Consider the following 57,671-nt stretch of genomic DNA (forward strand, 5'->3'; position numbering starts at 1 on the left):
ACTCCTGACTCCTGACTCCTGACTCCTGACTCCTGACTCCTGACTCCTGACTCCTTGACCACACGACAATTTTTCCATTCCGCTCGGTTGTCTCGGAAATCTCGCGAGCGTCCTATTGTAAAATAAAGTAAATTATTCTTGTATAAACGTCATTATGGTGCTATTTGGATTCGGTAAAAAAACGAAACTTCCGACCCCTTCGGAAGCTCTACCGGGGCGATCGGAAATCATGCCCGTTCCCGCGTATCATTACGTCAACGGCAATTCTCTCAAACCGCCCTTCCCGACGGGATTGGAAACCGCGATGTTCGGGATGGGATGTTTCTGGGGCGCGGAACGGAAATTCTGGCAGTTAGAGGGAGTTTACACGACCGCGGTGGGTTACGCGGCGGGTTATACCCCGAATCCCACCTATCAGGAAGTGTGTACGGGGATGACGGGTCATAACGAGGTGGTGTTCGTGGTCTACGATCCGAAGGTGATCGCCTACGATCGACTGTTGAAAGTGTTCTGGGAAAGTCACGATCCGACGCAGGGAATGCGGCAGGGAAACGACGTGGGAACGCAGTACCGATCGGGCATCTACACCTACAGCGACGAACAGAAACAGTCGGCGGAAACCTCGCGCTCGATGTATCAAGAAGCGCTCGCGGCGGCGGGGTACGGGACGATCACCACGGAAATTCTCGACGCGCCGGAATTCTACTACGCGGAAGTCTATCACCAGCAGTATCTGGCTAAAAATCCGAACGGCTACTGCGGTTTGGGGGGGACGAACGTGGCCTGCCCGCTCTCCACGAACGTGAAGTTATCGTAACGCGTGACGGAAGACCCCGCGACGGGTTTTATTCGATTAACGTCGGTTCGGGTTGAGAATTGTACGATTTTCTGGTGGGAAACCGAGTTTTTTCGGGGGACTACCCCCCGATCCCCCCACCGGGGGCAACACCTTGCCCCCGAACCCCCCGCGCGAGGCCATCGATCATCTCACCGCGAGTTAACCGACAAACCGCGCGATCGAGAGAATCAGCTTATTTATCGCTCGGTTCGCCAGAGAATGACAATCGGGAAAAAATAGTCATTTTTTTGCGTAGAAAGCGTTGGGCTTGTTATTCTGATAGAATTAACCTTCTTTTCGCGGTTCTATCACTACGGCTTTCGGGTAAGACCGGAAAAAAGACGGTTATCCTCGATCGGTGAACTTTTAGCGGGAAGCCGATAGCGGATAGTGCTATAAGTACGGGCGGGTGTCGAACCCGTTCGACGATCGATCATTGTTTAGACGAGAGACCGAGTATCGATGCGCTTACTCCCGGAATTCCTGACGATCCTCTCGATCGCCCTCGCGTTTCCTCCCGCGGCACGAGCGGACAATTTGCCTTCCCCGACCGATCGGGCCGCGGCCCCCTCGCTCCTCATCGACGGGTCGAGTAGTCTGGCCGCGGTCAACCAAGCTTTAAAACAAGCCTTCACGCTCAAATATCCCGATACAAAGGTAAATATTCGCTACGCGGGAAGCGATCCCGCTCTACAGGCACTCGATCGGGGCGCGATCGACATCGCCGCTATCGGTCGTCCCCTCACGGAACAGGAAAAAATTAAGGGATTCCGAACGATCGCCCTTCCCCGTCGCAAGATCGCCATCGTGATCGGCCCGGAGAATCCTTTCCGGGGTAGTTTGAGTCTTCGACAGTTCGCGGCGATCTTTCAGGGAGAGATCACCGATTGGGCGGAGCTAGGACGCGAGGCGGGACGGATTCGGGTGATCGATCGCTATCGGGGAGATACTCGCCAAGCTTTAACCCACTATGACGTTTTTCCTCCCGCTCTGGCGACGGGAGCGAATACCGTTCGGCTAGAAGAGGACAGCACGAACGCGATGACGCGGGAACTCGGAAAGGACGGGATCAGCTACACGATCGCCGATCAAGCGCTGTACAATCCGAACCTCCGCGTGGTGCCGTTCGATACCCCCGCGACCGACCCGCGCTATCCTTTCTCCCAACCCCGCTATCTCGTTTACAAGGATGTCAGCAATCCCGCGGTTCGTTCTTTTATCACTTTCGTGACCTCGCCGGTGGGACAAACGGCGATCGAGACCGCCCCGCCTCTCGCGGAAGCGATCGCTCGCGCGGGGGAAACGATCGAGCCTTCCCCGGTGCCGGAATCGCCTAATGTTCCCGAATCCCCTATCGCTCGCGAATCTTCCACCGTTCCCGAATCACCTAGCGTTCCCGAATCACCTAGCGTTCCCGAATCACCTAGCGTTCCCGAATCACCTAGCGTTCCCGAATCTTCCACCGTTCCCGAATCTTCCACCGTTCCCGAATCTTCCACCGTTCCCGAATCGCCTAGCGTTCCCGAATCGCCGACGGTGACGGCCACGGAGGGATTTTCCCCTTGGTGGCTCGGGTTGTTACTGCTTCCTCTCCTCGTGTTAGGCGGTTTCGAGAGTTGGTGGAGAAATCGTCGAGCCGAGCGAGCCGAGCGAGCCGAGCGAGAGATGACTACCGAGATCCCGCCTTCTCTTCCCATAAACCAACCCGTGGCCAGTCTCCCCCCGGCCCCGATCGCTCCCGAAGAAAGCGATATCATTTTTTCCCCTCCGAACGATCCCCCCGAAACGGCCGCCCCGGTCGCGGATACATGGGAGAGTTCGATCGATCCCGAACCGGCTCCCCCGGCGAAATACGTCCAACGAGAGGTGACAGACGATCGATGGTTTGTCCAGCCCGAGCTTCTAGATGGCGACCCCGACGAGGGAGATCTGACGGGCGACGAACCGAATACCGCGCTAGATTTGCTTCTTTTCGCGGAAGAGGAGGAAGAAACGGGAACGCCGTCGGGATTTCCCACGGGAATCGTTCCCTTCGCCGCCTTGAGCGCTTCGGAAGTCGGTTCTTCGTCCGATCGAGCCGTGTCGGGGTCGCGCGAGATCGACCCGACCTCGAAACATTCTCTCGCTCCCATCGTGCCGAATCGGACGATTTTAGAGGCGGATGCCCGCTCGCATTGTTATCAGTTGAGCGACCTACATTTACTACATTGGGACTCTCGATCGAATTCTATCTATCTACAGCCGGGACTCTACTGGATCAAGATCGTCGGCGGGGAAATCCGCTACGGAACCGACGAGCTTTTCGCGGAGATGGAAGCGGTGGTTCTCCTCTGGATTTTCGGCGGGCGGTTTATCAATCAGCAAACGAAGGTCGAAAGCGAGCAGACGTGGGTATTTCTTAACGGCTACGAGGATAAATTAATCCTGCAAGTTCTCGAATCGACGAGACTGTGCGCGTTATTCCCCGACGCGGGAGGGGGGGACAATCACGGACAGATCGAACTATCGGTCAAGCGATCGAGAAAACACTCGCGTACCCGTTAAACCGTAACGGCTTGAGGATTACCCGCGCGGGATCGGCGATCGAGAAAATTAGAAAACAATCCAGTCTCTATACTTCCTCGGCGATCACTTTCGCCAATAACTTTTCTAACTTCTGTCGAACGGAATCGTGGGTGTATTCATCGTCCGGGTGAGGGACTTGATCCGGTTGCTGGAAATGCGGGCGTTCGCCGTACATTTGCCCCCATTTCACATCGACTCGATGCACCACCTCGTATAACAATTGATCGTTCCCTAAAATCTCCTCTAGAATTAACTCTAGCCCGCGTAAGGGAGAATTTAGATTTCGAGCCACTTTCCCCATCTCCTCATCGACAAGGAGTTGTAAGATCGCCTGTAACGCGCCGGAAGAATCGCCGAGATTCGCCGCGATAAATTGTTTGATTTCCGTGGTTACTTGCACGAGTTTGGGAACGGGGGATTCGCCCTTGAGAAAATCGCCTCCCTCTTTCGCGATCAAATCGGCTAGGCTAAACTCGCGGCCTCGTAAAATATCTCGCTGTAGATCCTCGTCGTTTACTGTCATCGTCGGAAAAGATTCGCGATAATGGATTTTATTACTTATCGTGACATTATAGGAACTATGGGGATCGATCGCACCGAATACCGTCAGCGCCGCGAACGCGTTATGGAGAAAATCGGCAATGGAACCGCTATCATCCGTAGCGCGCCGATGGCCGTTATGCACAACGATGTCGAGTATACCTACCGTCAGGATAGCGATTTCTTCTACATGACGGGGTTTAACGAACCGGACGCGGTGGCGGTTTTAGCCCCTCATCACCCGGAACATCGCTTTATTCTGTTCGTTCAGCCGAAAGATCCCGAAAAAGAAACGTGGACGGGCTATCGCTACGGCGTGGAAGGAGCGAAAGAGGTTTTCGGGGCCGATGAAGCCTATCCTATCAGCGAACTGGACGAGAAATTACCGCAATATCTGGAAAAGGCCGATCGCATTTACTACCATCTCGGCCGGGATAAAACGTTTAACGCGAAAATTCTCGACCACTGGCAGAGATTAATCGCCACTTTCCCCCGTCGCGGAACCGGCCCCGTCGCTTTAGAGGATACGGATTTTGTCCTGCATCCGATGCGTTTGGTGAAAAGTGAGGCGGAATTAGCCACCCTCCGCACCGCGACGGCGATTTCCGCCGAGGCGCACAATCGCGCGATGGAATTCACCCGCCCCGGTCATTACGAGTACCAGATTCAAGCGGAAATCGAGCATACTTTCCGATTACAGGGCGGAATGGGGCCGGCTTATCCCTCGATCGTCGCCAGCGGCGCGAACGCTTGCATTTTGCACTATATTAATAACGATCGACAGGTGCGAGAGAACGAGCTTTTGCTAATCGATGCGGGATGCGCCTACGACTACTATAACGGCGATATTACCCGCACATTCCCCGTGAGCGGCAAATTTACCCCGGAACAGAAAACTATCTATGAAATCGTCCTGAACGCGCAATTGAAAGCGATCGAGGCCGTGAAAGCGGGCAATCCCTATCATCAATTTCACGATACCGCGGTTCGGGTTCTCGTCGAGGGATTGATGGATCTGGGCTTGTTAGCGGGCGATATCGAGGAGATTATCACGGAAGAGAAGTATAAACCCTTCTATATGCACCGAACCGGTCACTGGTTGGGGTTAGATGTCCACGATGCGGGAAATTACAAGGTAAACGCGGAAACGTGGCAGAGTCTGCAACCCGGACACGTTTTAACCGTCGAGCCGGGCATCTATATCGCGCCGGATATTAAACCCGCGGAGGGACAGCCGGAAGTCCCGGAAAAATGGCGCGGCATCGGTATCCGTATCGAGGATGACGTGTTAGTAACCGCGGACGGAAACGAGGTATTAACGGCCGCGGTTCCGAAAAGGGTGGAGGATATCGAACGGTAATCGAAAGGGTAGGGCGATCGAGTTCGATCGCCTACTATCTTATTTTTTGTTTTGTATATAGAAAAAGACAATACCGGCGAGAGATATTTATTAGGTAAAACAGGAGATCTCGCGATGGATACTGTAAAAGAATATCGAGAGGTTATTGAAAGAGTAATTGAAGAGTATTATCGAATTCCTTACTCCTACGGAGAATTATCTCGAAAATTTATTATCGATAAGGACGAAAATAACTTTTTATTGTTAACGATCGGATGGCAGAATGATAAGCGAGTTCACGGCTGTTTAATTCATGTCGAGATTATCGGGGATAAAGTTTGGATACATCGAGACGGTACGGAAGACGGGATCACGGACGAGTTAGTGGCCTCGGGGATTCCGAAAAAGCAGATCGTTCTCGGATTTCACCATCCGGATGTTCGTCCCTACACGGAATTCGCGGTTAATTGAAATTGTTTCATGAAAGATCGATCGATCCGATCTTTCCACCACCACATCAAGGACGATTCGCAAAAAAACGATCCCCGCGAGGCGATCGCGCGTTTATCTCCCGTCCCGATTAAACTGAGATGATCTTTTTGCGGGAAATAGGGTTTTAACGGTTTTCCTTGAATGATTCGCTGTAAATTCTCGAATAACGGTTGTCCCTGACGGACGGCGAAAACTCCGGCTTTCGGACGGGGATAATTTTCGATCGAGGCGATGTCCCCGGTGGCGAAAACGCGGGGATGAGAGAGAGATTGTAAAGTATTTTCCACGAGAATAAAACCCCTCTCGTCGGTGGCTAGTCCGGACTCGGCGATCCATTTCGGCGCGGAAGCGGACGTTACCCAGATGATAGAATCCGCGTCGAGAATTAATCCCGATTCACAGAGAAGGCGACGCGGTTGGACTTCCGTTACTGTTTCCGAGAAAGATAGCCGGATTTCTCTTTGTTTTAAAATCGTTTCTAATCGTTGGCTAACCCGATGATTATGATCCGGGAGTAATTTTTCGCCGCGGTGGACGAGATGGAGGGTTAATCCCTGCCGAGTCCCGCGAAGGTTTTCTAGATGGGCTTGCATATTTAGGGCTAATTCTACCCCTCCCGCACCACCTCCGACGATGGCGATCGAGAGGGGTTTATCGGGCGATTTGGTGGCGTTTTCAAGGATTTCTTGCCATCCTTGTAGGAAACGGGGGACGGGTTTCGCGGGGATGGCGTATTCTCTCGCCCCTTTTACGGCTACCGTGTCGGGGGTACTGCCGATATCGATCGCTAGATAATCGAACGCGACGGGGGAACCGTTCGCACGAATTACTTGACTTTTTTCTATATCTATGTATTCGGCTCGATCGAGACAGAAATTCGCCCCCGCGAATCGCGCTAGGGATTGAAGATCGATATGGGTTTCGGCGAAGTTGTAAAAACCCGCGACGTAACCGGGCAACATTCCCGAGTAGGGGGTGTGGATCACGTCGCTAATTAGGGTTAATTCCACCGAGGGGAGAGGTTTTAGCCCCCACGATTTTAAAGCGATCGCGTGGCTATGTCCCCCACCGATGAAAACGAGGCGCGCTTTTGTTGTCATGAAAGAAACTCGATCGATATCTCTATGATGCTAGAGAAAGAGGGGATCGATCGAGCGCGTCCGGGATAATCTGTCATCCTTTGACACACATCACCTGTTTGAGGGTGGCGACGACTTCCACGAGATCCGCTTGACGTTCCATCACCTGTTCGATCGGTTTGTACGCGCCCGGAATCTCGTCGATAATGCCTTCATCTTTGCGACATTCTACTCCTTTAGTCTGTTCGATTAAATCATCGAGAGAGAAGGTTTTTTTCGCTAGATTTCGAGACATTAAACGACCCGCACCGTGGGAACAGGAACAGAAACTATCGTGATTTCCTTTCCCTTTGACGATGTAGGATTTCGCACCCATCGAACCGGGGATGATACCGTAATCGGTTTCGCGCGCGCGTACCGCTCCTTTTCGGGTAACGTACACTTCTTCGTCGAAATGAACTTCTTTTTCGGCGTAGTTGTGATGACAGTTTACCGAGAGTAAGGGTTTTGTCAGTTTGCCTCCCGCGAGATGTTTTTCGACAATTTTCTTGAATCGGGACATCATCACGTCGCGGTTATAGCGCGCGTATTCCTGCGCCCATTGGAGATCGTGCCAGTAGGATTCAAACTCTTTCGTTCCCGCTACAAAATACGCGAGATCGGGGTCGGGAAGTTTGTTTTCCGCGAGTTTGGCGAGATCTTTCGCGGTGTTGATATGACATTGGGCGAGTTGATTGCCGATGCCGCGGGAACCGGAATGAAGCATCAACCAAACATAATCTTCTTCATCGACACAAACTTCGATAAAGTGATTGCCACCCCCGAGAGATCCCATTTGTTTGAGGGCTTTACTTTCTAGGTTCTGAACGCCTTTGTGGACGTTTTTGAACTCTTTCCAGCGATCCCAGTTGCTCACTTCTCGATCGATCTCTTTATTTTCATTGAAACCGACGGGGATCGACGCTTCTACATCGAGGCGGATTTTCTTCAGTTTCCCTTCTAATTTTTCGGCTTTAAACGGCATCTTAATCGCCGCCATCCCGCAATTATGAACGAAAACGCCCGCGGTCAATGCGAAATTATTATATTCGGGAACGCTGAGACAATAGACATCCTCGCGTCGATCGAGAACCGTTACCGAGACTACTTTATGATTGTAGCCGTGTTCGCGTTTTCGATGGTTATGTAAGCCGATCGGACTTTTAATCGCTTCACCACAAGTTTCACAGGTATAGATACGATTGGCGATTTCTTTACTTTTCGCTCTCCCTTTTTCACTTTGATTGTAAGTTACTAGATATTGTTTTCCCCGTTCGCCGTTATCGGCAACGGAGGCTTTAAAATGTTCGGGGCGATCTTGCATATATTGTAGGATGTTTTTCGTCCCTCTCTCCGCGAAATCTTGATAGCCGTCCGGGGTTTTCGCTTTACGCGCTAAAGCTTGTTTGCGATTGCGCTCGAATTCTTCGGATTGCCAGTGAGTGTTTCTTTCGGTGAGCGATCGATGATAGGCGGAATGATCTCGATCGCCCATGAATTCTAAATTCTCCGGACGGTTATCGGCTTGCTCGAAGTTTTTGTGATGGATGACCGTTTGTTGACCGAGAATTTTGGGAATTTCTCCCAACAATCCCGATCGAGCGATAATCCAATGGGCTTTTTGCCATCTTCCCGAATAATTTTGTTGGATCAGCGTGTAACCTTCTTTATCCGTTTTCGAGTAAAAAGGCATTAAAGAGGTGTCGGGTTGTAATCGCGACGCTTCTAAATAACTCCCATCTCTGAGCATGAAAAGGTGATCGGGAGTACAGGTAATTTCCTCGCCATTGTCTAGCGTAACTTTTACCAAGGGCGCATCACGACGGGTTAAACGGGCGCTCGCTTCCGCCGCGACAATTCGACCGGTGCTAGTGCAGGAATAAATATAAAACGCGTCGCCTCGGTTCGCCAATTCCCCGATCGAGTAGGATTTTCCATCGACCAAAGGAATTAAAGTATCGGCGGTAAAACAACCGATATCCACGCCAACGGCGGCGGGAATTACCGCATCTTTGGTGGCGATAACGGAACCGACTAACGCGCCTTTTCCTAAATGCACGTCAGGCATCAGGGAAACGTGTTTGAAGACGAAAGGTAGGGAGGCGACATTTTTGGCCATCGCCGTTTCTTGGGGGCCGAGTTGGTGGCCGGCCCAGGAGAGTACGGGGGTGGGTGTCGCGATTTCTAAGGTTTCGTAGGACATAAAGTTATGAGGGCAGAGGGCAGGGGGGAAACGGGAAAAACCCGTCCCCGAAACTGACCTCTACCGGGTAAGCGTGAATCTATTATCTATAATATATACTACAAGTGTAATATGCGCTAGAGGTTTGTGCTAAAAATTTCGTTGAGGAGTGTTACGAACTCGTCTTTTTATTCTATCCCCGTAATCTCGGATAATTTCCGGAGGCTATCAACCGTTGACGATCGAGAAGACGTTTCCGGGTATTAAATTGTAATAATCTCGCTGTCGCTTGACCCGTTCTCGTCACGCCCTCGATCGTGGCATAATTTAAGACAAAATGTTCCGACCATCTTTGTTGACGGGGGTGGAATAAACGAATGACATCTCCCGTATCTAGATCTAGCGTCGCGAAGTCAGAACCCTTGTGACGGTTACAGGACAAACACGCGAGGGCTAAATTTGACTCGATAGTTTTACCGCCATGTTTAACGGCGATAATATGGTCGATCTCGTGATTGTAAATTGAAAAAATTTGATGAAGCAGACAGTATTCACAATAGCCGTTCGCTCTCGTGATGACAAATTGGCGTAATTCGGTGGGGATGAAAGTCATTTAGGAGATCGATCGCATCGCTCGTGTTTTCAGTAAAATCATTAAATGTTCTAGCTGTTCGTAGGTGTCTAATTCGGCGTTCTCTTCGGCGGTAAGGGTGGATTCTCGGTTTTTATCTAATAGAAATTGGAGACGGTTCTGGCAACGGGGGGAAACTTTAAAAGCGACGATCGCATCGGGAGTCGGACGGTGCAGGAGAAAGTCTAATACTTCCGTGTAGACGGGATTTTCGGCTACGGTTGCCGGTTTCGGGTCTACGGGGGTGACAATTTTCGCTAAGAGATCGGGTAGATGTTCTCGCAGGGGTTCTAATCGATTCGCTAGTTCATCGGGAAGATCGATCGAGAAAGTCGCCATAATGATTCACGGGAAAAAGCTTTTTTAATTCTATCCATCCAAACATTCGATCGTATACTACAACTGTAATATACGCTGGAGATCAAGAAAGCTCGCGTAAAAGCCGTGTCGCCTCGTCGTAAGCCACGCGATAGCAATAGTCGCCCCCGTCACAGGTGGCTAATCGTAACGCCTCCCGCACGAGATCCCGCGCCTCGGTCAACTCGCCCCGTTCCCTCGCTCTCTCGGCTAGAAATAGGCGAATATCCGCCCCTTGCAGGACATAGCGACTTCTATCGCTGATTATCATTGCCTCTTCCGCTAACCGTAAAGCCTCGTCGGTCTGTCCCTGTTCTGCCCGCAATCGGGCGAGATCGAGCAGGATATCGGCTTCATGATCGACCATGTTGATGGTACGGCAACGGGTGAGGCTTTCGTTTAGGTGGTGTTCGCTCTGGTCGAGGTTGCCGTTAACTCGGTGAGATGCGCCTAGAAGCCAGTGAGAGCGAATGTAGTCTCGTTCGATGGGATAATTGGTACGAGCGTTTTCATCGACGAGTTCGAGCGATCGCCCGGCCGCCGATAGAGCCGTTTGTCTCGCGCTGGTGTCTCCCTGTCGAAACTTCAGCAGGGCGATTAAGGCTCGATAAGACCAAACAATGCCTTGCCATTGAATATGATTATTTTTCTCGAATAGTTCTAACGCTGTATCCAACTCCCTTTCTGCCTCCGCCCAAACTCCCCGATAGGCCAGCAATCGCCCTAATTCTTGATGTCCGATCGCCTCGTTGAACTCATTCTCGATCGCTTGGCAGAGAGCGATCCGGCGGCGCAGGTTGGCCTCGGCGGACTGTAGCGAGCCGAGCGTGAGTTGCTGATAGGCTAGGTTTCCCAGACCGATCGCTAGGTTCTTCTTATCATCCGCTTTTTTCCGAATAGCGATTTGTCGCTCGTACAGCGGTATCGCCTTCGCTGGTTGACCGTTCAGGCTGTAACTATTTGCCAGTGCGTTCAGCGTCCAAGATCGAGTGATCTCATTCTTGAGTTCGGGCGATCGATCTTCGCCATGCGGGAAGAGGGCGCGCAGGAGTTCGATCTGAAGTTGGTAGGCTCCGAGTTGGTAATAAGTCGCTTCGCTAATGCGATCGCGGAACAACTCGAACGCCTCATCATACCGACCCGATCGAACCGTATGATGATACAACTCGATGACCGGGACTAGATCTTCCAATGTCGTCACCTTTTCCGGTGGTGGGACGGCGGCGAAATAGTCCCGCATACGTTCGTGTTCGGTGGTACGATCGACATCTATCAGGCGATCGTAGGCATAACGACGGACGATCGGGTGTAGGTCGAAACGGCGATTCTTTTTGTCGTGATTCAGTAAGCCTCGATCGATCAGTTCGTACAGATTCGCCTGTAACTCACTATCGCCCTCGGAAATCGCCTCTAATACCTCCAACTCCACCGGACTCCGGAAACAGGCGATCCGACTTAATAGCGCTTGGCAGGCAGGGGATAGAAAATTGTAAGCGATTTCTAAAACGTGGTGTTGTCGCTGTCGCAGATCGCTGGTCACGTCCAGAGAGAACGCGACCCGAATATCATCTGGATTCCGCAGATCTCTCCGAATACGCCCGCTTAATAGCTGTAAACTCAGGGGATGACCCCCGTAGGTATCCGCCACCCGTGCAAACTCGTCCCGTGTCCCCCGAATCCCCTGACTCTCGAAAAAAGCCACCGCGTCCCCGGCACTCATCCCCGCAAGTTCGAGCGTCCGACATCCCGCTAAAGGTAGATTGTCGTGACGATCTTCCACCGCGCGGGGACAGAGACGGGTAGACATCAACACCTTACCCCGTAGATCGCGCCGACTGGACAACTCGCGCAGGAAATATTCGGCGAGAGGATGGATACAATCGCGCGCTTCCGCTTGTAATGCGGAGGAAGGGGAATCCCCGACCTCATCCCCCTGATAAGCGGCGTTCATACTGCCATAAGCCCGCAATTCCCGCTCGAAACCATCCATCACGATTAACGCGGGGATTCTCGTCAGAAGAGCTAAAACGTCCTCTACCTGTTGCCGTGGCGATCGATTCCCCGGCTGACAACCGCTCAAATAGGCGAGCGCTACCCGTATAAAATTGGTAAAGTTCGCCGATTCCTCGTAAAAACTCCACCAGAGAACCTTTTGCCAAACTCCCTCGCGCGTTTTCACCTCTTCATTCACCCATTCCCAAGTCAGCGCGCTTTTCCCGAACCCACCCAACGCCGAAAGGATAAAAAGCGGGTGTTTCGGGTCATTTTCCAGCCAATCGGTCAGCGTCTGCCGTTCTTCCATCCGTCCGGTAAATTTCCCCGACGAAGCGTAGGAATGAGCGAAATACCATCCCGAAAGAATTTCTGTTTCGTCCGGTTGGCGGGAATCTCTTATCAGTTTCAAAAGCTCTTCTCGCACCCTCTCTAAACCGCACCCCGTAGGCGAATTCGCCCAATTCAAAAACTGATCGACCCGAATTGCCGATTCTGCCTGTGTCGGGGGAAGGTATTTTAATGGTACTTTTAAAGCGTAGACGAGAGCGTTAAAATCCGCGGGGATTAGTTCGATGAGGGTTTTTCTGAGTTGTAGGCGATCGAAAAGAGGGGGCATGATGGCGCTGGCGAGATCGAGGGAGACGCTACCTTAAATTCTAGCCTTCCCCGATCGAGCGCGAGCGGAAAACCCCGACGCGAATCCGTACCCTACAGCGCGGAAGGAAAAGTTTCCGGGGGTTCGATCGACTCGTGGGGTAACATTCGATCGAGCGGTTCAACCCCCCGCGTGTCGTCGATATGGATCATCGCGTCGAATTGATCCGGGAGACAGGCGTAAAAATAATGGCTAAAACGTTCCGTTTCCGGGCGGTAAATCACGCCGATCGCCCGTTCTAATCGCCGTTCCCGCAATCCCGGCGCGTCGCGGTTCGCGTCTCGTAAATTCAGCCAGAATCGGGGTAAACCGGTCTCGTGAAATAGCGCCTCGTAGCTGTCCGGTAGCGCCGGCCGAACCCGTTGTAATCGCGGGGGATCGTCCCAATTCACCGCCGCCGTCACCGTCCCCGTAAACGTGCTAAAACCGATTAAAAACGCGTCTGTCCCGTATTTTTCCCGCACCAGTTGTCCGACATTCCACTCCTCCACCCCGGATCGATCGGTCGCCCGCGCGTCCCCTAGATGGGAATTATGCGCCCACACGACCACTTTCGCCCCGTTTCCCCGTCTTTCGAGATGTTCGACCAAAAGTTCTAGCGTTTCCGCCATGTGTCGATCGCGCAGGTTCCACGACGACACGCGTTCTTGAAACATCGATCGATAGTAGCGCTCCGCGTCCTGCACTAATCGGGCGTTTCCTTCCGCGTAGAAAAAATCCTCTTCCGCCGTGGAACCGTCCCGAAGCGTGTATTCACTGACGCGACGTTGCAGATCGAGTAATTGGTTAACCACCGCGTCCTCGCAGGATTCCGTTAACCCGAAACTCGCCGCGAAACCGTATTTCTGACTATCCTCGCGAAAATCTTCCAGACAGGAATAGCGATCTCGCGCGCGGGCCGCGGCCTCCGGATCGACTCGATCGAGATAGCGCAAGACCTCGGCGATCGAGGTATATAAACTATATAGATCCAGCCCGTAAAACCCGGCTTTCGTTCGTCCCGCGGGTAAACCGTCGTTATATTCCCGTAACCAGCCGATAAAGTTCACTACATCCGTATTCCGCCACATCCAAGTAGGAAAGCGATCGAAACCCCGTAACGCCTCCTCCGGAGTCATATCCCCGTCCAAGCCGCGCGCGTAACGATTCACCCGGTACGCGTCGGGCCAGTCGGCCTCGACCGCGACCGCGATAAACCCTTTCTCCCGGATGAGACGTTTCGTGATCTCGGCGCGGAGGTCGTAAAACTCGTGGGTTCCGTGGGAAGCCTCGCCGATGAGTACGAAACGGGCGTTGTCGATCGCATCTATCAAAGGGTCGAGATCTTCTGGCGTTCCGCTGAACGGACGGGCGATCTGGCGGATCGCGTCCCGGTTCTCGATCGTCGTCGTGTTCGTCATAAGATTTCTCGCGGAATTCAAAAATTGTCGTGTGGATAGGGAGTCAGGAGTCAGGAGTCAGGAATCAGGAGGAAGAATAAAGAGTATTGTCGCTAAAAATCCTAGAAAAAATCTATTTATCTGGTATGGCTCTAGTTTTTGAAGTTTTTAGTCTCTCAAAAACGAATCGTGCGAGAGGTCTATAGTACCGTTCTTTCCGACCTCTAGCGAATGCGGGGCGAGATCGCGTCTACGGTTTCCATTCTAGGCGGTCGATCGATCCCGTTCCTCTATCTAACGGGTGTCGTGATTCCCGCCCCCTAAATTGTTGGGTTTCTCTCCTACCTCCTGTCTCCTGACTCCTGACTCCTGACTCCCTATCCACACCAGAAATTTTGGATTCCACCAACGTGTTATTTTCGATCGATCGATGGGTATGTTGGATCTGGAGACTTACCGGGAACCGCAGATGATAGCCATCGATAACGAAATGCGAACCGCGCTCGATCGCTCTCTCGATTGTCAGGATTACGAGGAAACGATCGCTCTCTGCCAACGGGCGATCGAGTCCGAACCGGAAAACGGCGCGTATTACGGTTATTTAGGACTCGGTTATCTATTACTCGGCGACGAGGAGACCGCGACGGAAATCTGGATGTCTTGGGTATTAGAAGCCGGCTCTAGCGAGGATTTGGAAGAGATTCTCACCCGCGAGATCCGACGGACAATTGAAAACGGTAATCTCCCGATCGCGAAAACGCTTTATTTTCAACTGCAAACCCTACAGGAAGATTCCCCGGAGATCGAGAAACTGGCCGGGGAAAGTATCGCCAACGAACGCCAGCGCGCGAAAGAGGAGATCGAGCGTGAGAACTACGCGGAAGCGACGAGAATTTACGAGAATCTCCTCGCTTGGAACGATCTATCGGCGGAAATATGGCACGATATCGGCTTACTGTACGAGCGACAGGGGAGATATATCGATGCGTTTTCCTGCGTGGTAAAAGCGTTAAAAATCGAGGGCGATCGAGCGGAATATCATTACTCGATCGGCGGGATTTTAGAAAAACAATACCAATTCCAGCCAGCGATCTTCGCCTATCAAAAAGCGATCGAGCTAGAGAAAAACTTTCTCAACGCTTATAATAGACTCGGTAATTTATTCTATCAGATCGGACAATTAGAAGAGGCGGAAAACTCCTATCGATCGGCACTTCAAATCGACGATAAATTCTTTCCCGCTTATCTCAATCTCGCCAATATCTATTTCGTTCGGCAACAATGGGGGGAAGCGGAAAAAATGTACGAGCGAGCGCTTCCTCTAGGGGGCGATCGTCCTGAATTTTTAGAGAATAAAGCCTGGTTCGATCGTTTATCATCCGATCGCCAAGCTTCCGCTCTCTATTCAGGGAATTATTTCCATACTCGAAAATCCTATCGATCGGCGATCGAATACTATCGGCAAGTCGCTCACGAGAAGATCGACGATATAAATTTTTATTTGTGTTTCGCCAATAGCTATAAATTAATTGGTGACGAAACGAGAGCATTAGAAATTTATGATTTAGGAATTAAAAACCATCCGCGGAATGTCCAGATTCACCTATGTAAAATTTGGTTGTTACAAAATTTACGGCCGATCGCGGAAGCGATTTCGGCAACAAAATTCGCCTTACAATTGATTCCGGATAGTTTAGCGTTCCGTCTGGAATTAATGCGGTTAATGCCGATCGTCTACGAGAAAACAGAGGATATCGAATACTATCGATCGAAATACGAGAGAGAATTACAGAAAGCGATCGATACCTTATGTCTCGAAACGAGAGAACAACGAGAGGAAGCACTACAAGGTGTCAGTTGGAGAACGAATTTTTACTTACAATATCAAGCGAGAAACGATCTTGAATTACAAAATAAATACGGGAATTTGGTCTATCAAATTACTACGGCAACCCTTCCCGATCGAGCGAGAAAATTAGCCATGCCCGAACCCGATAATGGTAAAATCCGAGTCGGGTACATTTCCGCGCACCTTCGCCGTCATACCGTCGCGAAACTCTTCCGGGGTTGGTTAGCCTATCGCGACCGTCAACAGTTCGAGGTGTATTCCTACTCGATCGATATCAATGGAACGATCGATGATTCCACACGGGAATACTGGCACCTTAGCGATCGATTTTATTCCTTCGATCAATCGCAAACAATAGATACAATATCCCGACAGATTATCAGCGATCGATTGCATATTTTAGTCTATTTAGATATAGGTATGGACGCGCGAACGACCCCTCTCGCGGGATTACGTTTAGCCCCCGTACAATGCGTGACTTGGGGACATCCCATCACCTCCGGACTCCCGACGATCGATTATTTTCTCTCTAGTGAATTAATGGAACCCGAAGACGGGGACAGTCACTATCGGGAAAAATTAATCCGTTTACCGAATTTAAGTATCGCCTATCCGAAGCCGAACCTTCCCGAAACTCAAAAGACTCGATCGGAGATGGGATTAAAGGAGGGATCGATCGTTTATCTCAATTGTCAGACCTTATTTAAATATCTCCCGCAAAATGACGATATCTTTCCGAGAATTGCCCGAAAAGTTCCGCGAAGTCAATTCGTATTTATCGCCCATCAAAGCGATTTTGTCACTCGATGCTTTGAAGAAAGATTGATAAAAGCTTTTGATTCCTTCGGATTAAATTGGCACGAGTACGGTACGATCGTCCCGAAATTAGATCAGAGCAACTATTTCTTTCTGAATCTACTTTCCGATATTTATTTAGATAACTTAAGTTGGTCGGGAGGCAATACGACATTAGAGGCGATCGCCTGTCATCTTCCCGTTGTTACCTGTCCGGGAGAATTTATGCGCGGCCGACACTCCGCGGCGATCTTGCGAATGTTAGGGATACCCGAAACGATCGCCCGCGATAAGGAACAATATATCGAGATAGCGGTTCGATTAGGATTAGATCCCGAATGGCGGCAGGAGATTAAAAATAAAACCCGACAAAACGAGGATCGGGTTTTTGACGATCGAACCGGCATTACCGAACTGGAAAATTTCTATCGATCGGTAGTCGCCACCTATCCCGATCCTCTCCTATAGAATCGCCAATTCAAAAATGAAACGCGTCAGCCTCAAGAGTGGGCGAAAAAAGGCTCATCAGATATTGTCTGACATTAACAACAAATCAGACCCGATAATGAGCCGCCAACATCTTACATAGCTCCAAGAAACCGACTCTACCAATTGTCCCGAGAGAGAAGTTTATCCCGACGACAGATCCGATCGCCTTCTCAAACCTCGATCGCCCTACTCCGTCTCCCTTACAGCGAACCGGAGAATTTGGCGTACTGCCAACACTCCCGCGCGATCGCCCAGTCCTCCTCGGTATGGATCACCAGAATCCTAACCTTCGATTCCGCGGTAGAAATATCCGTATCGACGGGATGGGATTCATTTTTCTCCTTATCTAACTGTAAACCGAGAAAATCCCAACCCTGACAGGCTCTTTCCCGCACGATCGCCGAATTCTCCCCGACTCCCGCGGTGAAAACGAGCGCGTCTAAACCCTCCAGAGAAGCCAGCATCGAACCGAGACAGCTTTTCAAACGATGGATATACATATCGAAAGCCAGTTTCGATCGCTCGTCCCCCTCCTGCATCGCCAGGATAACCGTGCGCATATCCGCCGAAATTCCCGAAACTCCCTTCAATCCCGACTCTTTATTCAATAAAGTATTTAGTTTCTCGGGAGTAAACGCCCATTCTTGTTGTAGGTAAATCAAAATAGCGGGATCGATCGAACCGCTTCGGGTTCCCATCATCAATCCCTCTAACGGGGTAAATCCCATCGTCGTGTCGATACAGACTCCCCCCCTCACCGCGGACAGGGAAGCGCCGTTCCCCAGATGCGCGACGATCGTTTTCAGGGACTCGATCGGGCGATCGAGAATGTCCGCGGCCTGTCGGCTACAGTATTGATGGCTCGTCCCGTGGAAACCGTAGCGACGGATACCCTGTTCGGCCCACTCGTAGGGAATGGGATAGAGAGAGGAAGCCGGGGGGATCGATCGATGGAAAGCCGTATCGAACACCGCGATCTGGGGTACATCGCCTAAAATACGCTCGATCGCCTCGATTCCCTCGATATGGGCGGGATTATGGTTCGGGGCGAGGGGAATCAGGGCTTTAATCGTTTCCTTGACCTCCGGGGCGATCCCGATCGCCGTAGAATACTCGATCCCCCCGTGGACGACGCGATGGCCGACGATCGAGATCTCCGCGAGCGATTCTAACACCCGCGTTTCCCCCTCTACCAAACTCTTCAGCATACACTCGATCCCCAGAATCCGATCGCTCGCGGACACGGGGATCGACTGTTTGACACCCCGCGCTTTCACGGTCAGGAGTCCCGAATCCGGTTTCGCGTACCAATCGATATCCGCTTTCCAGATCGGTTCGGGAGGGTGGGAGGGTAAACTGTCTAGAGCGTATAGACAACTCTTCTGACTGCTCGACCCCGCGTTCAATACCAGGATTTTCATAGCAACGTATCGACGGAAAATTACCGATGCTCCATCTTAGCGATACGTTGGATAAGCCCCGATAAAAGGAAAGGTTTTTCTCGTTTTTGCAAAGAAATGACGATCGCTCGCCGGGGTGAATTTTTCGATAAAAAGAGTTATATAAGGGATTTTCTCGATAAAGTCAGGGGAACAAGCCCGATCGAACGCTCACACGGCGATCGGCTGTCGGGGCGCGTTACGGCTCGGGGAAACGGGCGCGGGATAGATCGGGCAGGACACGGCGAGGGATTGCTCTAAACGAACGAAATCGTCCAGTTCTTGCCACTCATTATGGAAGGGTCGGGCCGCCAACGCGCAAGCCTTCCAATGAGCGTCCACGGGAACGTTTAACTGCTGACACGTCCCCCCGCGGCGACCTTGACCCTGATAGTACCGACAATATCGACAGGAAGATGTGAGGAAGTTAGTGGCTTGCATGGGTTTGGTTTAAAAAAAAGATCATTATAAAAGAACTACACTCGTTAGCTCTATTAAATATTTTCCTACTCCCGCGACGGGCGATCCCCGCGCCCCCCTCTCCCGGAACGAAGAGTCCATAACCTTTCCGGTCATTCACCCGATCGTTTTGACTTTTAGAATCTTTTAATAGTCCCTTTACAAAAAGCCATAATGATCGAAGTCCCCACCTAGTTGACTTAGTTGACAACCGACGGGGATCGCTCGGCATTCTCGATAAACCAACGGGGATCAAGGCTTGACTAGATAGAATTGACGGGATCGGGTTCGATCAAGACAGAAAAGGTACAGGAATTGACGGCTCTCGAAACATCCCTTTCACGGTAGATCCGCGAAAAATTATTGGCGATCGCCCCGCGTCCGAACCGCGCAGAAAGCGCAACATCCCCAGCGCTCGATCTCGCCCGATGGGGTCGGCGATTGACAGCGCGAACAGACCGGCCACGATCGAGATCTTCGCCGGATTTTTTCCCGCCATCGATCGAGGGTTTCCCGAGGGGAGAGGGATGGGGAGATGGGGGGATCGGGGGAGGGGATTTCTTCTTTTTCTACAAAACTGGGGTGTTCGGAGATCGATCGCTCGTCGATCGCCTCGATCGGCGGCGCGGGGGGTCGATCGTGCCAGCGCGCCGAGGAAAAATGAAGATCCTCGATCGGTTCGTCGAGTAAACCATTGAGTTTCGCCAGGAGACCGTAACGTTGTAAAGAAAGTTCTTGGGCTAGGGCGGCACTTTTAGTCGCCACCGATAACACCCCGTTCCGGAGGGAAAAAGGGCGCGTTTGCGCGAGAAGACGCGGGGAAATCACCTTCCGCCAACTCTCGATCGCCCGCGCGTACCGGTGATAACTTTCCCATCCCGGTTGTCGCGTCAGCGATCGTAAAACATTATCAAGAGGATCGAAAGACATGAAAGAAATCCGGGTTTTACCCGGTACACTGGAACGAAAAAACCTGCTACGGTCAAGGTAACGCTATTTCCCGAATATCCTAGCCTATCCGCCATGAACCCCGATCGCCCGCCATCTCCCGAAGATCCCACCGTCTCGATCGTCCACCGATCGGGCCGCTCGTCCCTCTACGATCCCGATACGGACTATCTAGAAGCCTCCGTCACCTCGATCGCCCCGAGTCCCGTCGAGGCTTTCCTGACTCCCTGGGGAATCGGTTCGATTTTTATCTTTCTCCTGGCCAATAGTCTCCTAACGTGGAGTCAGTTGATGTCCCCGACCCCGCGCCCTTCGATCGGCGAGGTTCCCGCGAAAACAGCGGAAACCACGGCTTTAAATCTCGATACCCTCGTCAACGTCGCTGGACCCGCCAAAGCTCCCGTTACCCCCGGCACTCTTCCCGTCACTTCCACCGTTCCCGTGACGACCGCCCCGATTTCCTCGATCCCTATCCCTCCCGCGAAGCCCGTCCTTCGCCCGACCCAACCGACGGGAAGTTTAGCCGGCGCCCTACTGCCCCCGTCCCTACAGCCCGCGTTAATGCCCGCTCACACCCTTCCCGTCAGCCAGATCCGTCAATCTTTACCCGCGCCCGCGGTTCCCCCGTCTCCACCCGCCCCGATCGTTGCGATCGATCCCCCGAAAACGTCCGCTACTGTTAGCCGGAATCCCCCGCCCTCTCCCTCCCCGGCCCTACTCAACGAGCGAATGGTAGATGAATTACGCCGACGGGAAGAAGCCGCCTCGAATCAACCCTTTTTCCAACGGGAGAAAACGCGCCGGATGAATCTCCAGAATCAACGGGAGACGAACGAGTTACAACGACAATTACCCCCGCGGCCGACGAATCCACCGTCCCCGGATGCCGAAACTTCCCAACCCCGGCCGACGGCTCCCGGCACTATCATTATTGATAGAAGTGGCAGTTCCGTGAATCAGTAGTCGTGTCGGGAGGACGGTAATGGGATGGCTCGATCGAATGGGTCAGGCGATTCGCGCCCAGATTAACAGCGCGATCCGCGAGAGCGAAGACCCGGAAAAGGTTTTAGAACAGGCGATCCTGGAGATGGAAGGGGAATTGATCTCCATGCGGCAAGCCCTCGCGGAAGCCGTGGCCACCCGGAAACGCACCGAGCGCCAACTGCAACAACAGGAAAAAGCGGCGAAAAACTGGCACGATCGCGCGAGAATGGCGATCGAACACGGCAACGAGAACCTAGCCCGCGAAGCCCTCGGCCACTGGCAAACCTATAACGGTCAACTCGAACCCCTGCAAACCTTCCTCGCGCGACAGGGGGGCGTGATTCAAAATCTAAAGAAAGATCTCTTGACAATAGAGCGGAAATATGCTGACATGAAAGCGCAAAAAAGTCTCTACGTGGCGAGACTGCGATCGGCCAGCGCGTCGAAAAAAGCGAGCGAAATTCTCGGAAATATCGATGGAAGTCCCATTTTCGAGAGATTAGAGGCCAAAGTTCTCGAAATGGAGTCGAGCGCCGAACTGCTCCGCGAGAGCGATCCCCTAGAGCGTCAGTTCAAAAATCTAGAGGGACAGAAACAGATCGAGGCGGAACTGACGAGGATGAAAAATCCCGAGGAGTGAACGGGAAAGCGCCGACCGGAAATCAACGGGTTGCAAGCCGGACGGGAGAGGGAAAAGTTTTGGGTGGGAAGATGGGGAGATAGGGAGATAGTAATGGTATTTTTCCCCCCTGACTCCTGACTCCTGACTCCTGACTCCTGAGTCCTGCCTCCTGCCTCCTGCCTCCTCTGACCGGTCGCGGGAAACCGCATCGGTGGTTTACACTGTAAAATAAGCCCTTGGGCAAGAGATAAAATTTTAAAATACCGTAAACCTAATAACGCCGAGAGGATAGAGAGCGTCATGGGATTATTCGATCGCCTTAGCCGAGTTGTCCGAGCGAACCTGAACGATATGGTGAGCAAGGCCGAAGATCCGGAGAAGATTCTGGAGCAAGCTGTCAACGACATGAACGAAGACCTCGTTCAGCTTCGCCAGGCGGTCGCTAGAGCGATCGCCGAACAGCGGCAAACCGAACAAAAATACAGCAAAGAACAATCGGAATCCAGTAAATGGGAGCAAAGAGCGAAACTCGCTCTCTCGAAAGGTGATGAAACTCTCGCCCGCGAAGCCCTCAAACGGAAGAAAGATTACGCCGAAACCGCCGCGATCCTCAAAAATCAACTCGATCAACAAACGGTTCAAGTAGATAGCCTGAGAAAAAATCTCATCGCCCTAGAAAGCAAGATCTCCGAGGCGAAAACCAAGAAAAATATGCTCGTGGCGCGTTCTAAAGCCGCCAAAGCTAACGAGGAATTGCAAAAAACCCTCGGCGGGATCGACACCAGCAGTTCCATGGCCGCCTTCGAGCGCATGGAAGAGAAAGTCCTGCAATTGGAGTCGCAAAGCCAGGCCTACGGGGAATTGGGCGGCATGGGCATCGAACAGGAGTTCGCCAAACTGGAAGCCGGGAGCGACGTGGATGACGAGTTAGCCATGCTGAAAGCGCAGATGTCCGGGGGAGCTTTACCCGGAACCGCTCCCGCGACCACCGCTTTACCCTCCTCCACCCCGCAGGATCAGGTGGTCGATGCCGAGCTAGAAGAACTCCGCAAAAAGCTCAAAGAAATGTAAGATACGCTGTAGGGGCGGGTTTTTCCCGCCCGAACTCGAATCAGGATCGACAAAAATCCTGATTGTTTTTTTCGGAATAAATACAATAAGGAACGCCATCGTGAGCAAGGTAACTGTCATTAACGATACGGACTTTGAAAAAGAAGTATTTAACGTCGATCGACCCGTTCTCGTTTATTTTTGGGCGGATTGGTGCGGTCCCTGTCGTCTGGTGTCCCCGTCGATCGATTGGGTGGCCCAGACCTACGGCGATCGCCTGAAAGTGGTTAAACTGGAGGTAGATCCCAACCCCGACGCGAGGGCGCTCTGCAAGGTCGAGGGAGTTCCCGCCCTGAGATTATTTAAAGATAACGAACTCTTGAGTTCCCACGAGGGGGCGATCGGTAAGCAACAGTTACTATCTTTTCTCGATACCCACCTTTAGATAGTGGTTATCCCCTCACCATGAACGATATCCGCCTCGCGCGCCGCCTCGATTCCCTGCGATCGAACGTTTTCGCCGACATGGACCGCGCGAAAGCCCTCAGTAAAGCGGCGGGAAACCCCATTCTCGATCTCTCCCTCGGTTCCTCCGATCTCCCGGTTGCCGCGCCCGTGATCGAGGCGATCGAGCGTTCTTTACACGACCCGACAACCCACGGCTATTTACTACACCGGGAAACGGGGGAATTCCGGCAAGCGGTGGCGCGATGGTACGGCGATCGCTACGGGGTTCCCGTCGATCCGGAAACGGAAGTTCTTCCCTTAATCGGTTCTCAGGAAGGAACCGCCCATCTTCCCCTCGCGCTCCTCGATCCGGGAGATTTCGCCCTTTTACTCGACCCCGGCTATCCCTCCCATATCGGCGGCGTGGCGTTAGCGGGCGGACAGATGTATTCCATGCCGCTTCTGGCGGAAAATGACTTTTTACCCGTACTCGAAGACATTCCCGCCGCCGTTCTCGCCGGATCGCGGATGATGGTACTCAGTTATCCCCATAACCCGACCACGGCGATCGCCCCTCTAGAATTTTTCCAGAAAGCGGTAAATTTTTGCCGGGAATATAATTTAGTTCTCGTTCACGATTTCCCCTACCACGATTTTTATTTTGACGGGACACCCGCGCCCCCGTCTATCCTTCAGGCCGATCGGGAGAAAGAGCGATCGATCGAGTTCTTCACCTTTTCCAAATCCTACAATATGGGCGGTTTTCGCGTCGGTTTCGCCATCGGGAACGCCAAATTAATTACCGCGTTACGTCAGATTAAGGCGATGGTCGATTTTAACCAGTATCGCGGCATTCTTAACGGGGCGATCGTCGCGTTGACCGGAAATCAAGATTCGGTTCGAGAAACCGTGGAAACCTTCCGAAAACGCCGTGACGCGTTTGTTGCCGCGCTCGATCGAATCGGCTGGCACGTTCCCCGACCGAAAGCCACGATGTACGTCTGGGCGCGACTGCCCGAACCGTGGCGGCGCGATTCCGCGGGCTTCTGTACCCGATTGGTCGCGAAAACCGGGATCGCCGTCTCTCCGGGAGCGGGTTTCGGCAAATGCGGCGAGGGATACGTCCGTTTCGCCCTCGTTCACGATCCCGATGTCCTCGAAACCGCCGTGGAGAGAATCGCCGAATTTTTACACGCGACCGATTTATGAGCGGAAATAGGGCTTATTGGTTGGCGTGGTCGAGTATTCCCGGGATCGGGCCGGTACTGCTCAAACGAGTGCATCAGCATTTCGGGAATTTAGAAACCGCTTGGTCCGCCCCGGTCAACGCGCTCGCCGAGATAGAGGGTTTCGGGAAGAAATCGATCGAAACCGTAAGAGAGAGTCGCCCGCGGATCGACCCGGACAAACTTTTAGCAGAACATCTCGTTAAAAATCCCGATTTCTGGACACCCGACGATCCGGACTATCCCCGTCTCCTGCGGGAGATCCCTAGCCCCCCTCCCCTGCTGTACTATCGGGGGAAAGTGAATCTGTTAGAAAATCAGGGGCAGGTACCGACGATCGCCATTGTCGGCACGCGTCAACCCACCGAACACGGCAAACGCTGGACGCGGCGATTGAGCGGCCGTCTCGCCAAACAGGGATTTACCATCGTCTCGGGAATGGCCGAGGGAGTGGACGGGGAGGCCCACCAAAGCTGTTTACAGGCCGGGGGACGGACGATCGCCGTTTTAGGAACCGGGGTCGATAAAATCTATCCCCCGCACCATCGATCGCTATACGGGGAGATTCAAAAAAACGGCTTGATCCTGAGCGAGTATCCCGCGGGAACGTCCCCGAATAAAGCCCATTTCCCCCTCCGCAATCGGATTATCGCGGGATTGAGCCGCGCGACGATCGTGGTGGAAGCGCCGGAAAAATCGGGATCGCTGATTACCGCCCGCTACGCCAACGAGTTCGGCGGCGATATCTACGCCCTGCCCAATTCCCCCGACGTGCATTCCGCCAAGGGGTGTTTACAGCTAATCCGTCAGGGCGCGGAAATGATTCTTTCGGAGGATGAATTATTGGAAATGTTAGGCGCGATTCCCGAAGTGGACAATGCGGCGGTCGCGGAAGTTCGCCCGGATCTCGAACCGAGACTGGCCGGTGTTTACGGGGTGTTCCGGAACGAGGCGATCGCTTTCGACTCGATCGTGCAAAAAACGGGAATTCCCTCTGCCGACGTGGCGGGAATTTTATTAGAACTGGAATTAATGGGTCTGGTGACTCAACTACCCGGTATGCGCTATCAAAAAGTTGGCAACCCGATCGGATAGCCGCCCTTACCCCATCGGTCACGAGAGCGGCTAGACCGGAAAATCGAACACTTACGATTTTTTGTCAAGATAGTTTTCGAGGGTACTAGAAAGGGTCGTTTTCGGTACGGCACCGACCACCATATCCACTTTCACGCCTCCCTTGAAGATCATCAGCGTGGGAATACTGCGAATTCCGTACTGGCTGGCAACGGTCGGGTTTTCATCGGTGTTCAGTTTCACCACCTTCACCTGTCCCTTATATTGCTCGGCGATCTCGTCTACTACGGGAGCGACCATCCGGCAGGGGCCGCACCACGGCGCCCAGAAGTCTACTAAGACGGGTAAGGCACTGTCTAAAACTTCTGCTTTAAAAGTTGCATCGGTAACGGGAGAAGCTCCTGACATACTAGGAAATCCTTTTAGCGATCACGGTTATCTCGAACACTCTACAGATTCTATCTTAACGGTTCCCCGATCACAAATCGCGGGGGACGGGTTCCGCTCGGAGTTAACTTTTATGACGGGATAACGCGGCGAGGTTCCCGTCGCGACCCGGAGAGAACGCGGGAAACGGGCCGGAAAATCTCCCGTTCGCGGTACGGGATCTTCGCTCTACCGCATCACTAAAAACCGGACGGACTTGCCGGGAAAGGGAAAAGCGGAAAGCTGGACCGATCGAGCTTTTTCCCTTCCCAGTACCGGCGGGTCTCGGACCGGTTTGTAGAAAATCGGGATTTATCGATCGACCGGGGAAACGAGGGACTCGACGATCCGGTTTAACCCGACGGAATGGGACGCTTTCAAGAGAACCCGATCGCCGGGCCGCAGGGTTTCCCGTAACCGCTCGGTCAGGGAATCGCGATCCGGGAAACATTCCGTCTCGATGCCGCTCGATCCCTCGGCGATCGCGGAGGCCGCGGGATCGTCCACGAGAACGAACAGGCGATCGATCCCCAATTTTTTCGCCCTCTCGCCCACCCGACGGTGTAACTCGCCGGAGAACTCGCCCAACTCTTTCATCGCGCCTAAAACGGCGATATGACGGGTTCCGTTCGTTTCTTTCAACAGTTCCAGGGCGGCGAGCATCGATTCGAGTCCGGCGTTATAGGTTTCATCGAGCAGGAGAATGTCGGGTTCGAGCCGGTATTGTTTCGATCGCCCCCCCGGTAGATCGACCGCGATCCGGCCCGTGAGCGGGGTGAGGTCGTAGCCGAGTACCTTGGCGACGGCGATCGCCGCGAGGTAATTAATGGCGTTATGACGACCGGGCAGGGGCAGGGGAAAATCCCTCCCGTCTACCCGTACCACGTCGGGGGCGACCAAGCGACCGACGAGATCCCCGGATTCCAACCCGTAGGTTAGGGTTTCCCCTTTCCAGACCCGCGCGGCGGCTTGTTGGAGGAGGGGATTATCGCGAGGGAAAATGGCGATGCCGGTATCGGGCATTTCCGCCAATAACTCGCATTTGGCGGCGGCGATCGCCTCTTCCGAACCGAGACGACCGATATGGGCCGTTCCCACGTTGGTGATCACGGCGATCGTCGGTCGGGCGATCCGCGCGAGCAGGGCGATTTCCCCCGTCCCCCGCATTCCCATCTCGATCACCGCGCTATCGTGGCTCCCGTCGAGTTCGAGGAGCGTTTTGGGAACCCCGATCTCGTTGTTATAGTTCGCCGTCGTTTTGTGAACGTTTCCCCCCGTCCCTAACACCGCGGAAATGAGTTCTTTCGTCGTGGTTTTGCCCACCGAACCGGTAACGGCGACCACGGGAATCGAAAATCGATCGCGCCACCAACGGGCGATTTTTTGATAGCTCGCTAACGTGTCCTCGACGATCAATCGGGGAACTTCTCTCGGGAATTCCCCCGGGATCGGGCGATCGACGATCACGGCGCTCGCCCCCCGGTCGATCGCCGAATTCACGAAATCGTGACCGTCGAAAGACTCGCCCCGCAAGGCCAGAAAAATCTGGCCGGGTTGAACGATCCGGCTGTCGGTGGTGATTCCCGAGAGCGGCAGATCGGGGGGATAGCTCCCGCGATCGCTCTCGGGGCGATCGAGAATTCGTCCGAGTTCAGATAGAGATACATGAAAGGTCATAGCGCGTCCGAAAAATTACTGAAAATGCCGGCTCACCTAAAGGATACATTTTGTTTTAACAGTGATCGAGATCACATACAACCCGTGTCATATGTCGTTAGTTTAGTAGGAGAAGAGGCACGATACGAAGAGAGAATCCCTCGATCGACCGGGCGCCTCATTACGAATCCATCGATCGTTATCGCGATCGAACGGTGAGGAGCGATCCCGCCGATACTGGAGCTATCCCGCACCGAGTGGAATAGCCTAGGTAGCGTTCGCAATTATTCGGTATTCCAGCAACGATTCCTCCGAATCCTCGGGGAATCCTGATCGCGGAGTATCTACTATCTAATCACGATCGATGAGCGATCGGACGCTCGATTCTTGACCCCCCCCGCGATCGCCCTAATTTCATCCGCTTAATTATTCAGGAGGGCCGATTCAAATGAGCATAGCTAACTTCAATGATGGTCTCAGGCAAGCGAGAGACGAAGAACAGGTCCTATACGATTATTGGCTCTCGCGCGCGCGCGGCGATTCTCCCGAGGAATTGATCGAGGATTTCCGCCGCCTGTTCATCGAGGGCAGGGGCTATCCGGAGCCTCGGATCTATGTGGCTCTCGAACGCTTGGTCAAGGCGAAAGATGCCGAGATCCGTTTTTACAATTTCTTCAATCGTTGTTGCCACATTCTCATTAACCGTTGGCAACTGCAACCGACCTATCAACCCGCTATCCCGGAGTTGATCGCCCTGCTGGACAATTTACCCCCCGCGCGGGCGGGACAATACGGCACGTCCAACAGCCTACGTCATTTGGTGAAAAACTTCACCCTCTCGGATCACTACGTCAAACTCCAGCGTTTGTCCCGGGTGATCAGCGCCAAATACAGCGATAAATCCTCCTCCCCGGTGGGAACGTTAATCAACCGCTATCCCTACCTATACGACCACTGTTTACTCGGTGAGGAGAGTTCCCAAGAACACCAACAAACCGTTAGACAGATTAAAAGCAAAACCGAGCGTCGTTTCGAGGTCAACCTATCCCGTTACGTGACCTATAAGGTTCGGTTAGCCCAGGCGACCCGATCGCCGGAGATGATGCGGGAAGCGAGCCGGATTATCCAACCCGTGCAGAATCCCACCCTTCTCAACGATAAAGAATTAAACCGGGCGCTCAAGCAGTACGTGGGGACGGTAGAGAACGGGTGTACCTACCGGTCGCTCTCCCAAAACTTCCTCGCCAACACGGTTTACACGCCCACCTACAAAAATTTCAAGGACGATCTGTACGAGTATCTCGTCGCGTCCGTGGATTACGGTAGAGGGCAGTTCAATCAAAAACTCTACGACATCCTGAAAAATACCCTACCGCAGTGCGATCACCAAAAGCCGAGCGAGTTCCTCATGTTAAGAACGTCCAGTCAACTGTTGAACTACCTCGTGGTCGAGAGCGGGCAGAAACCCGATCATTACCTGTTCCTAGACATGATCGGTAATATGGGGGTGACTCGGACGATGGGACTCCTGCTCAAGGTAGTCTTGATGTGTCGTAAGGTGAAACCGTATCTAGAAAAGCGCTTTTCGATTCTTTTCAACCATTACGAGGGATTTTCTCGTGACGGCGTGCCGTGGTTGGTCAAATCCCTGGAGAATCTTCAAGTCGCTTTTAGTATCCATTTCGGGAAGGCGGATCTCTCCTGTCTACGACAACTACAAGGCGATTAAACGGTTCGGCGAGATTCAGACCGGGTATTCCGACGGCCGCGAGCGGACGGCTGAACTTTTTTTTGTCCGGAACGGAAATGAAGACGGGACAAGGGACAAGGAAGAAAAATTCATTTTTAAAAGCCAGTCATTATCTCTCTATAGATAGAAGCTTATAAATTCTAAATTCTCCTAATATATACGATTTTAATCGAAAATATTGCCCGAAATCGCTCCAGAGAGAGACGAGGAAGAGCGGGCGACGATCGATGTAAAAAACGCGAGAGAAAGACGCGATAAACGCGCGCGGGGGCGCGCCCGATCGGGGGAATTCCGGCATCCTTAAAAATTATCCGGAAAATCGATAGCGGTTTCCGGGGGCGAGATCCGTTTCCGGAAATCGATTCCCGGGCCGAAACCCTGTTGCCACTATGCAAGATCTGATAGAAAAGGCTCGAACGGCGATCGAGAGACGGGATTGGCCCGTGGCGAACGTCGCGTTATACCGTCTCCTCTCGCGCGAACGGGATCTCGACGGTCGGGCGGGCGATGACCCGCTCGATCTCGCGCTCTCGATCCTACAGGGCGGGGATTTCCAGCAGGGCTGGGAGTTGGTGAAATTGTTTCCCAAGATCGGCCGGCGAGCGATCGCCCCCCTGATCGCTCTTTTGGAAGCGGAGGAAACCGATCGGGAAACCCGCTGGTTAATCGTCCGGATTCTGCGGGAATTCGACGATCCCGCCTGTACTCTCGCTTTCGGTGAACTCGCGCGACGGTCGGGGGATGAAGAACTGGCGACAATGGCGGCGGAAGCGCTGGCGAGTCTCGGTCGTCCCGCGATCGAGGGTCTCTTTCCCCTGCTCGACGATCCCGCGACCCGGCCTCTGGCGGTCGCGGCCCTATCGCGGGTTCGCCGTCCCGAGGCGATCGAGCCTTTGCTGGGCGTGGTTAACGATGAATCCGCGAGGGTTCGGGCGATGGCGATCGAGGCGTTAAGTAGTTTTCACGACCGGCGGATCGTGGCGGCGATCCGGTCGGCGTTGGGAGATCCCGACCCCGAACCGCGATGGCAGGCGGCGATCGCCAGCGGTTATCTGGCGCTACAGTATCCGGGACCCGATTGGGTTTTGGCGCTCGCGCCCCTGCTGGCCGATCGGGATCGGGAGGTGTATCGGGCGACCGCGCTCGCGCTCGGGCGGATCGGTACGAGAGAAGCGGCCCGGGTGTTATTTTCCGGACTGCGATCGCCCTCGACTCCCGAAGACCTCAAGCCGACGCTCGTGAAAGCGTTGGGATGGATCGAGAGCGCGGGAACCCTGGACGATCTGGCCGCGGGATTACACGAAGAGGACGAGAGTATTTGCCGGGAAATTATCGCCGTTCTCTCGCGATGGGAATTTCCCGAAACCCGACGGCGAGCGGCGCGGGTTCTGGAGGGATTTTACGGCGCGCGACCGTCGATCTCGGGGAAAACGGCGATCAAACAAGCTTTAGCCCTGGCTTTCGGGGAACTCGGGGATTCGGGGAGCCGATCGATCCTCCTCGCGTTGGCGGGAGATCGCGAGGCGATCGTGCGATTACACGCGGTCTCGGCCTTGAAAAAACTCGATCGGCCCGTCTCGGGACGAACGGGCTAGTTAATTTTCCGCCTCGCGAACCCGGTGGATCTGCCAGCGATCGGCATCCATTGCCGAGAGGAGGGCTTCCACTTTCTCCGTCGCCTCTTCGGGAGATCGTGCCTTGAGGGAGAAATGGACGGAAATCACCATTTCATAGATTTTATCGGGATTAAAAGGCTCGATCTCGTGCTTCATGGTCTCGATCGCCGGCGGGACCACTCTTCATGGCGCGATTTTCCGGGGACGGGTTCCGCGCCCGAGAATACCGATTTCGCGGGGGAACCGGGAGTGAGGGGAAGATGGGGAGATAGGGAGGAACCAGAGACGCATCGGAAAAACTATTTGCCAAAAAACCGGGGCGAGGGTATTTTAAGAATAATTTTACAAACCTATTTCTCCCACTACATGAGAATCCTAGTTACGGGCGGCGCCGGTTTTATCGGCTCGCATCTAATCGATCGCTTGATGGAACAGGGACATGAAGTGATCTGTATCGATAATTTCTATACCGGTCACCGACGGAATATCGTCAAGTGGTTGGGCAATCCTTATTTCGAGTTAATCCGCCACGATATTACCGAACCGATCCGCTTGGAAGTCGATCAGATCTATCATCTCGCCTGTCCCGCCTCTCCCATTCACTATCAGTACAACCCCGTCAAAACGATTAAAACCAACGTTTTAGGGACTTTGTATATGCTGGGGTTGGCGAAACGGGTGAAAGCGAGATTCCTGCTGGCCTCCACCTCGGAAGTATACGGCGATCCCGATGTCCACCCGCAACCGGAAGAGTATCGCGGGAACGTCAACTGTATCGGCCCGCGTTCGTGTTACGACGAGGGCAAGCGTGTTGCCGAAACCCTAGCCTTCGAGTACTATCGGGAACACAAGGTCGATATTCGAGTCGCTCGTATTTTTAATACCTACGGCCCGAGAATGCTGGAAAACGACGGTCGGGTGGTCAGTAACTTCGTGGTACAGGCCTTACGGGGCGAACCCCTGACGGTGTACGGCAACGGTTCCCAAACGAGAAGTTTCTGCTACGTTTCCGATCTCGTCGAGGGTCTGATCCGATTGATGAACGGTGATTTTATCGGGCCGGTCAATTTAGGCAACCCCGGAGAGTACACGATCCTTCAGTTGGCTCAAGTGATTCAAGGGATGATTAACCCGAACGCGGAATTGATCTTCAAACCGTTACCGGAGGACGATCCCCGTCAACGACAACCGGATATAACGCGGGCGAAAACCTATCTGGATTGGGAACCGACGATTCCCCTACAAGCCGGCTTGGAACGGACGATCGCCGATTTCCGCGCCCGTCTACAATAACGCTAAAAATTAACTACCGTAAAGCTTAGGAGTCATTATCATGCGCGTTTGTGTTATCGGAACCGGCTACGTGGGTTTAGTGACCGGGGTGTGTCTGGCCCATATCGGCCATCACGTGATCTGTATCGACAATAACGAGGAAAAGGTCAAATTAATGAAGTCCGGCCAGTCCCCCATCTACGAACCGGGACTATCGGAACTGATGCAATCCTCGGCCGCGTCGGGACGGTTGGAATTTTCTTCCGACCTGGAAGCGGGAGTAAAACACGGCGAGATTCTTTTTATCGCCGTCGGTACGCCGGCCCTACCCACGGGAGAGAGCGATACCCGTTACGTGGAAGCGGTCGCCAGAGGCATCGGCGCTCACCTCAACGGCGGTTACAAGGTGATCGTTAATAAATCTACCGTTCCCATCGGTTCGGGGGATTGGGTGAGAATGATCGTTCTCGACGGGGTAGCGGAACGGCAGAAATCCCTGGTCGCGGCGGGCGGTATCGGCACGTTAGAGCGTCTGGAAGCCGATTTCGACGTGGTGAGTAACCCGGAATTCCTCCGGGAAGGTTCGGCGGTGTACGATACCTTTAACCCCGATCGCATCGTTCTCGGTAGTAACAGCGAGCGGGCGATCGCCATGATGCAGGAACTCTACGCGCCGCTCACCGAGCGGAAATTCGCCGACGATCCCTCCCTACCGCCCGTTCCCGTGGTCGTTACCGATCTCAGTTCGGCGGAGATGATCAAGTACGCCGCGAACGCGTTCCTCGCTACCAAGATCAGCTTTATTAACGAGGTCGCCAATATCTGCGATCGGGTGGGCGCGGACGTGACCCAGGTGGCCCGCGGCATCGGTCTGGATTCGCGGATCGGCAGTAAGTTCCTGCAAGCCGGGATCGGTTGGGGTGGCTCCTGTTTCCCGAAAGACGTGTCCGCTCTCGTTCACACCGCGGAAGATTACGGCTACGAGACGGAACTGCTCAACGCCGCGATTAACGTCAACAAACGCCAGCGCGTGATCGCGATCGAGAAACTCCAACAGGCTTTAAAAATCCTCAAGGGGAAAACGATCGGTCTGTTGGGTCTGACCTTTAAACCCGACACCGACGACATGAGAGACGCGCCCGCGTTGATCCTGATCGAACAACTCAACCGTCTGGGCGCGAAGGTGAAAGCCTACGATCCGATCGTCTGCCACAGCGGCCTGAGCCACGGGTTAAGCGGGGTGATCATCGAGAGCGACCCGGAAATGCTGGCCGACGGCTGTGACGCGTTGGTGTTGGTCACGGATTGGAAAGAATTCCTCCATCTCGATTACGCGAAAATGGCCAAGTCGATGCGCGATAACGTGTTCATCGACGGGCGCAATTTCGTCGCCGTCGGGACGATCGAGAGCGCGGGTCTCCGCTATCTCGGCATCGGACGCTAGAATGAAATACTGAAGGGGTAAAAATTCATGATTCTCGCGGATCGTGAATTTTTACCGTATTTACAGTATTTTCGGGGTGTTTTCATGTGTAATTTCCCGGCGACCGATGATTCGAGTTTATCGATCGATTATTTACCTCCCGCGGTGTTCGAGCGTCCGGGGGCGGATGTACTGCGGGGGTTGACCCGATCGCCGAAATCGCTTCCCCCGGCCTATTTTTACGACGCGCGCGGTTCGGAACTCTTCGAGCGGATCTGTGAACTGCCGGAATATTACCCGACCCGTACCGAAACGGCGATTCTAGACCGTTACGCCCCGGAAATCGCCCGCCGGACGGGGCCGACAGAACTGGTCGAACTCGGGAGCGGTAGTTCGACGAAAACCCGTCTGTTATTGAACGCCTATCGGGAGTCGGGGTTTTTACAGCGTTACCACCCGATCGATATCAGTGCCAGCGCGCTGGAAAATAGTGTCCGACAGCTAGGGAAAGAGTACGCGGGATTGGAGATTCACGGTCTGGTCGGAACCTACGAACTCGCCCTACAATGGTTGGCGGAACATCCGGTCGAGTCGCGGACGATCGTTTTCCTGGGCAGTTCGATCGGCAATTTCGACCCCGACGAGCGCGATCGCTTTTTCGAGTCGATCGTCGCCACGTTACGGCCGGGCGATTATTTTCTCCTCGGCATCGACCTCCAGAAACCGATCCCGATTCTAGAGGCGGCCTACAATGACCGTCAGGGAGTCACCGCGGAGTTTAATCTGAATGTTCTCTCCCACCTCAACGCTCGTTTCGGGGGGGATTTCGATCGGGATCTCTTCGAGCATCACGCTTTTTACAATCGCGAGGAACACCGGATCGAGATGCACCTGCGCGCGCGGAAATCCCACCGCGTCGGGTTAAGCGATCTCGATCTAGAAGTGGACTTCCTCGCGGGAGAGACGATTTTAACGGAGATTTCCTGTAAATTCGATCTAGAACAAGAGAGTTCTTACCTGCTCGATCGGGGTCTCCAACCGCTCCAAACCTGGACCGACGAGAAACGATGGTTCGGGTCGATCCTCTGTCAAGCTGTTTAACGGAACCGATCCCATGCGTCCCCTCCGGTTAGAAGCCCTCCGCGTCGATCGAGTGACCGTTGCCATCCGCGATCTCCCGTCCTCCCTCAGCGGGATCAAGCTCGTGCAATGGTCAGATCTGCATTACGATGGCGAGCGCTTACCCGACGCGTTACTCGAAGAGGCGATCGCCGTAACCGATCGCGAGAATCCCGACCTGTTCCTGCTCACGGGAGATCTGATCACCGACGATCCTAGCCCGATCTTTCAACTTGTCAGTATCATAAAAGCCATAAAAAGTCAAGCGGGAATTTTCGCCTGTTTGGGAAATCACGATAATTATTATCCCGGCGCGAGAGGTACGGTCACGAAAGCCTTAACGGAGGCGGGAATACGGGTTCTCTGGAACGAGGTGGCGACCCCCTTCGGCGAGGGATTCCCGTTGGTGGGGTTAGCGGATTACTGGTCGCGGGAGTTCGCGCCGGCGATCGTTCTGGAAAAACTCGATCCCGCGATCCCCCGTCTCGTCCTCTCCCACAATCCCGATACGGCGATGATCCTACAGTTCTGGCGGGTGGATTTACAGCTATCCGGTCACACCCACGGGGGACAGATAGCGCTCCCCGGAATCGGGCCCGTCGCGCGGGTAATCCAGGATATCCGGGACTCGTTTCCCGAAAACGTTCGAGCTTGGCTACCTTTCGCCCGACAGTGCGACGGGGTGGTGAAATACTGGCAGTGGGCGCGGGGATTGCATCGCGTGGGAGAGAATCAACTGTACGTCAATCGCGGTTTGGGGACGTACTTTCCGGGGCGTTTATTCTGTCCCCCGGAAGTCACGGTAATCACGTTAATTCGGGAGGGATCGCCCTGATCCGAATTGATAACGAATTTTCAAAAACAAGACCGACTTGCCGGTAATGGGAAAAGGTGGTCGGATCGGCTTTTCCCTTTTTCCCGAACCCTTTTCCTCGAACCCTTTCCCCGACCCGTACCCCGACGAGGGATCGAGAAATTCGGTATTATCGGGCGATCGCTCTCCCGACGCTTGTTTCTCCTCGCTTTTCCCTTTTAAGATAAGGAGGTGTTTTTAGTCCTCATCGACCATGCTAGGGAAATTTTTTCAAAAACCGGAGCCTTCGGAGAGCGATCGAGTTCCTCCGGGGCAATATCTAACCAAAGGGTTTCCCGTTTTAACCTACGGCGATACCCCGCGCGTCAATACCGAAGAATGGAGCTTTCGGGTTTACGGGAAAGTCATCACCCCGAAAACGTTTACTTGGTCGGAGTTTATGGCCCTGCCACGATCGAAATTCACGGCGGATTTTCACTGTGTTACCCGTTGGTCGAAATTGGACGTAACCTGGACGGGGATCAAAGTGACCGATTTTCTGAACTCGATCGAACTCGATCCGGGAGCCACCCACGTTATGCAACACTGTTACGGGGGCTATACCACGAATCTCACCCTCGAAGAATTCGCGAGAGAGGATAATTTTTTCGCCTTTGAACTGTTCGATAAACCCCTCCCGGCCGATCACGGCGGCCCTTTGCGCTTGGTGGTTCCCCATCTCTACGCGTGGAAGAGTTCTAAATGGATTAACGGTTTGGAATTTCTCGATCGAGAGGAATTGGGTTTCTGGGAACGTAACGGCTACCATCGACGGGGTGAACCTTGGGCCGAGGAACGCTATAGCGGGTTTTAACCGAGGCGGGAGGCGGGAGACAGGAGGAATTCGTCGGAATCGCGCTTTCTTTCTGTCTCGCTTAATAAAAGTATAGAATTAGAGAACTTTCGTTATCCAAAACACCCGATCGCTCTCTATGGAAGACCCGACTCCCGCGCGGCCCGATCGCCCGACCTCCCCGATCCTGTTAATTTCGCCTTTTTTCCTGTGGGGAACGGCGATGGTAGCCATGAAGGGAGTTATTCCCCACACCTCGCCTTTATTCTTGGCGGGAATCCGTCTTTTACCCGCGGGCTTATTGGTTCTACTGGTGGCGATCTGGCTCGATCGACCGCGACCGAAAACGGTCAAAGCCTGGTTATGGATCTGCCTGTTCGCGCTGATGGACGGAACCCTCTTTCAAGGCTTTCTCGCGGAGGGATTGAACCGGACGGGAGCGGGGTTAGGCTCGGTAATTATCGACTCCCAACCGTTAGCGGTAGCCTTGATGTCCGCTTGGCTATTCAAGGAAGTGATCGGGTTATGGGGTTGGTTGGGATTGAGTTTCGGGATCGCGGGGATTAGTTTGATCGGTTTGCCCGATCAATGGTTTTACGACCTATTCGAGCGGGGATCGATCGAGATTAACTTTAGTTGGCAGGAATTACTCAATAGCGGCGAGTGGCTAATGTTACTCGCGTCTCTCTCGATGGCAGTGGGGACGGTGATGATCCGTTTCGTCTGCCGTCACGCCGATCCGGTAACGGCGACGGGATGGCACATGATTATCGGGGGATTGCCCTTATTTCTGGGATCGGCCTTCTGGGAGTCGGGACAGTGGCAGAATATCGAACCCAACGATTGGCTCGCGCTCTCCTACTCGACGGTATTCGGGAGCGCGATCGCCTACGGGGTATTTTTCTGGCTCGCCTCGAAGGGAAATCTCACCAGTTTAAGCTCGTTAACCTTTTTAACGCCCGTTTTCGCCCTTAGTTTCGGGAATTTATTCCTGGGAGAGATGTTAAGTACCCTGCAATGGATCGGGGTCGCGTTAACTCTCGTCAGTATCTACACCATCAACCAACGCGAGAGTATCGGACGGAAAGTTCGATCGCTCTTCTCCGGCACCCCTCCCTCTTCCGTCGATTCGACCGCGGATTAGATCTCTCGCGAAGAAAGGATTCAGGAAATGGGGAAGATGAGGGAGATGGGGAAGATATCGGCGATCTAAACTCCCTCACCTCCTGACTCCTGACTCCTGACTCCTGACTCCTAGCGAAAGATCACGGCAACCAGCGGGGACGGAAACCGGGATTGAGTTCTTCGGGGAGGATTTTCGGGAGAGTGCCGGGATTGACTCGATCGGGTAACGGTAACAGCCAGATCCGGCCGTCGGCGATCACCGAACCGTCCCCCGTGACCAGATCCTGACGAACCCCGAAAGGAGCGGTCACGACCTGATCGAAGAGAAGACCAACGCCATCCGGCGATATCCCCATCTGTACATCCCGATAATTCGGCAACGCTAAAAACGGGGTTTCTTTCGCCGTTTTCACGTCAATAATCGATAACAACGGTTCTTCGCGTAACGTGCCATCCGACGCGGGGACGAGATCGCTTTTGAGACAGTACAGGGTTTGTTCTGTCTTCGGTTCAAACTGACAGCTGATAATCGGGTTCAACGTTCTCAACAAGAGCTTCGATTCCCCTTTGTCGTTGAGAAGATAGAGCGAGCGACCGTTATCGGGATCGAGTCTCACCATCAATTGATCGCGGCTATCTCTAGAAAAACCTAATCCCCGCTCGTAAGTTGTCAGAAATCGCGGACTTCCCGCGTTTTCCCGTAAAGGAATCACCGCGACACCGCCTTCCTGACTGACGAGCGCCCGGCTACCGTCCGGGGAAACTAAAAAATTATCCCCGCGCACCCCCAACGGTCGCGAGTTCCCCTCCTCGTCCATCACCCACAAACTCGCGTCCCCCGGATTCTGATGGTTCACCCGTTGAACGACGAGGGTACTGCCGTCCTCGGAGAGATCGAAACGGAGATTTTGATAGGTTTTCGCGTCGAGGAGGACTTCCAGCCGTCCCGCGCGGGAATCTTGCCCGTTTTCCCCTTGATTTAGTCCGGTTCTCACCGTGTAGAGTTGCTGTTTGGGAACTTCCCGGCCCAGACTACCGAGATCGAACGCGGAGAACAGGATTTTATCTCCCGACGGGTAGATTCTAAAATCCGTAACTACCAGATCGGCGGGAGTCAGGATCGTTTTTGGTAATTTCTTGGCTTTATCCGTCCCGGACGGGATAGTGGCCAGGACTAATCGCCCTCTCTCTTCCCCGCTCACCCCGATATAGGCGAAAGCTCGATCGCGACTGGCGAACTGTCCGACGAAAGGTTCTCCGTTGGCGATCGGTAGCTTTACCTCGTACTGTTTGCCGTAGGTGGGGAGTTCGGTCAGGGTGTAGGTCAGGCGATCGCCACTCCAACTCATTTTTCCGGGTAACGGGGGAGTGACGGTCAGATTTTTTTCGACGGACGCTCGATCGACCGGTCGGTTAAAGGTCACGGTGAAAGAACGGTCGCGAACGCCGATTTTCCGATCCTGCCAACTGAAATTATCCACTTTCCGGGTCACTCGATCGCCAAGTCCGCCCACCACACCGATCGCGGCGATCAGGAGGAGAATCGCGGAAAGAGCGAGTCGATCGAAGCGATCGAGAGATTGAGCGCGGCCGATTCCAGTCATTTATTAGCGTTGATAATCTTTATTATCGGTTTTTTCAATACTATAAAGGAAAACGCTCCCGCAATTGGAAGCGTTTTATGAATTATCATGAGGACTTAGCAAAATGCGCTTAATGTGGAGCCGCAGATGTTGGATGGGGATCTAACATCTGTTTTGTTTTTAACCCTCGATCGCCGGCGCGGTGAGAGCCATCGGGAAAGCTTCCCCGGAGGCGAGATCTAGCGGGAAGTTATGCGCGTTGCGCTCGTGCATCACCTCGAAACCGATATTGGCGCGGTTGATCACGTCGGCCCAAGTAGCGATCGCCCGACCTTGAGAATCGATGATCGACTGGTTGAAGTTGAACCCGTTGAGGTTAAACGCCATCGTCGATACACCCATCGCCGTGAACCAGATCCCGACCACCGGCCAGGCTCCGAGGAAGAAGTGTAAAGAACGGCTATTGTTAAAGGACGCGTATTGGAAGATCAGGCGACCGAAATAACCATGAGCGGCAACGATATTGTAGGTTTCTTCCTCTTGACCGAATTTATAGCCGTAGTTCTGGGATTCGATTTCGGAAGTCTCCCGCACGAGGGAAGAAGTTACCAGAGAACCGTGCATCGCCGAGAACAGCGAGCCACCGAACACACCCGCGACCCCCAACATATGGAAGGGGTGCATGAGGATATTGTGTTCCGCTTGGAAAACGATCATGAAGTTAAAGGTTCCGGAGATTCCCAAAGGCATCCCGTCGGAGAAAGAACCCTGACCGAGCGGATAGATAAGGAACACGGCGGTAGCGGCGGAAACGGGAGCCGAGTACGCCACGCAGATCCAGGGACGCATCCCCAGACGGTAGCTGAGTTCCCACTGACGACCCATCCAGCAGAAAATGCCGATCAGGAAGTGGAAAACCACTAACTGGTAGGGGCCACCGTTGTAGAGCCACTCATCGAGAGACGCGGCTTCCCAAATCGGGTAGAAGTGAAGACCGATCGCGTTCGAGGACGGTACGACAGCACCGGAGATAATGTTATTGCCGTACAGCAGGGAACCGGAAACCGGTTCGCGAATGCCATCGATATCCACGGGGGGAGCGGCGATGAAGGCGATAATATAGCAGATCGTGGCGGTTAAGATCGTCGGGATCAGGATAACACCGAACCAACCGATGTAGATACGGTTATTGGTGCTGGTGATCCACTGGCAAAACCGTTCCCACGGGGAGAGATTGTCCTGTGTCCGTAAGGTAGTAGCCATAGGTTAAGAATGACGTAAGAAATGAAAGAGAATGAAAATAGCTCAAGTTACCGAACGGTAACGTGAACAGTATACGTTCAAGTATATTTACATTTATTTCCCTCGGGTTGCTTTTTTCTATGTATTTATTTAAATAATTATGTATTTGCTTAAATTTGTTTAAATTTACGATAAAAATATTTAATTTTTGTAAATAATGCTTGACGGAAAACGCCTGAAATTGATAGAGGACGCGCGATCGAATTAGGATGGATTCGTATCGATCGAGATCCGAGATCGATCGCCCGAACTCCCCGATTTCTCGATCTCTTTCCCTCTTTCCCCCGCGGCGTTCAGGTCTTTTGACCCTGACCCTGCTACAGTAGATCGAGTAATCAAACTTATCACTCGTGATCCATCGGTGACAAGTCGTTACCCCACCCGAAAGAGAACTTATCGATATGACCAAACGTTTTCGCTTCGACTCGTCCGAGATGATCTATCTCACCGATAAACTGATGGGCGCGGCCAGCAGTCGTTACTCGATCGTCGTTCAGGTTGCCCGACGCGCCAAACGCTGTCGTTACGAAACCGTCGAGAGTATCGACGATCCCATGCTCAAACCCGTCCAGCGCGCTCTCATGGAAATGACCGACGAACTGACCGAACCCGAGTTATTACAGGATTAGGGATCGAAATGGGAGATGGGGCAGTAAGTTTTCGGGAAAAGAAAAAAAGGAAAAGGGAAAAGGGGAAAGAGCGTTTTGAATCCTTTCGGCTTTACCCTTTCCTCTCCCTCACCTCCCTCATCTCCCTCATCTCCCTCATCCCGCGCGGGTTAAAGATGGTAAAATAAAAATAGCTATCTCCTGTTAACTTTTGTCCCCGCACATCCCGATCTATGCTCCCTCCCAATCTAGAGCGCATCGTCGATCGCCTCAAACGACGCACCGACCCCAAACAAAAATACGAGCAATTACTAGCCTACGCGAAGAAACTGGAACCCATGCCCGAAGAGGCGAAAATTCCCGAGAATAAGGTGCAAGGATGCGTTTCTCAGGTATATATTACCGCCGACCTCAAAGACGGAAAGCTCTGGTATAAGGGAGATTCCGACGCGCAATTAGTGAAGGGATTAGTCGCTTTACTCGTCGAGGGCTTAAACGGATTAACTCCGGGAGAGATCCTGCAAGTCACCCCGGATTTTATCGAGGAAACCGGATTGAAAGTTAGTCTCACACCGTCCCGAGCGAACGGATTCTACAATATTTTCCAACTGATGAAGAAAAAAGCGCTCGGCTTCGAGTTAGGAATGTCCGCTTGAGCGGGAGCGGGAATTAATTTTCGGGAGCGGGGTCGGCCGATTCGGGAACGTGAAGATTTTGGAATCGCGTGTCCACGAGGGAACGGGTACAAGACCAATTGCTCGGCAGTCCCGACGGCCAGCCCATCCGTAGAGCCTCGGGACAGATCGCCATCACCGTTAACTGACAGTCGATCAGTTGAAAGCCCTCTTTCTCGCACTGTTTGAGACTGTGCTTGAGAATGGAATCGTTGTTAAACTCGATCGTCTTGTTGCACTGAATGCAGACGAGATGATGGTGGTGATGGGGGTAAGGTTGGTTGAGTTCGTAATGTTTATGGCCTTCCGCGAGTTCTAACTCGCGAAGGATTCCCATCCGGGACATGAGTTTCACGCTCCGATAGATCGTGGATAAACTGATGCCCTCGCCCCGCTTATCCAGAAGTCCGTGTAGTTCCTCCGCGCTCAGGTGATTCCCGCGGGGCAAATTCTGGAAAACGTGCAGGATTTTCTCTCTTTGGGGGGTTAAACGCCACCCTCTGGCATTCAGTTCGGCTTTCAAAGAAGCGGCTGTGTACGAGGACATGACGATCGACTCTCAAGAAACGCTATGTAATTGACAATGATAGTCGTTTCCGATCCCGATTTGCAACAATCTTTAGTAATTGATAATTCCAGTCTCGTCGGAGATGGGGGTAGGAGCCGGGATTGCTAGGATAGAGTAAACGATCGCGTGTCTCGATATATGGGTAACGGCACCCGCTTTTTTCGAGATTTTGACGATATAAGCGATTATAAGCTCATATTAAGGAAATTTGTAGCGTTTCCACCGATAGAAAGCACAACAATGGCGAATTACTACGACATCTTGCAAATTCCCCGCGATGCCACGATCGCCCAGATCAAGGCCGCTTTCCGTCGTCTCGCGCGTCGATACCATCCCGATCTGAATCCCGGCGATCCGGAAGCGGCGGAGAAATTTCGAGAGATCGAGCGAGCTTACGAGATACTCCGCGATCCGGCGCGAAGGGAACGGTACGATCGGGATCTCGAACCGATTCCCTCGGAATCCCCGACGAACGATCGCGGCGCGGCGTTTTTTTACGAGAAAGGTTTACGATACGCGAGAGAGCGGGAGTACCGGAGGGCGATCGAGAATTATAGTCAGGCGATCGAGATCGATCCGACTTTCTGGAAAGCGTATCTACAACGGGCGATCGCGAACTACGATAATTCTCACGAACGGGCGGTTTTCGAGGATTGTCGTCAGGTTTTGCTGTTAAATCCCGATTGCGGGGAGGCGTATTATTATCTCGGTCTAGCGCGGCAGAGACTCGGTTACACCCAATCCTCGATCGACGCGTACACGAGAGCCATCAAACTCGATCCGCATCCCGCGCGAATTTATTATCAACGGGGATTGGCCCGCGAGGAATTATCCGAATATCCCGAAGCGCTTCAAGATTGGCGGTCTGCCGCGGAAGGCTATCGTGTAGCGGGAGATTTCCGTCATTATCGTTTTCTACAAACCAAGATAAAAACCCTCCAGAAAAATACGAAAAACACGCTAAAAAAGAAAGAAAGAACTGTCTCGCAAATATTCAAAAACTTATGGTTCGCCCTATCCAATATCGTAAAAATTTTTCTTTCGTCTCTGGTGAATCCCCGCGGTGGTTTAAGTTCCGCGTTTTTAAAACTAGACAAAAATCGAGCGTTAGAAATCGGAATTATCTCGGGAACGATCGGCTCTATCTGTCTGGCGGTCAGTTGGCGGAATTGGTCGGTTAATTTACCTTTCGAGCGGTTATGGTTCTTGGCGATCCTTCCAGTTTTGTTGATCGTTTTTTCCAGCTATTTCCTTCGCAAAATGGAAAAAAAATACGGTCATATTGCGGGGGATGTTTTCGCGGGCGGTTTTAGCTTCCTGCCGATCTCTCTCGTGTTTTTCCTCAACTCAAAAGTATCGTTTAGCGAGGATATCGTCGGTTTTACGGTCGGTATGGCGAGCGTTTATTGTGGCTGGATCGGTTATAACGCCTATACCGGTATCTCGAATATCCGTCCCCGGATCGCCTTAGTTTTTATCCCGTTCGTGATGTTTTTCATCGGGGCGTTTATCTGGAGCGTGTATTATTACCTCTAAATCCGCGGGAGTGTTACAGTTGAATAAAACCCGCGGGTTCGCGACGGGTAATTCGTGAACGGGAGAAGCGTTTAACCATTGTTGAAAGGAATTCCCCCCCGTCGCGATAAATTTTCGTAACCCCGCGAGACAGCGACGGCGATAGAAACCGCAGAGAGGTTCCCAGTGTCGATCGAGGTAGGGAACGAGGGCGATCGCCTCTTCGGGGACATCGGGTAGGATTTCCGACCATTCTCGAACGCTATCCGCCGTTAATAACGGTAGATCGCAGGCGAGCAGTAACACCCATTCCGTCTCGACAAGGGGCAAAACGAGGGAGAACGCGAATAACGGCCCGCGAGCGGGCGGGGGTTCGCGAATTATCCGGCAGGGTTCGGGTACGATAAGTTCGTGAGCGTCGCCGTGGCCGGTGACGACATAAACGGTAGTGGCGCGCTCGGCGGCTAGAGTACAGATCCGTCGGAGTAACGGCACTCCCCGCACCGGTAACAGGGCTTTATCGCGTCCCATGCGAGAACTCTGCCCGCCGGCGAGAACGATCGCGGAAAAAGAAGGTAAACTCTCCATTTTGAATTCATAAAAGCGAAAGTTATGAGAAATCCCGCCGATCCTTTTGGCGATCGCCAATTAATCCGACTGCGATACCTGTTCTATTTACTGCCCTTTGTCGGCGCGATTCCCGCCGCGTGGACAGTATATCGGGGAACGGGCGACGCGCGGGAGCGATCGATCTCCCGTCTCTCGCTCCGGATAACGCTGGGCTGGTTGCTGGCCTACGGGTTACTCTGGACGGGTTCCGCGATGGCTACCGATACCCTCGCCCCGCGGTTATTGTATCTCAACGCCCTGTTAACTTCCGGTTATCTCCTGCTATCGCTGGGAATCGCGCTCAAGGTTTGGCGGGAGAAATAACGCTCCGACAGTTTTTCAATTCGCCGGGATACGATCGGGGGAAAAGGCGGTTTATACTGAAGATTCAAGGGACTTTAACGCCTTCTCTCGCGGGTACATGAAAGAGCAATTCGTCAAGTGGTTGAACCGTTTACTGATCCTCGATGTTTTTCTGGTACTCGGGGGGTTTCTCTGGTTCGCGGTCGCGGTCATCGGTAAATCGGCGGGCATCCCCCTGGGGTTCGATCTTTTCTATAAACTCTGGCAACCGTTTTTCAATCCCGCGATCAGTATTCTGGTCGCGGGAGCGCTCTTGAGTTGGGCGATCGATAAAATTCACAAACTTCAAGACCGATTCGCCTCGAAATGACAATCGGCCGGGGTTAACGCCGGTCGCGGGTCGGTCGGGCGATCGCTTCGATCGGTGAGAACGATTTTCCCGTCGCTGACGATCCAACCCCGTGCCTCGACGATCGGCTCGCTCGGCTCGGTAGGGGCTACCGGTCGCGGCGGACGCGAGATCCTTTCCGGTCGATCGCCGAAATCCGCCAAACCTTCCCGGATCTCCAGCGTCCGAGCGGGATCGGCCGGTAGTCCCCCGCGCCCGGTGATCGTGAATTCCCCGCCGGTTAGCCGTCCCCCCGGGCCGCAGGCGCGGACGATCAGGTTATCCGTATCGACCACCTCCGCCGGCGTGTTAATCAACTCGCTTTGTGGATCGACATCGAGACGGGTAAGCGTGAACGTCCCCGACTCGGCGAACTCCGAACTCACCGTAATATCGCTCAAGTTCGTTTCCTCGGGACGAAATTGAATGCCGAAAATTCCCGCCGTGGAGATCGTGACCTTCCCTCCCGTTCCCTGTTCGGCATTGGCGGTTATATCGCTATTCTCGGACGGTACGGCAAAAATAAAGGGACTCCGAATGATGATATTCCCCCCGTCTCCATCGTTGCCCGCGTTGGCGGAGATCGAGCTTCCCCGACGGAGCGAGAGAAATTCGGTCGCGTCGAGAAGGATATTTCCCCCGCTCCCGGAGGAAGAATCGGCGATTAACCGAGCTTGATTGTCTAGCGAGATAGAACCGGCGTTAACCCGTAAATTTCCCGCCGCTCCCGAAGAATTGAAGCTATTTACCAGAATTTCGCCTTGGTTGGCGACTTGGAGGCGCGCGGTGTTGAGGCGGATATTTCCCGCGGCGTTCGAGCCACCTAGCCCGAAATCTTCTAAACCGGTCGAGGTGACGATCGAACTCGATACCTCGACCTCTCGAAAAGCCCCGTTCAAACCGTTAGAACGAAGTAGCCGACCGGTTCCCGATACCTCGATCGAGTCGGTCGCGTCGATCTCGATCGTTCCCCCCGTTCCCCCGAAACCCTGTATCGGGTTCCCCTTACTATCGAGAATCGTTATATCCGCCGTGGCGGCTTGGATCTGTCCCCCATCTCGTAGGCTAAGACGACGGGTGTTAATCGTGATATTCCCCCCGCCGCCCGATCGGGTATTCCCCGATAATAAGCTGGCGCGGCTCGGCAAGGTAGAGGTCGTTAACAAACTCGGTATATTTTGTCCCACCCCAACGATCTCCACGGATTCGGAGGCGTTAATGACTACTTGACCCGCGTTTCCCGGCCCGACCGTCCCCGCGCTGATCACCGAACCGTCCCGAACCGTTAAACGAACGGTATTTAGATAGACATTGCCAATATTGCCGACCGAGTCGGTTTGAACGGCGATCGCCGAAAACGAAGCGTCAGCCGGAGGGGTGGTTAGCGAGATCGAGTCAGAAGCGTTCAGGGTAAGGTCGCCACTGGCCGTGGAACCATCGGTCAATTCGTCATTGTTATTCCGTCCTCTCGTGTTGAGGATGATCGCGGACCCCTCCCCGATCGCTATCCGCCGTCCTTGCAAGTCGATCGTTCCCGCGGGCCCGCTCGCGTCTATACTGGCCGCGTTCGAGACCTGGATATCCTGAAAACGGCTGACTCCTCCGTACCCCAACCGCCACCCTAGCGCGTCGGGAGCCAGGGAGACAAAACTGTTGTCGCCAACACTACCGATCGCGATTCTCCCCCCGTAAGCCGTTAGATTCCCCCCCTCTAGCCGCACATCCCCGCCGACGAGCGCGATGCTCTGACCAGAAAGAACCCGGAGACCGGTAGGAAGACCGTTCGGGTCAACGGCGGCGCCATCGTTCGCCCGATTGATAATCGCTTGAGGACTCGCTCCGAACTGTAAACCGACGGGGACGCTAACCGAGAGAACGGGAACGCTAGTATCCACGGCACTGAACTCGCTTCCGTCCGCGAATCGAACGCTATTCGCCGTGGTAGCGAGAAAAGAACCGCCGATGTTCAATCGGGCGTTCGCCCCGAAAATAATCCCGTTCGGGTTGATCAAAAAGACATTCGCCGTACCGTTCGCGCCGATCGTGCCGTCAATCCGCGAGGCCGAAGTTCCCGTGACGCGGTTGATAATATTCGTGACCGTCGCCGGGTTGCTAAAGTGAACGGTCTGTCCGGTCGGGATGGAAAATTCTCGAAAGCTGTGAAAGAGGTTCGTTCCGGCTAAGACTCCCCCCGTCACCTCGGTTCGATCGCCGCTCGTTTCCACCCGTGTCGGTACGCTCCCATCGATCGTGACCTGTGCTACGGCCGCGCCCGTAGTGATGCCGAGGGATAACAGAATTCCAGGAACCGATCGATAAACGGTTAATCTCATGAAGCTTGCAAAACGCGACGTATCACCACTGTAGCCGACGGACTCGCGGGGGGAATTCAAAGCGGATGATAGAGACGTTGCCGATCGCGTCGCGAGGGGATTGAATCGGTTTTTGATAACTGTCTGTTTCGAGACGGAATCGGACTTTCCAGAATGGATAGCACCCTCTGGAAAATTCTCGATCCTCTGACAACAAAAGGAATTTTCTGACTACCGCCCACCTCTCCTAAAAAATCGAGAGTGACCTCGCTCCCTTACCTCCGATCGTGCTTGTGAATACATCTCTCCAAGGATCAGGATATCCCCGTTTCTAACCTAGCGGCACTCCCAGGCCGATTTAATAACAAAGCAATGGTATATTACACCGCCAATTATTATTCTCCGTCGATAGTTGTTGTCTTGAAGCGGGGTTCGCGCTAACCGGCGCGCTGGCAATGGAAACCGATGCGGACGAAAGGATGAGAGTAGCGACTAGGGCGACAGATCTAGCGAGATTCATAACCGGCTCCAAGTAGGGATAACTGCTTCTTCCAATGAATTCTAGGTTAATTGTAAGCGAGGATTCCGAGAGCATCTTCGGAGGATACGCTGAAATTTTCGAGAGGGTTTGCCTCGGACGCTCTCGTGCAAGTACGGGGGCGATCGTATCCCCTGACACGATTTTTCGGGGAGGATAGGGCGAGAATCGACTACCAGCGAGGATCTCGCTCCAAGAGGCGCGCGGCTTCTTCGCTCGGTAGCGGTTTCGAGAAATAGTATCCTTGCCCGTACTCGCAATCGAGCGATTTTAGGGTATTCATCTGCGCCTCTGTCTCGATTCCCTCGGCAATCACGTCCAGATGGAGATTATGCCCCAGGGTAACGACGGTACGCACGATCTGTAGGTAGCGATCGCTATCATCCCCCTCGTGCAGACGACGCACGAAAGATTGATCTACCTTCAAGGTATCGACCGGAAAGCGGTGTAGGTAACTGAGATTCGAGTACCCCGTACCGAAGTCATCGATACTGAGGCGCAATCCCAGGCCTTTGAGTTGGGTTAATAACTCGATCGCCTCCTCGACATCGTTCATCATCATACTCTCAGTAATCTCTAATTTCAAGCTATCCCGATCGATTCCTTCCTCTTGTACGATTTTCTGGATCTGGGGGACGAGATCCGGTTGACCGAACTGACGGCTGGAGAGATTGACGCTCACGATCGGTGGCGGATTCATCTTATAAAGCTCGTGCCATTCCCGCATCTGTCGGCAGGCCGATCTTAAGATCCACTGTCCGAGGGGAACGATGATACCGGTTTCCTCGGCGATCGGGATGAACTGGCCGGGAGAGATAAACCCCCGTTCCGCGGACGGCCAGCGGATCAGGGCCTCGAATCCCGCCAGTTTCCCCGTCCGTAAAGAGACGATCGGTTGATAGTACAGTTGGAATTCCTGGCGATCGAGCGCGCGGCGTAACTCCGTCTCTAGCTGTAGTCGAGCCTCCGCCTGCCGTTTACTCCGGGGGGTAAAGATCTCGTGGCGGCCTCCCCCCTTCACCTTGGCGGTTCCCATCGCGATATGGGAATTCCGCAGGATCTCCTCGGCGCGGAAAGTCCGATCGAGCGGCCCGATCGCGATCCCGATACTGGCCCCGGCGTACACCTCCCGATCTTCCCAGGGGATCGGCCGGGCGAGCGCTTCCTGGAGATCCCGGGCCAGGGTGACGGCGCGATCGCCCTCCGATGAGAAAAACCAGATGGCGAATTCATCCCCCCCGATCCGGGCCAACCGCTCCCCGGAGTGGCAGATCTCCCGCAGTCGTCCGGCGATGGTCAGGAGAACCCGATCGCCCCCCCGGTGTCCCAATCCCTCGTTAAACATCTTGAAGCGATCGATATCCAGGAAGAGGACGGCGATCGACCGCGGGCGTTCGGGCGAGCTTTTTCCCCGTTGTCGTTCCAGATCGCGGACGAGCGCGCGGCGGTTCGGTAAATCCGTCAACGAATCGTGATAGAGACTGTAATAGGCTTTCTGTCCGAGAACGATCGCCCCGGTCAGGATCGCTCCCAGAGCGGGCGGGATCGCCGGCAACCAGAGCGCGCCGGAGAAGGCGAGAACGCAGATTCCCCAGAGGCCGCCGATCGCCAGCGCCATTCCCAACACCCAGGAGAGAGGCCGCTCGCGGTAACGGACGATGACCCCCCCGACTAACGACCAGCCCAAGATCCACAGCCATTCCCCCCATTCGGGCAAAAACCGAATCGGTTTCTGTCCCGCGAGAACGCTATCGAGAATCCCGGAGATCATCTGCGCGTGGATGATCACGCCGGGCATCAGATGGGTGCGGTTTTCTTCCGCTCCCGATCGATCCGTCGCGGGAGGGGAGATCGAGCTATAGGGCGTGATAAACAGATCTTTCACGCTAGGGGCGGTATAGCCGATCAGGACGATCCGATCGCGGATCAGGGCGGGATCGACTTTGCCCGCTAACAGATCGCTCAAACTCACGCGGTCGGCGACCCGATCGGCCGAGCGATAGCGCAGGAGCGTTTGCCAGCCGAGGGCTTCCGTCTCGTCCAGCCGGTACCCGCCGGCGGCCGGGGGCAGATCCGGGAAAACCGCGTCGCCGATCGTCAGCGCGTCCGGGGTGACTCGTAAAGGACCGCGCTCTCCGAGATACTGTAAGGCGACCCGCAGGGCGAAGGATTGATATTTTTCCCGCTCCGAGAGTTCGACGTAGAGGAGATAGCGTCGGATCGCGTTATCGACATCCACGAGCAGATCGCTAAAACCCACTCGATTTTCCGGGACGATTTCCGGGGGGAGTACCCGATCGCTCTCCCGATCGCCTCCCTTGCGGATCGCGATCACGTTCGGGGCGGCTAATTGTTTGTATAGGCTCTGTATACCCGATGATTGGGGCATATCCCGATGGATGTCCAATCCGATGACTTTCGGTCGGTGTTCCTGAAGTTTTTCGATCGCGCTCGCCAAAATTCCATCGGGTAGGGGAACCGTTTTCACCTGTCGCAAATCCGCCTCGGAAATGCCGACGATCAGGAGTCGGGGATCGGCCGGACGTTCCCCCATCAGGAGGACCAACCGATCGAACGTCGCTAATTCCAGAGATTGTAAAACTCCCGTCTGTCTGACCCCGATCGTGGCCGCCGTCACCACCAACGCGATCGCCCCCGCGGAAAGAAATCCCCCCGCTCGTCGGCCCGCGGAGATCTCTGTCGAGAGGAGGGACGGGAAAAGAAACTTCCACCCCCGGAGATGACCGGCACGCGCTCCCCCGTCGGGCGAACCCTTCTCGCGATCGGGAGCGGATTTTGCTTTACGTGTTTTCACGGTGATTGTCAGGTATCGTGTTTACTGAATTCGGATTTTTCTCGACGCGATAAATTTTCCCGACGGGGATTCGAGAACCGAAGCCGTTCGGGTACGGGTCTCGCCTTTTCCGGGGAAATAACGCGCGGGGAAGGTTCGCGCCCCGTCCTATCACCCGACGACCGTACCTCTCGGACCCGATCGGGCCCGCGTACGGTCCGCGTCCCCTAAATTCAAGATAACCGATCGCGTCGGCGATGGAAGGCGTTCGAGAAAGGGGGACGATCGGGGTGTTAGACGGAGTATCGACGATCGAATCCCCGCGCGGATACCTAGACAAAAATTTTTCTAACCGTTACAATTGTAAGGAATAGAAAATATCAATAATTCGACTATTTTAACTTAAGTTTAAGACGAAGAAGATTTTTCACACCCGAAACAAAACAGTAGTCAGGAAAACGGAGAGCGATCGATCATGTTCGAGCGGATAAATTGGCGGCTAACCGGTAGGGGGTTGCTCGCGATCTCCCTGATCGGGAGTACCCTCCTTCTCGATATAGAGGGCGTTCGAGCCGATCGGACGCGGAACGACACGACCGCCCGCGGCTGGCCCACCCGTCGGGTCGGGGGAGGTTCGCGCACCGGTTGTTTACCCGATTCCCGTTTCTGTTCGACGGTGATGGCGCTGGTTCCCGATGGCTTACTCCGCACGACCAAAGCCTCGCCCACCCTGTTATTCTATCTACCGTCGATCGCCAATCCCCGGAACGCCCGGCTGGAATTCGTGCTTCGCGACGAGAACGATCGATTGGTCTACGAGAAAATCTTTACCTCTAACGGCGAGGCGGGAATTCTAGAGTTCGCGCTCGACCCGTCGGCCACCTTCGCGGGACTGGAGAGCGATCGAACCTATCAGTGGTATCTCTCGATCGTTCGCGATCCGAGCGATCGCGCTCGCGACGAGGTGGTGGAAGGATGGATTCAACGGGTTCCCCTACAAACGACCCTCGCCCGTCAGGTAGAAGCCCTATCCCCTATCGATCGGGTCAAATGGTACGAGAGCGAGAATCTCTGGACGGAAGTATTGAGTGAACTGGCGAAATTAAAACAATCTAACCCCGAAAACGAGCAAATATCGCGACTATGGCGGGAAGCGATCGCCGCTCTCGCCCTTCCTCCCGGATTCGGGGACTCCGTGAAGGATAACCTGGAACTCCCCCGATCGCTCCCGGTAGAAGAGACCCGATAACGCGGGTTTTCCCTCACGAGTAAAAGAGCGATCGCCAGAAAAACTTGGGTAGGGCGAGCATCCGTCGCCAGCGCCAGGGTTCCTGATAGAGACGGTACAGCCACTCCAGATGGTTCTCCCGGAAAAAACGGGGGGCGCGTTGTTTCGTTCCCGACCAAACATCGAAACTCCCCCCCACCCCGATCCAGATCGCGTCCGGGACGAGCGATCGATGCTCTCGTATCCAGTATTCCTGACGCGGCACTCCCAGACCGACGAGAATCAAACGGGGTTGTTTATCTTTCAAGACCTGTAGCCATTCCTCGCTTTCCGCTTCCGAGAGATAGCCGTGATTGGTGAGCGCGTACAGTTCGGGAACTCTTTTCCGCCAGATTTCCGCCGCCAGTTCGGTGATTCCGGGTTTTCCCCCGAAAAAGGCGATCGGGCATTCCTCGCCCCGTTGTCCTAACTCGACGATCAAGGATTCCGCCAATTCTATCCCCGGACACCTTCTCTGTTTCCGTCCCCGCATCTTTAGATAGATGACAATTCCCGCCCCGTCGGGTATGACCAGATCCGCTTCTCGGATGATCCGCGCCACCTCGGGATCTTTCTCTCCCAGCATGGCCATCTCGGCATTGATGGTGACGACGTGGGAACCGCTCCCCGAAAAAGAGCGATCGAGCAACCAACGGGGATAATCATCGAGTAGATGGACGGGTAAACCGAGAACGGAATATTTTTTAGGTGCTTCTATCATATTTCGATGATCGATCGGGACGAATTTTTTCCGAGCGCGTCTTCTAGATGTTTAATTAGCGTTTCTCGGGGGAGGGGACCGCGGAGGTGAGTCCAGGGGAGAACCTGTTCGAGTCGCCACGGTTGATGAACATAGTAATCTAGAGGGGGGATTTTTCTGCGAAGTTCCTTGAAAGCGCGCTTGTAGGAACCGATCGAATCGCCGTAGACGCGGGTGAGTTCCAATAGCGGGGTCAAGCGTCGATCACCCCTCGATAAGAGCGCTTGAATGACCGACCAATTATAACTTTCCGGACGGAACTCGATCCCCTGTTTCCCGAGTTGTTTCTCTAGATACTGTAATCGTTTTTTGGCGATCGAATTCACTCCGAACCATTGAAACGGGGTATGGGATTTGGGGACGAAGGTACTGCATCCGAGAGATAATCGCAGTCCGGGGGCGGATTTTTTCACCTGTCCCATCATCTCGATCGTTTTCTCGATGTCCTCGTCCTCCTCTCCCGGAATCCCCACCATCCCGTAGAATTTAATCCCTTTTAACCCTCCGGCTTTAGCGTTGACCGCCGCTCGAATAATCTCCTCGTTACTCAGTTTTTTATTAATTATCTCCCGTATTCTCGGTGAACCGCTTTCCACGGCGATGGTGATCGATTTCGTGTCGTGACTCGCGAGGATTCCGGCTAACTTTTCCGTGACGGTGTTGGTTCGCACCGAGGCGATCGATAAGCGGATTCGATCGTGTTCCGGCCGCGCGAGATAATCGAGGAGAGCTTCAAATTCGGGGTGTTGGGTGACGGAAGCGCCTAGTAAACCGATTCGATCGGTCACTTTCAGCCCTTTTTCGATCGCCGGGATTAGAGAATCGATACTCGCCGTCCGAAACGGTAGCGTCAGGTAACTCGCCAGACAGAAACGGCACATTTCCGGGCAACTTCTCACCACCTCCACCATGTAGATATTTTCCCAGGCGGCCTTTTCCGTTACCACCGTGGACGCGGAGAGAGTGTTCCCCCGATAGGTTTGTTTCTGCACGAAAGGAGGAATATCACTACTAACCGGGAGGATCGATTCGATTTCGCCCTCTCCGTCGCGGTATGTTACCTCGTACAAGCTCGGAACGTAGATTCCGGGGACGCGCGCGAGATGGTGTAGTTTTGTCTCTCGATCGGCCCCTCTGACTTCCCGATAGGCGTTAATAAAATCATCGAGGAGATTTTCCCCGTCCCCGAGGAGAATCACGTCGAAAAACGCCGCGAACGGTTCCGGATTGGCGGTTAAAACCGGGCCACCCCCGAAAACGAGCGGGTGACAGTCCTCGCGATCGATCGCCCGTCGGGGAATATCGAGAGATTCCAAGAGCGAGAGAATATTGACGTAATCTAATTCCCAAGAGAAGGAAAATCCCAGCAATTCGGGTTCTCTCGGTAAATTTTCTTGTATATCGGTAAAAAGACGGCTGACAGAAAGATCGCCACGGGAGGCGAGAGTCGCCCAGACGATCTGATAGCCTAAACTGGTGATCCCGACAGAATACTCGTTCGGGAAGGCGAAAATCGTCGGGATCGCATCGGCATCGGGAGAAGCGGGCGTGAAAAGCAGTTTTTCGTCACTAAAAACGGTCATGGGAGGGAGGAGTCAGGAGTCAGGAGTCAGGAGTCAGGAGGCAGGAGGCAGGAGGGATTCGGGAAATTAAAACCCGCTATATAACAGAAAAGTAATTTGGAGAAGATAAATCGAGATTTTATCGGATTTTTAGCTTTTTCTGGTTTGATTCTTTTTCACCGCCGAATCTGGCTTCTTCAATCGCGAAAAATATCGGTTTCCCGTATAGGGGTAACGATCGATACGGGAAGCGGTATTTCTATTATCTCTTATCCGTCTCGTCTCCTACACGGGGGCGGAACGACCGAAAACGCGACGCTCCCACCAGATGGTAACACCGTTACGGGGATCGGTTCCGTAGCGCGGGGTAATGCCGTAGAGTTTTCCGACGGGATAGCCCGCTACCTGGCCGATCTCGTCGTATAAACGCTGTAAATCGAAGCCGCGGGGGTCACAATGGGGAGATTTGCCCTGATCGAGTAGGAAACTATCGGCCGCGTAATGGCTGATAATTTCGGGAAATTGTCCCGCTTGGAGAGCGGCGTAGAGATAGAGTTTCGCGGTTTCCCGGTATTGATAATCGGTGTAGCCGGGGAGTCCTTTCAGGTTTCCCGTCGTATCGCAGTGAGAACCTTCTAGTTGAACGATCTCGACATTAACCGAGGAAGCGACGCGTTTATCCCTTTCCTCGAAAACGGGACGTAAGCGATCGCAGGTTTTATTCGCGCTCTGTCGGCAAATCTCTCGCGTGGCCCATAACGCGGCCGTTTTCGCGCCGTCGAAGTAGTGGGTGGGCATGGTTTCGGCGATACTCTCGAATTTTCCCTCGGAACTGGCGTTAAACCACATCCGGCTTCTGCGCTGTAACTCTTTCGGTGATCGATAACTCGTGGGTACGTCTTTTAAAGCGTCGGAGAGAGCGGCTGTTCGGATGTTTTCGGGAGTCTGTCGCCAGACGGCGCGCGCGAGTTGATCCCGCGTTTCGGTGGGGAGTATTTCGGCGGCCTGTTCGTAATGGGTGGCGGTGGGACGGTGAGGCTCGAAAAAGGGACGGGCGATAGAATCGATGATATTCTTAACCGCGGCATTCGGCCCGCGGGGAACGTAGACATTCGGCCCCAATCCCATCGGCCCCTTCGCGTGTAACTGTTGCTCGCGAATGTTGTTGGCGCTCATATTCCACGCGGTATCGTGCAGGATAAAGCGCGGGGTTCGATCGAGGGGTACGGGATAGTTAGGAATCGGTACGTTGAGAACGTTGGCGATCCGTTGACGTTCTAAGTCTTCTAGCGTTTTTCCCGCGAGATTTAGGTCGAAATTTTCTTCAGGAATCGTCGTTTCCCGTTTTTGGATAGTGGCGATATCGGGATTGGATAAGCTCGATAGGTTGAGTTTAAAGACGACAAGGGTAACGAGCAGGGCGATGGCGAAGGGGATCAGTCCCCTGAAAAAACGATAGCGGGAGAAATCTGTCGTGAAAGCTACCGATCTATTCCTTCGATTCCGATTCATCTGAAAAATACGTTGAATAACCTTTTTTTATTTACATTTAATCTACATCACATTTTCGGGATCGGACCGCGACAGAAGGGGTAAATTTTCCTGTAACCAGCGCGCGTTTCCGGTTCGATCGCATTTCACCTCTAAAAGCCGGATTCCCTCGGCCGGTAAGGGATCGAGCCGCGCGCTCAGATCCGTCCACGATTCGATCGAGTGATATTCCACGTTATAGGTGGCGCACAGTCGGGAGAAGTCGATATTCTGGGGAGTGGCGAAAAATTCCTCGAAAGGATGCTCGAATTTGGCGATCGGTAACATCTCGAAAATGCCGCCCCCGTTGTTATTGATGACCACGATCGTTAGGGAGCCTTTAAAGTGATTTTTGAGCAAAAAGCCGTTCGTATCGTGTAATAGGGCTAGATCGCCCGTTAAAAGTACGCCGGGACGATTTTTATACGCCATTCCTATGGCTGTCGAGAGGGTGCCGTCGATCCCGTTCGCGCCGCGGTTGAAGTGGGGGAGGAGGGATCGATCGTTCGCCGTCCAGAACCATTCGGCGTGTCGGACGGGCATACTATTGGCGATAAAGACGGGGGTTCGCGGGGGAAGATGGCGCGAGAGTAAGTAGGCGACTTTGGGTTCGATAAATTCGTCGGTTTTGGCGAAAATCCGCTCGATTCGTGTTCGGGTGGTTGTATCTCGATCGAGCCAGCACTGACAGTATTTCGAGTTTTTTCCCGATCGATCGGGTAAAGATCCGGCGAAATTCTCTACCGTAACGCGAAGATGTCGGGTTTTCCCGTGGAGAGCGTCGAAATTATCGGGATCGCTATCGATAATCCAGCGGGGGAAGTCTTTTTCTTCTAACCACGATCGCAGTTCCTTACTGGTGGGAAGTTCCCCGATTTGGATCGCGACTTCGGGGGTTAATTCCTCCCGGATTTCCCGGTGACGTAGGAGTAAATCGTAGGTGGTGACGAGATGGGGAAGGAGTGACGCGTGATTCCGTACCGGGGAGAGCGCTTCGGCGAGAACGGGGTATTGTAGAGATCGGGAGATTTTGGCGATCGCTTTACAGTAGGTTTCTGGATCGCCTGTCGTGGCTACACCGGCGATAATGATTCCTTTTTCGGGGAAATCGGGGATCTGTGTGGGTTTTACTCGTTCGGATACCGGATCGGGGGAAATATGTCCGAAAAAATCCGATTCATCCAAGATCGATTCTAGAGCGCCGGTTTCGAGATCGGGGGTGGGAGCGAGGGGATCGCGGAAGGGGAGATTGAGATGGACGACTCCGGGGGTGGGATAGCGAGATCTTTCCCACGCGTGGAGGAGAGTTTGCCGGAGATAGCGGAGTCGATCGGGTTTCGGACTCGGACAGCTAATTTCGGCCTGCCAGTTGGGATAATCAACGTAGAGCTTGATCTGATCGATCGTCTGTCCCGCGTGACAGTGGCGGTTTTCCGGGGGGCGATCGGCGGTTAGGATTAATAAGGGGACTCTACTTTCTTTGGCCTCGATCACCGCGGGATAGAAATTCGCGGCCGCGGTTCCGGAGGTACAGACGAGCGCGACAGGTTTACAGAGTTGTTTCGCCAATCCTAACGCGAAAAAAGCGGCCGATCGCTCGTCGAGAACCGGAATCGCCTCTATCTTCGGATTTAGGGCGAAAGCGACGGTTAACGGGGTAGAACGCGAGCCGGGACAGATAACGGCGAGGGTTAGTCCCGATCGGGCGAGGGTTTCGGCGACGATCGAACCCCAGAGGGTGTTAAGATTGCGGAAATCGAGTGTCATTCGGGCGATCGGTACCTTCTAGCCGGTAAACTGAGAACGAACGGGGAAGGGGCGGGAGAGAGCGGGCGATCGGGAATCGGGGGAA

Annotated in this window: 49 protein-coding genes; 25 read left to right on the forward strand and 24 right to left on the reverse strand. The window is 53.7% G+C overall.

Annotated elements, in window-relative coordinates; translation table 11 throughout:
* Positions 1-154: 154 nt before the first annotated feature.
* Both msrA and V0288_RS06470 read left to right on the forward strand, forming a co-directional pair.
* Positions 155-817, forward strand: coding sequence for a peptide-methionine (S)-S-oxide reductase MsrA (gene msrA, locus V0288_RS06465; protein ID WP_332864234.1), 663 nt, complete (start codon positions 155-157; stop codon positions 815-817).
* Positions 818-1,300: 483 nt separating this feature from the next.
* Positions 1,301-3,382 carry a substrate-binding domain-containing protein gene (locus V0288_RS06470; protein WP_332864235.1) on the forward strand — a complete coding sequence of 694 codons (2,082 nt, stop codon included), beginning with the start codon at positions 1,301-1,303 and terminating at the stop codon, positions 3,380-3,382.
* A 67-nt stretch (positions 3,383-3,449) separates the two neighbouring features.
* On the opposite strand, the gene V0288_RS06475 is transcribed toward V0288_RS06470, so the two are convergent.
* Complete coding sequence (locus V0288_RS06475; RefSeq protein ID WP_332864236.1) at positions 3,450-3,926, reverse strand: hypothetical protein; 477 nt, start codon at positions 3,924-3,926, stop codon at positions 3,450-3,452.
* Positions 3,927-3,983: 57 nt separating this feature from the next.
* Between V0288_RS06475 and V0288_RS06480 the strand changes: the two genes are divergently transcribed.
* Positions 3,984-5,303, forward strand: coding sequence for an aminopeptidase P N-terminal domain-containing protein (locus V0288_RS06480; RefSeq protein WP_332864342.1), 1,320 nt, complete (start codon positions 3,984-3,986; stop codon positions 5,301-5,303).
* A 114-nt stretch (positions 5,304-5,417) separates the two neighbouring features.
* The gene (locus tag V0288_RS06485; protein WP_332864237.1) at positions 5,418-5,753 is read left to right on the forward strand and encodes a XisI protein; all 336 of its coding nucleotides are present in this window, start codon (positions 5,418-5,420) and stop codon (positions 5,751-5,753) included.
* Here V0288_RS06485 and V0288_RS06490 read toward each other — a convergent pair.
* From V0288_RS06490 to V0288_RS06515, 6 genes are all read right to left on the reverse strand, one after another.
* Positions 5,729-6,874, reverse strand: a complete 1,146-nt coding sequence (locus tag V0288_RS06490; protein WP_332864238.1) for an FAD-dependent oxidoreductase — start codon at positions 6,872-6,874, stop codon at positions 5,729-5,731. The genes V0288_RS06485 and V0288_RS06490 overlap by 25 nt on opposite strands.
* Before the next feature lie 73 nt (positions 6,875-6,947).
* Entirely contained in the window at positions 6,948-9,095 is a 2,148-nt protein-coding gene (locus V0288_RS25270) for an intein-containing RctB family protein (protein WP_332864239.1), read from the reverse strand.
* Between the two features lie 172 nt (positions 9,096-9,267).
* The gene (locus V0288_RS06500; RefSeq protein ID WP_332864240.1) at positions 9,268-9,687 is read right to left on the reverse strand and encodes an HNH endonuclease; all 420 of its coding nucleotides are present in this window, start codon (positions 9,685-9,687) and stop codon (positions 9,268-9,270) included.
* Positions 9,688-10,044, reverse strand: a complete 357-nt coding sequence (locus V0288_RS06505) for a hypothetical protein (RefSeq protein ID WP_332864241.1) — start codon at positions 10,042-10,044, stop codon at positions 9,688-9,690. It abuts the gene before it with no gap.
* An 82-nt stretch (positions 10,045-10,126) separates the two neighbouring features.
* A complete protein-coding gene (locus V0288_RS06510) occupies positions 10,127-12,673 on the reverse strand; it encodes a tetratricopeptide repeat protein (RefSeq protein ID WP_332864242.1) in 2,547 nt (848 codons plus the stop codon).
* 92 nt (positions 12,674-12,765) lie between these two features.
* On the reverse strand, positions 12,766-14,112 hold the full coding sequence (locus tag V0288_RS06515) for an erythromycin esterase family protein (RefSeq protein WP_332864243.1): 1,347 nt from the start codon (positions 14,110-14,112) through the stop codon (positions 12,766-12,768).
* Between the two features lie 415 nt (positions 14,113-14,527).
* Here V0288_RS06515 and V0288_RS06520 point away from each other — a divergent pair, with 415 nt between their 5' ends.
* A complete protein-coding gene (locus V0288_RS06520) occupies positions 14,528-17,203 on the forward strand; it encodes an O-linked N-acetylglucosamine transferase family protein (protein ID WP_332864244.1) in 2,676 nt (891 codons plus the stop codon).
* Between the two features lie 221 nt (positions 17,204-17,424).
* Here V0288_RS06520 and V0288_RS06525 read toward each other — a convergent pair whose 3' ends face one another.
* From V0288_RS06525 to V0288_RS06535, 3 genes are all read right to left on the reverse strand, one after another.
* Positions 17,425-18,645, reverse strand: coding sequence for an acetate kinase (locus V0288_RS06525; protein WP_332864245.1), 1,221 nt, complete (start codon positions 18,643-18,645; stop codon positions 17,425-17,427).
* A 189-nt stretch (positions 18,646-18,834) separates the two neighbouring features.
* On the reverse strand, positions 18,835-19,104 hold the full coding sequence (locus V0288_RS06530) for a hypothetical protein (RefSeq protein ID WP_332864246.1): 270 nt from the start codon (positions 19,102-19,104) through the stop codon (positions 18,835-18,837).
* 378 nt (positions 19,105-19,482) lie between these two features.
* Entirely contained in the window at positions 19,483-20,052 is a 570-nt protein-coding gene (locus V0288_RS06535; RefSeq protein WP_332864247.1) for a DciA family protein, read from the reverse strand.
* 93 nt (positions 20,053-20,145) lie between these two features.
* Here V0288_RS06535 and V0288_RS06540 point away from each other — a divergent pair, with 93 nt between their 5' ends.
* Positions 20,146-21,033, forward strand: coding sequence for a hypothetical protein (locus V0288_RS06540; protein ID WP_332864248.1), 888 nt, complete (start codon positions 20,146-20,148; stop codon positions 21,031-21,033).
* A gap of 19 nt (positions 21,034-21,052) precedes the next feature.
* Positions 21,053-21,694, forward strand: coding sequence for a PspA/IM30 family protein (locus tag V0288_RS06545; protein WP_332864249.1), 642 nt, complete (start codon positions 21,053-21,055; stop codon positions 21,692-21,694).
* On the opposite strand, the gene V0288_RS06550 is transcribed toward V0288_RS06545, so the two are convergent.
* Positions 21,622-21,978, reverse strand: coding sequence for a hypothetical protein (locus V0288_RS06550; protein WP_332864250.1), 357 nt, complete (start codon positions 21,976-21,978; stop codon positions 21,622-21,624). The two genes, V0288_RS06545 and V0288_RS06550, sit on opposite strands and share 73 nt — an antisense overlap.
* Between V0288_RS06550 and V0288_RS06555 the strand changes: the two genes are divergently transcribed.
* The 4 genes from V0288_RS06555 (at position 21,977) to dprA (ending at position 25,494) form a co-directional block, all read left to right on the forward strand.
* Positions 21,977-22,747: a PspA/IM30 family protein gene (locus V0288_RS06555; protein WP_332864251.1), complete on the forward strand. Its 771-nt coding sequence runs from the start codon at positions 21,977-21,979 to the stop codon at positions 22,745-22,747. The two genes, V0288_RS06550 and V0288_RS06555, sit on opposite strands and share 2 nt — an antisense overlap.
* 100 nt (positions 22,748-22,847) lie before the next feature.
* Complete coding sequence (locus V0288_RS06560; protein WP_332864252.1) at positions 22,848-23,171, forward strand: thioredoxin family protein; 324 nt, start codon at positions 22,848-22,850, stop codon at positions 23,169-23,171.
* 20 nt (positions 23,172-23,191) lie between these two features.
* The gene (locus tag V0288_RS06565; protein WP_422661921.1) at positions 23,192-24,382 is read left to right on the forward strand and encodes an LL-diaminopimelate aminotransferase; all 1,191 of its coding nucleotides are present in this window, start codon (positions 23,192-23,194) and stop codon (positions 24,380-24,382) included.
* Entirely contained in the window at positions 24,379-25,494 is a 1,116-nt protein-coding gene (gene dprA / locus V0288_RS06570) for a DNA-processing protein DprA (protein ID WP_332864253.1), read from the forward strand. Before V0288_RS06565 ends, dprA begins: the two co-directional genes overlap by 4 nt.
* A 51-nt stretch (positions 25,495-25,545) precedes the next feature.
* Here dprA and trxA read toward each other — a convergent pair whose 3' ends face one another.
* On the reverse strand, positions 25,546-25,881 hold the full coding sequence (trxA, locus tag V0288_RS06575) for a thioredoxin (protein WP_332864254.1): 336 nt from the start codon (positions 25,879-25,881) through the stop codon (positions 25,546-25,548).
* A 330-nt stretch (positions 25,882-26,211) separates the two neighbouring features.
* Positions 26,212-27,576 (reverse strand): UDP-N-acetylmuramoyl-tripeptide--D-alanyl-D-alanine ligase, encoded by a 1,365-nt coding sequence (locus tag V0288_RS06580; protein ID WP_332864255.1) that lies wholly within the window; start codon positions 27,574-27,576, stop codon positions 26,212-26,214.
* A gap of 427 nt (positions 27,577-28,003) precedes the next feature.
* Here V0288_RS06580 and V0288_RS06585 point away from each other — a divergent pair, with 427 nt between their 5' ends.
* Both V0288_RS06585 and V0288_RS06590 read left to right on the forward strand, forming a co-directional pair.
* Positions 28,004-29,284, forward strand: a complete 1,281-nt coding sequence (locus tag V0288_RS06585; RefSeq protein ID WP_332864256.1) for a hypothetical protein — start codon at positions 28,004-28,006, stop codon at positions 29,282-29,284.
* Between the two features lie 410 nt (positions 29,285-29,694).
* Positions 29,695-30,900: a HEAT repeat domain-containing protein gene (locus tag V0288_RS06590; RefSeq protein ID WP_332864257.1), complete on the forward strand. Its 1,206-nt coding sequence runs from the start codon at positions 29,695-29,697 to the stop codon at positions 30,898-30,900.
* Here V0288_RS06590 and V0288_RS06595 read toward each other — a convergent pair whose 3' ends face one another.
* Complete coding sequence (locus tag V0288_RS06595; protein WP_332864258.1) at positions 30,901-31,077, reverse strand: hypothetical protein; 177 nt, start codon at positions 31,075-31,077, stop codon at positions 30,901-30,903.
* 210 nt (positions 31,078-31,287) lie between these two features.
* Between V0288_RS06595 and V0288_RS06600 the strand changes: the two genes are divergently transcribed.
* From V0288_RS06600 to V0288_RS06625, 6 genes are all read left to right on the forward strand, one after another.
* Positions 31,288-32,214, forward strand: a complete 927-nt coding sequence (locus tag V0288_RS06600; protein WP_332864344.1) for a UDP-glucuronic acid decarboxylase family protein — start codon at positions 31,288-31,290, stop codon at positions 32,212-32,214.
* 40 nt (positions 32,215-32,254) lie between these two features.
* Positions 32,255-33,637 carry a UDP-glucose dehydrogenase family protein gene (locus tag V0288_RS06605; RefSeq protein WP_332864259.1) on the forward strand — a complete coding sequence of 461 codons (1,383 nt, stop codon included), beginning with the start codon at positions 32,255-32,257 and terminating at the stop codon, positions 33,635-33,637.
* 84 nt (positions 33,638-33,721) lie between these two features.
* On the forward strand, positions 33,722-34,717 hold the full coding sequence (gene egtD / locus V0288_RS06610) for an L-histidine N(alpha)-methyltransferase (protein WP_422661924.1): 996 nt from the start codon (positions 33,722-33,724) through the stop codon (positions 34,715-34,717).
* A gap of 13 nt (positions 34,718-34,730) precedes the next feature.
* Positions 34,731-35,570 carry a metallophosphoesterase gene (locus tag V0288_RS06615; RefSeq protein ID WP_332864261.1) on the forward strand — a complete coding sequence of 280 codons (840 nt, stop codon included), beginning with the start codon at positions 34,731-34,733 and terminating at the stop codon, positions 35,568-35,570.
* Positions 35,571-35,802: 232 nt separating this feature from the next.
* Complete coding sequence (locus V0288_RS06620) at positions 35,803-36,402, forward strand: sulfite oxidase-like oxidoreductase (RefSeq protein WP_332864262.1); 600 nt, start codon at positions 35,803-35,805, stop codon at positions 36,400-36,402.
* 118 nt (positions 36,403-36,520) lie between these two features.
* On the forward strand, positions 36,521-37,525 hold the full coding sequence (locus V0288_RS06625; RefSeq protein WP_332864263.1) for a DMT family transporter: 1,005 nt from the start codon (positions 36,521-36,523) through the stop codon (positions 37,523-37,525).
* Between the two features lie 121 nt (positions 37,526-37,646).
* On the opposite strand, the gene V0288_RS06630 is transcribed toward V0288_RS06625, so the two are convergent.
* Entirely contained in the window at positions 37,647-39,110 is a 1,464-nt protein-coding gene (locus tag V0288_RS06630) for a hypothetical protein (RefSeq protein ID WP_332864264.1), read from the reverse strand.
* Positions 39,111-39,269: 159 nt separating this feature from the next.
* Positions 39,270-40,352: a photosystem II q(b) protein gene (gene psbA, locus V0288_RS06635; RefSeq protein WP_332864265.1), complete on the reverse strand. Its 1,083-nt coding sequence runs from the start codon at positions 40,350-40,352 to the stop codon at positions 39,270-39,272.
* A 440-nt stretch (positions 40,353-40,792) separates the two neighbouring features.
* Between psbA and V0288_RS06640 the strand changes: the two genes are divergently transcribed.
* Positions 40,793-41,020, forward strand: coding sequence for a DNA-directed RNA polymerase subunit omega (locus V0288_RS06640; RefSeq protein ID WP_332864266.1), 228 nt, complete (start codon positions 40,793-40,795; stop codon positions 41,018-41,020).
* 212 nt (positions 41,021-41,232) lie between these two features.
* Positions 41,233-41,655 carry a SufE family protein gene (locus tag V0288_RS06645; protein WP_332864267.1) on the forward strand — a complete coding sequence of 141 codons (423 nt, stop codon included), beginning with the start codon at positions 41,233-41,235 and terminating at the stop codon, positions 41,653-41,655.
* 13 nt (positions 41,656-41,668) lie between these two features.
* Here the strand turns inward: V0288_RS06645 and V0288_RS06650 are convergent, their stop codons facing one another.
* Entirely contained in the window at positions 41,669-42,220 is a 552-nt protein-coding gene (locus V0288_RS06650; RefSeq protein WP_332864268.1) for a ferric uptake regulation protein, read from the reverse strand.
* Positions 42,221-42,481: 261 nt separating this feature from the next.
* Between V0288_RS06650 and V0288_RS06655 the strand changes: the two genes are divergently transcribed.
* Complete coding sequence (locus V0288_RS06655; RefSeq protein WP_332864269.1) at positions 42,482-43,777, forward strand: DnaJ domain-containing protein; 1,296 nt, start codon at positions 42,482-42,484, stop codon at positions 43,775-43,777.
* Here V0288_RS06655 and V0288_RS06660 read toward each other — a convergent pair.
* A complete protein-coding gene (locus V0288_RS06660) occupies positions 43,709-44,344 on the reverse strand; it encodes a molybdenum cofactor guanylyltransferase (RefSeq protein ID WP_332864270.1) in 636 nt (211 codons plus the stop codon). The two genes, V0288_RS06655 and V0288_RS06660, sit on opposite strands and share 69 nt — an antisense overlap.
* A gap of 24 nt (positions 44,345-44,368) precedes the next feature.
* Here V0288_RS06660 and V0288_RS06665 point away from each other — a divergent pair, with 24 nt between their 5' ends.
* Positions 44,369-44,689 (forward strand): hypothetical protein, encoded by a 321-nt coding sequence (locus V0288_RS06665; RefSeq protein ID WP_332864271.1) that lies wholly within the window; start codon positions 44,369-44,371, stop codon positions 44,687-44,689.
* A 97-nt stretch (positions 44,690-44,786) separates the two neighbouring features.
* Positions 44,787-45,038 (forward strand): hypothetical protein, encoded by a 252-nt coding sequence (locus V0288_RS06670; RefSeq protein WP_332864272.1) that lies wholly within the window; start codon positions 44,787-44,789, stop codon positions 45,036-45,038.
* Here V0288_RS06670 and V0288_RS06675 read toward each other — a convergent pair.
* Both V0288_RS06675 and V0288_RS06680 read right to left on the reverse strand, forming a co-directional pair.
* Entirely contained in the window at positions 45,014-47,389 is a 2,376-nt protein-coding gene (locus V0288_RS06675) for a two-partner secretion domain-containing protein (protein ID WP_332864273.1), read from the reverse strand. The genes V0288_RS06670 and V0288_RS06675 overlap by 25 nt on opposite strands.
* A 689-nt stretch (positions 47,390-48,078) precedes the next feature.
* Complete coding sequence (locus V0288_RS06680; protein WP_332864274.1) at positions 48,079-50,721, reverse strand: putative bifunctional diguanylate cyclase/phosphodiesterase; 2,643 nt, start codon at positions 50,719-50,721, stop codon at positions 48,079-48,081.
* A gap of 454 nt (positions 50,722-51,175) precedes the next feature.
* Between V0288_RS06680 and V0288_RS06685 the strand changes: the two genes are divergently transcribed.
* Positions 51,176-51,949 carry a DUF928 domain-containing protein gene (locus V0288_RS06685; RefSeq protein WP_332864275.1) on the forward strand — a complete coding sequence of 258 codons (774 nt, stop codon included), beginning with the start codon at positions 51,176-51,178 and terminating at the stop codon, positions 51,947-51,949.
* A gap of 13 nt (positions 51,950-51,962) precedes the next feature.
* Here the strand turns inward: V0288_RS06685 and V0288_RS06690 are convergent, their stop codons facing one another.
* The 4 genes from V0288_RS06690 to menD form a co-directional block, all read right to left on the reverse strand.
* Complete coding sequence (locus V0288_RS06690) at positions 51,963-52,688, reverse strand: WecB/TagA/CpsF family glycosyltransferase (protein WP_332864276.1); 726 nt, start codon at positions 52,686-52,688, stop codon at positions 51,963-51,965.
* Positions 52,685-54,310: a B12-binding domain-containing radical SAM protein gene (locus tag V0288_RS06695; protein WP_332864277.1), complete on the reverse strand. Its 1,626-nt coding sequence runs from the start codon at positions 54,308-54,310 to the stop codon at positions 52,685-52,687. Before V0288_RS06695 ends, V0288_RS06690 begins: the two co-directional genes overlap by 4 nt.
* Positions 54,311-54,574: 264 nt before the next feature.
* Positions 54,575-55,801, reverse strand: a complete 1,227-nt coding sequence (locus tag V0288_RS06700; RefSeq protein WP_332864278.1) for a hypothetical protein — start codon at positions 55,799-55,801, stop codon at positions 54,575-54,577.
* Between the two features lie 42 nt (positions 55,802-55,843).
* On the reverse strand, positions 55,844-57,586 hold the full coding sequence (gene menD, locus V0288_RS06705) for a 2-succinyl-5-enolpyruvyl-6-hydroxy-3-cyclohexene-1-carboxylic-acid synthase (protein WP_332864279.1): 1,743 nt from the start codon (positions 57,584-57,586) through the stop codon (positions 55,844-55,846).
* Positions 57,587-57,671: the final 85 nt, after the last annotated feature.

This window comes from Pannus brasiliensis CCIBt3594 (assembly GCF_036688125.1).
In the GTDB taxonomy this organism is placed as follows: Bacteria; Cyanobacteriota; Cyanobacteriia; order Cyanobacteriales; family Microcystaceae; genus Pannus; species Pannus brasiliensis.

Excerpts from the sequence above, each read along its gene's own strand:
- V0288_RS06485 (WP_332864237.1), top strand. The coding sequence starts at position 5,418 with ATGGATACTGTAAAAGAATATCGAGAGGTTATTGAAAGAGTAATTGAA.
- V0288_RS06545 (WP_332864249.1), top strand. The coding sequence starts at position 21,053 with ATGGGATGGCTCGATCGAATGGGTCAGGCGATTCGCGCCCAGATTAAC.
- V0288_RS06535 (WP_332864247.1), bottom strand. The coding sequence starts at position 20,052 with ATGTCTTTCGATCCTCTTGATAATGTTTTACGATCGCTGACGCGACAA.
- V0288_RS06490 (WP_332864238.1), bottom strand. The coding sequence starts at position 6,874 with ATGACAACAAAAGCGCGCCTCGTTTTCATCGGTGGGGGACATAGCCAC.
- egtD (WP_422661924.1), top strand. The coding sequence starts at position 33,722 with ATGTGTAATTTCCCGGCGACCGATGATTCGAGTTTATCGATCGATTAT.
- V0288_RS06500 (WP_332864240.1), bottom strand. The coding sequence starts at position 9,687 with ATGACTTTCATCCCCACCGAATTACGCCAATTTGTCATCACGAGAGCG.
- V0288_RS06660 (WP_332864270.1), bottom strand. The coding sequence starts at position 44,344 with ATGGAGAGTTTACCTTCTTTTTCCGCGATCGTTCTCGCCGGCGGGCAG.
- trxA (WP_332864254.1), bottom strand. The coding sequence starts at position 25,881 with ATGTCAGGAGCTTCTCCCGTTACCGATGCAACTTTTAAAGCAGAAGTT.
- V0288_RS06625 (WP_332864263.1), top strand. The coding sequence starts at position 36,521 with ATGGAAGACCCGACTCCCGCGCGGCCCGATCGCCCGACCTCCCCGATC.
- V0288_RS06690 (WP_332864276.1), bottom strand. The coding sequence starts at position 52,688 with ATGATAGAAGCACCTAAAAAATATTCCGTTCTCGGTTTACCCGTCCAT.
- V0288_RS06565 (WP_422661921.1), top strand. The coding sequence starts at position 23,192 with ATGAACGATATCCGCCTCGCGCGCCGCCTCGATTCCCTGCGATCGAAC.
- V0288_RS06675 (WP_332864273.1), bottom strand. The coding sequence starts at position 47,389 with ATGAGATTAACCGTTTATCGATCGGTTCCTGGAATTCTGTTATCCCTC.
- V0288_RS06685 (WP_332864275.1), top strand. The coding sequence starts at position 51,176 with ATGTTCGAGCGGATAAATTGGCGGCTAACCGGTAGGGGGTTGCTCGCG.
- V0288_RS06580 (WP_332864255.1), bottom strand. The coding sequence starts at position 27,576 with ATGACCTTTCATGTATCTCTATCTGAACTCGGACGAATTCTCGATCGC.
- V0288_RS06700 (WP_332864278.1), bottom strand. The coding sequence starts at position 55,801 with ATGAATCGGAATCGAAGGAATAGATCGGTAGCTTTCACGACAGATTTC.
- V0288_RS06470 (WP_332864235.1), top strand. The coding sequence starts at position 1,301 with ATGCGCTTACTCCCGGAATTCCTGACGATCCTCTCGATCGCCCTCGCG.
- V0288_RS06665 (WP_332864271.1), top strand. The coding sequence starts at position 44,369 with ATGAGAAATCCCGCCGATCCTTTTGGCGATCGCCAATTAATCCGACTG.
- V0288_RS06670 (WP_332864272.1), top strand. The coding sequence starts at position 44,787 with ATGAAAGAGCAATTCGTCAAGTGGTTGAACCGTTTACTGATCCTCGAT.
- V0288_RS06650 (WP_332864268.1), bottom strand. The coding sequence starts at position 42,220 with ATGTCCTCGTACACAGCCGCTTCTTTGAAAGCCGAACTGAATGCCAGA.
- V0288_RS06475 (WP_332864236.1), bottom strand. The coding sequence starts at position 3,926 with ATGACAGTAAACGACGAGGATCTACAGCGAGATATTTTACGAGGCCGC.
- V0288_RS06615 (WP_332864261.1), top strand. The coding sequence starts at position 34,731 with ATGCGTCCCCTCCGGTTAGAAGCCCTCCGCGTCGATCGAGTGACCGTT.
- V0288_RS06530 (WP_332864246.1), bottom strand. The coding sequence starts at position 19,104 with ATGCAAGCCACTAACTTCCTCACATCTTCCTGTCGATATTGTCGGTAC.
- V0288_RS06695 (WP_332864277.1), bottom strand. The coding sequence starts at position 54,310 with ATGACCGTTTTTAGTGACGAAAAACTGCTTTTCACGCCCGCTTCTCCC.
- V0288_RS06555 (WP_332864251.1), top strand. The coding sequence starts at position 21,977 with ATGGGATTATTCGATCGCCTTAGCCGAGTTGTCCGAGCGAACCTGAAC.
- menD (WP_332864279.1), bottom strand. The coding sequence starts at position 57,586 with ATGACACTCGATTTCCGCAATCTTAACACCCTCTGGGGTTCGATCGTC.
- V0288_RS06655 (WP_332864269.1), top strand. The coding sequence starts at position 42,482 with ATGGCGAATTACTACGACATCTTGCAAATTCCCCGCGATGCCACGATC.
- V0288_RS06605 (WP_332864259.1), top strand. The coding sequence starts at position 32,255 with ATGCGCGTTTGTGTTATCGGAACCGGCTACGTGGGTTTAGTGACCGGG.
- V0288_RS06510 (WP_332864242.1), bottom strand. The coding sequence starts at position 12,673 with ATGCCCCCTCTTTTCGATCGCCTACAACTCAGAAAAACCCTCATCGAA.
- V0288_RS06515 (WP_332864243.1), bottom strand. The coding sequence starts at position 14,112 with ATGACGAACACGACGACGATCGAGAACCGGGACGCGATCCGCCAGATC.
- V0288_RS06595 (WP_332864258.1), bottom strand. The coding sequence starts at position 31,077 with ATGAAGCACGAGATCGAGCCTTTTAATCCCGATAAAATCTATGAAATG.
- msrA (WP_332864234.1), top strand. The coding sequence starts at position 155 with ATGGTGCTATTTGGATTCGGTAAAAAAACGAAACTTCCGACCCCTTCG.
- V0288_RS06600 (WP_332864344.1), top strand. The coding sequence starts at position 31,288 with ATGAGAATCCTAGTTACGGGCGGCGCCGGTTTTATCGGCTCGCATCTA.
- V0288_RS06505 (WP_332864241.1), bottom strand. The coding sequence starts at position 10,044 with ATGGCGACTTTCTCGATCGATCTTCCCGATGAACTAGCGAATCGATTA.
- V0288_RS06645 (WP_332864267.1), top strand. The coding sequence starts at position 41,233 with ATGCTCCCTCCCAATCTAGAGCGCATCGTCGATCGCCTCAAACGACGC.
- V0288_RS25270 (WP_332864239.1), bottom strand. The coding sequence starts at position 9,095 with ATGTCCTACGAAACCTTAGAAATCGCGACACCCACCCCCGTACTCTCC.
- dprA (WP_332864253.1), top strand. The coding sequence starts at position 24,379 with ATGAGCGGAAATAGGGCTTATTGGTTGGCGTGGTCGAGTATTCCCGGG.
- V0288_RS06620 (WP_332864262.1), top strand. The coding sequence starts at position 35,803 with ATGCTAGGGAAATTTTTTCAAAAACCGGAGCCTTCGGAGAGCGATCGA.
- V0288_RS06640 (WP_332864266.1), top strand. The coding sequence starts at position 40,793 with ATGACCAAACGTTTTCGCTTCGACTCGTCCGAGATGATCTATCTCACC.
- V0288_RS06590 (WP_332864257.1), top strand. The coding sequence starts at position 29,695 with ATGCAAGATCTGATAGAAAAGGCTCGAACGGCGATCGAGAGACGGGAT.
- V0288_RS06540 (WP_332864248.1), top strand. The coding sequence starts at position 20,146 with ATGAACCCCGATCGCCCGCCATCTCCCGAAGATCCCACCGTCTCGATC.
- V0288_RS06630 (WP_332864264.1), bottom strand. The coding sequence starts at position 39,110 with ATGACTGGAATCGGCCGCGCTCAATCTCTCGATCGCTTCGATCGACTC.
- V0288_RS06480 (WP_332864342.1), top strand. The coding sequence starts at position 3,984 with ATGGGGATCGATCGCACCGAATACCGTCAGCGCCGCGAACGCGTTATG.
- V0288_RS06585 (WP_332864256.1), top strand. The coding sequence starts at position 28,004 with ATGAGCATAGCTAACTTCAATGATGGTCTCAGGCAAGCGAGAGACGAA.
- V0288_RS06525 (WP_332864245.1), bottom strand. The coding sequence starts at position 18,645 with ATGAAAATCCTGGTATTGAACGCGGGGTCGAGCAGTCAGAAGAGTTGT.
- V0288_RS06550 (WP_332864250.1), bottom strand. The coding sequence starts at position 21,978 with ATGACGCTCTCTATCCTCTCGGCGTTATTAGGTTTACGGTATTTTAAA.
- V0288_RS06520 (WP_332864244.1), top strand. The coding sequence starts at position 14,528 with ATGTTGGATCTGGAGACTTACCGGGAACCGCAGATGATAGCCATCGAT.
- psbA (WP_332864265.1), bottom strand. The coding sequence starts at position 40,352 with ATGGCTACTACCTTACGGACACAGGACAATCTCTCCCCGTGGGAACGG.